The following is a 55,507-nucleotide window of genomic DNA, read 5'->3' as shown; positions in this document are numbered from 1 at the left end:
TGTACGACGTGATCGACGCCACGCGCGCGGCGCTGCAGGTGGCGCACCCGCACAGCGTGGACGAGGTCCGGCTGGATGCGCCGCTGGTGCGTTTTGGCGACGTCATGCGGCAGAGCTCGGCCGCGCTCAAGCGTTTTCTGTTTCAAAACCTGTACCGGCATCCGCAGGTGGTCGAGACCACCGCGAAGGCGCAGGAAGTGGTGCGCGAGCTGTTTGCCGTGTACCGCGCGGATCCCGCGCAAATGCAGGCCGACTTTGCCGCACGGCGCGACCCGTTCCGCTCGGTGTCGGACTATATCGCCGGCATGACCGACCGCTTTGCCGCGCACGAGCATGAACGGCTGACCGGCCGCAAACTGTTCTCATGAGCCGCCGGGCCGCTCCCAAGGCGACAACGAAGTTGCGGCGAAGACTCACAACTGCGCGAAGCGCTTGTGACGTCGTAACCAATACCGCAGCGCGTCGCGCGGAGGTTTCCGAATGAGCCGCCAGGCTGCTGCGGCGAAGGGCATCGACCCGGCGCTCATCGTCATTCTGGCGGGGGTGAGCGCAGCGCTGCACGTGGGCAAGCTGCCGCCCGCCATTCCGGTGCTGCGCGAGGCGCTCGGGGTAACGCTGGTGCAGGCGGGTTTTCTGCTCTCGCTGGTGCAACTGGCCGGCATGACCTTGGGGCTGGCCGTGGGGCTCGCGGCCGACGGCCTGGGGCTCAAGCGCAGCATGGTGGCCGGGCTGCTGATCCTGTCGGCGGCCGGCGCGCTGGGCGGCTGGGCGCACGACGCCTCTGCCTTGCTGGGGCTGCGTGCGGTCGAGGGTTTTGGCTTTCTGCTCGCGACCGTGCCGGCGCCCAGCCTGATCCGCCTGCTGGTGGCGCCGCGGCGCCTGCCCGTCATGCTGGGCCTGTGGGGCACCTATATGCCGTTTGGCGCCGCCGTGGCGCTGTTGCTCGGGCCGGTGTTCATTGGCGCGACGAGCTGGCAGACGTGGTGGTGGCTGCTGGCGGGCACGTCTTTCGCGATGACGTTGTGGCTGGCGTGGGCGGTGCCGGCCGACCGCCATCGGCATGCCGCCCCCCCGGGCGCGAGCCCGGCCGGGGCCGTGCACAGCTGGCCGCAGCGCCTGCGCCAGACGCTCACGGCGCGCGGCCCGTGGCTGGTGGCGCTCAGTTTTGCCGTGTATTCGGGGCAGTGGCTGGCCGTGATCGGATTTTTGCCCTCCATCTACGCGCAGGCCGGGTTCTCGGGTGCCGCCACCGGCGCGCTCACGGCGCTGGCGGCGGCGATCAACATGGTGGGCAACATTGCCTCGGGCCGGCTGTTGCAGCGCGGCGTGCGTCCGCGCGTGCTGCTGTATGCGGGCTTCGTCACCATGGGGCTGGGCACAGTGGCCGCCTTTGCGGAGCTGCACGGCAGCGGCCTGCCGCCGCTGTTGCGCTACGCGGCAGTGCTGCTGTTCTCGATGATCGGCGGCGTGATTCCGGGCACGCTGTTCTCGCTCGCGGTCAAGCTCGCGCCGAGCGAGCGCACCGTCTCCACCACGGTCGGCTGGATGCAGCAATGGTCGTCCTTCGGCCAGTTTGTCGGGCCGCCGCTGGTCGCGTGGGTCGCCAGCCGCGTGGGTGGCTGGCAATGGACCTGGGCCGTCACGGGCGCCTGCTCGCTGCTGGGCCTGGCGCTGGCGGGGCAGATCGGGCGCCTGATCCAATCGCTGGAGCCCCCATCCTTGCAACCGGAGCGTTGACATGAACGAACACGAACCAACGCCGCCACAGGACTTGCCAGCTTTTCACGCCACCGTGCGGCAGGACATGCGCCGCTGGCTGGAGCGCGCAGTGATTGGCCTGAACCTGTGCCCGTTTGCGAAGGCGGTGCATGTGAAGGGGCAGATTCACTATGCGGTGAGCAGCGCGCGCGACCCGCAGGCGCTGCTGACCGATCTGGAATTTGAGCTAGAAGACCTTGTAACCCAGGACCCGCAAGCGCGGGACACTACGCTTTTGATAGCGCCGCATGGTTTGCAGCGGTTCGCCGACTTCAACGATTTTCTGGCCGAGGCGGACGCGGCCCTGCTCCGGCTCGAGCTGGAAGGCATCGTCCAGATCGCCAGTTTTCACCCGCACTACCAGTTCGCCGGCACCGACGCGGACGACATCACCAACTTCACGAACCGTGCGCCATACCCCACGCTGCACCTGCTGCGCGAAGACAGCATGGACCGCGCCGTGGCGGCGTTTCCCGAGGCCGGGCAGATTTTCGAGGCCAATATGCAGACGCTGGAAAAACTGGGCCACGCGGGCTGGGACGCGCTGGGTGTTGGGCCGACACCGGGCAAACCCGGGCAGGCCTGAGCCGCAACCCACCTCGAACCTTGTCATTTTTGTCCCGCATGTTGTCATTCCGGCCTTGAGCCGGGATCCATACCCCCGCGTGGCAAGATCGCGCCATGAAGCCTCCCAAAATTGCGCCCGCGGGTGCTGCGCCTGCCATCGAACCCGAAATCCGCCCCGGCCAGTCGCTCGAACTGCTCAAGGAGCTGCACATCCTCACGCGCGAGGGCAAGCTCAACCAGAACTCGCGGCGCAAGCTCAAGCAGGTCTACCATCTGTACCAGTTCATCGAGAAGCTGCTGCTGGAGCTGCCGGCGTCGGACGCGGGCATCACGCTGGCCGACCACGGCGCCGGCAAGTCGTACCTGGGCTTCATCCTCTACGACCTGTTTTTCAAGGCGCTGCCGGCGGGGCAGATCTACGGCATCGAGACCCGGCCCGAGCTGGTGCAGAAGTCGCGCGAACTGGCCGCACGGCTGGGCTTCAAGCGCATGCGTTTCCTGAACCTCAGCGTTGCCGAGTCGGCCGAGTCCGCCGAGCTGCCGGAGCGGATCGACGTGGTCACGGCGCTGCATGCCTGCGACACCGCGACCGACGACGCGATCGCGTTCGGCCTGCAAAAGCACGCGCAGTTCATGGTGCTGGTGCCGTGCTGCCAGGCGGAGGTGGCGAGCTGCCTGCGCCAGAACAAGGCGCTGGCGCTCGCGCGCACGCCGCTGGCCGAGCTCTGGCGCCATCCGCTGCACACGCGCGAACTGGGCAGCCAGATCACCAACGTGCTGCGCTGCCTGTACCTGGAGGCCAGCGGCTACCAGGTCACGGTGACCGAGCTGGTCGGCTGGGAGCACAGCCTGAAGAACGAGCTCATCATCGCGCGCTACAACGGCCAGAAAAAACGCAGCGCCGCCGAGCGGCTGCGCGCGGTGCTGGAAGAGTTTGGCCTGACCGAGTTGCTGCAGAGCCGGTTCAAGCTTGCGCCCAAATTAATGGGGGTCAGATTCCAATTATGATGAGGCGGATCGCAGCCCTATCATCATTGTCATGGCCCGCCTTCCCCGTCTCACCATTCCCGGCTACCCGCACCATGTGATCCAGCGCGGCAACAACCGCCAGGCCATTTTTGCGTCTGCAGGCGACTACCAGATGCTGCTGGACCTGCTGCAGGACAACGCGCGCAAGTTCGGCGTCGCGCTGCATTCGTACGTGCTGATGACGAATCACTTCCACCTGCTGGCCACGCCCGAGTCGGCCGAAGCACTGCCGCAGATGATGCAGGCGGTGGGGCGGCGTTATGTGCGTTATTTCAACGATGCGCAAGGGCGCAGCGGCACGCTGTGGGAGGGGCGCTACCGATCCACCCTGATTCAGACCGAGCGCTACCTGCTGGCGTGCATGGTGTATATCGACCTCAATCCGGTGCGCGCGGGGCTGGTGGCCGAGGCGCGCGATTATCCGTGGTCCAGCTACGCCCACAACGTGGGATTGCGTGCCGACCGGCTGATCACGCCGCACCCGCTGTACTGGGCGCTGGGTAACACGCCATTCGCGCGCGAGGCGGCGTATGCCGAGCTGGTGCGCGCGGGTGTCGACGCGAAGCAGCAGGCTGCGTTGACGGAGTCGGCCTTGCGCGGCTGGGCGCTCGGTGAGCCCGACTTTGTGGCCGATCTGCAAAGGCGCACTCAGCGGCGCGTGAGCAAGGCACAGGCCGGGCGGCCGGTGAGAAGGCCGGATTCTCCCTGAGAAATGCGCTTGGTCATTATTTCATCAGCATATATTGCTATCAATTTTGATTTGTCCCTATTTATTAATTAGATTGGTTACTAGGTAGTTAATTAGAATCTGACCCCAATTATTTTTCTTGGAATTATTGCTGCGCTGCACTAAACTCGGTTTCTTTGCGAAACACTGAAGGAGCGCGCCATGACAACGGCTGCCGAGATCGAGCATCTCCAACAACACGGTTTGTATTCATCCAGCCACGAGCATGACTCGTGCGGCGTTGGTTTCGTGGCGCATATCAAGGGCCACAAGTCGCACGATATTGTCAAGAACGCACTCAAGATCCTGGAAAACCTCGATCACCGCGGCGCCGTCGGTGCCGACAAGCTGATGGGCGACGGCGCGGGCATCCTGATCCAGCTGCCCGACGCGCTGTACCGCGAGGAGATGGCCCGGGCCGGGACGGCCCCTGACGGTTCCGTGGGCGTGGTGCTGCCGCCGCCCGGCGAATACGGCGTGGGCATGATCTTCCTGCCCAAGGAGAACGCCTCCCGGCTGGCCTGCATGCAGGAGATGGAGCGCGCCATCAAGGCCGAAGGCCAGGTGCTGCTGGGCTGGCGCGACGTGCCGGTGAACCGCGAGATGCCGATGTCGCCGACCGTGCGCGCCAAGGAGCCGGTGCTGCGCCAGGTATTCATCGGCCGCGGCAACGACGTGATCGTGCAGGACGCGCTCGAGCGCAAGCTCTACGTGATTCGCAAGACGGCCAGCGCGCACATCCAGAACCTCAAGCTCAAGCACAGCAAAGAGTACTACGTGCCCAGCATGTCCAGCCGCACGGTCATCTACAAGGGCCTGTTGCTGGCGGGTCAAGTCGGTACCTACTATCTGGATCTGCAGGACCCGCGCTGTGTTTCGGCCCTGGGCCTGGTGCACCAGCGATTTTCCACCAACACCTTCCCCGAGTGGCCGCTGGCGCACCCGTACCGCTACGTGGCGCACAACGGCGAGATCAACACCGTCAAGGGCAACTACAACTGGATGAGGGCGCGCGAGGGCGTGATGAGCTCGCCGGTGCTCGGCGCCGACCTGCAAAAGCTCTACCCCATCACCTTCCCGGGCCAGTCGGACACCGCCACCTTCGACAACTGCCTGGAGCTGCTGACCATGGCCGGCTATCCGATCAGCCAGGCCGTGATGATGATGATCCCCGAGCCGTGGGAGCAGCACACCACCATGGACGAGCGCCGCCGCGCCTTCTACGAGTACCACGCCGCCATGCTGGAGCCTTGGGACGGGCCGGCCTCCATCGTGTTCACCGACGGCCGCCAGATCGGCGCCACGCTGGACCGCAACGGCCTGCGCCCCGCGCGCTACTGCGTGACCGATGACGACCTGGTGATCATGGCGTCCGAGTCGGGCGTGCTGCCGGTGCCCGAGAACAGGATCGTGCGCAAATGGCGGCTGCAGCCCGGCAAGATGTTCCTGATTGACCTGGAGCAGGGCCGCATGATCGACGACGAGGAGATCAAGGCCACGCTGGCCAACAGCAAGCCCTACAAGCAGTGGATCGAGAACCTGCGCATCCGGCTCGACGACGTGCAGGACAACTCGATCCTGACCGAGCCGACCGATGGCACGCGCATGGGTTCGGACGAGGACAGCACCACCATGTCGTCCAGCTCGGGCCTGATGGAGTCGCCCGCGCTGCTCGATCGCCAGCAGGCGTTTGGCTACACGCAGGAAGACATCAAGTTCCTGATGTCGCCGATGGCCGTGAATGGCGAGGAGGGCACCGGCTCGATGGGCAACGACAGCCCGCTGGCCGTGCTCTCGGGCAAGAACAAGGTGCTGTACAACTACTTCAAGCAGCTGTTCGCGCAGGTGACGAACCCGCCGATCGACCCGATCCGCGAAGCCATCGTGATGTCGCTGGTGTCCTTCATCGGCCCCAAGCCGAACCTGCTGGACATCAACCAGGTGAATCCGCCGATGCGCCTCGAAGTTGCCCAGCCGATACTGAACGGCGCCGACATGCAAAAGCTGCGCGACATCGACGCGCACACGCAGGGCAAGTTCAAGAGCTACACGCTCGATATCACCTACCCGCTGGCCTGGGGCCATGAGGGCGTGGAGGCCAAGCTGGCCTCGCTGTGCGCGGAGAGCGTGGACGCGATCAAGGGCGGCAAGAACATCCTGATCATCAGCGACCGCGCCGTAAGCAGCACGCAGATCGCCATTCCGGCGCTGCTCGCGCTCTCGGCCATTCACCAGCACCTGGTCAAGACCGGCCTGCGCACCACCGCCGGCCTGGTGGTAGAGACCGGTTCGGCACGCGAGGTGCATCACTTCGCCGTGCTGGCGGGCTACGGCGCGGAAGCCGTGCACCCGTACCTGGCGATGGAAACGCTCGCCAGCATGGCGCAGGGCCTGCCGGGTGAGCTGAGCGCCGAGAAGGCGGTCTACAACTACGTCAAGGCGATCGGCAAGGGCCTGTCCAAGATCATGTCCAAGATGGGCGTGTCCACCTACATGAGCTACTGCGGCGCGCAGCTGTTCGAGGCCATCGGCCTGAACAGCGACGTGATCGACAAGTACTTCACCGGCACCTCCAGCCGCGTCGAGGGCATCGGCGTGTTCGAGATCGCGCAGGAGGCCATCCGCATGCACAAGGCCGCCTTCAGCGACGACCCGGTGCTGGCCAACATGCTGGACGCCGGCGGCGAGTACGCCTGGCGCACGCGCGGCGAGGAGCACATGTGGACGCCCGATGTGATTGCCAAGCTGCAGCACAGCACGCGCGCCAACAACTGGACCACCTACAAGGAGTACGCGCAACTGGTGAACGACCAGTCGCGCCGCCACATGACCTTGCGCGGCCTGTTCGAATTCAGGATCGATCCGGCCCGCGCCATTCCCGTGGAAGAGGTCGAGCCCGCGAAGGAAATCGTCAAGCGCTTCGCCACCGGCGCCATGTCGCTCGGCTCGATTTCGACCGAGGCCCACGCCACGCTGGCCGTCGCGATGAACCGCATCGGTGGCAAGAGCAACACCGGCGAGGGCGGCGAAGATCCGGCGCGCTACCGCCAGGAGCTGAGGGGCATCCCGATCCAGCAGGGCCAGACGCTGGGCGATATCGTGGGCACCGACGTGACCGAGGCCGAATACACGCTGGACGCCGGCGACTCGCTGCGCTCGCGCATCAAGCAGATCGCCTCGGGCCGCTTCGGCGTGACGGCAGAGTACCTGTCCTCGGCCGACCAGATCCAGATCAAGATGGCGCAGGGCGCCAAGCCCGGCGAGGGCGGCCAGCTGCCCGGTGGCAAGGTGTCCGAGTACATCGGACGGCTGCGCCACAGCGTGCCCGGTGTCGGCCTGATCTCCCCGCCGCCGCACCACGACATCTATTCGATCGAAGACCTCGCGCAGCTGATCCACGACCTGAAAAACGTGGCGCCGCATGCCAGCGTCAGCGTCAAGCTGGTGTCCGAGGTGGGGGTCGGCACCGTGGCGGCCGGCGTGGCCAAGTGCAAGAGCGACCACGTGGTGATCGCCGGCCATGACGGCGGCACTGGCGCCTCGCCCTGGTCGTCCATCAAGCACGCGGGCAGCCCGTGGGAAATCGGCCTGGCCGAGACCCAGCAGACGCTGGTGCTGAACCGCCTGCGCGGGCGCATCCGCGTGCAGGCCGATGGCCAGATGAAGACCGGCCGCGACGTGGCCATTGGCGCGCTGCTCGGCGCCGACGAGTTCGGCTTCGCCACCGCGCCGCTGGTAGTCGAGGGCTGCGTCATGATGCGCAAGTGCCACCTCAACACCTGCCCGGTGGGTGTCGCCACGCAGGACCCAACCTTGCGCAAGAAGTTCACGGGCAAGCCCGAGCACGTGGTCAACTACTTCTTCTTCATTGCCGAGGAAGTGCGCCAGATCATGGCGCAGCTCGGCATCCGCAAGTTCGACGACCTGATTGGTCGCGTCGACCTGCTCGACACCAAGAAGGGGATTGAGCACTGGAAGGCCGCCGGCCTCGATTTCCACCGCCTGTTTGCCCAGCCCGAAGTGCCGCTCGATGTGCCGCGCCACCACGTGGAGGCGCAGGACCACGGGCTGGAGAAGTCGCTCGACAACCTGCTGATCGAGAAGTCGAAGGCCGCCATCGAGCGCGGCGAGAAGGTCAAGTTCATCGAGGTGGCGCGCAATGTGAACCGCTCGCTGGGCGCCATGCTCTCGGGCGCGCTGACCAAGGTGCGCCCCGAAGGCCTGCCCGACGACACCATCCGCATCCAGCTGGAGGGCACGGGCGGACAGTCGTTCGGCGCGTTCCTGGCCCGGGGCATCACGCTGTACCTGATCGGCGACGCCAACGACTACACCGGCAAGGGCCTGTCGGGCGGACGCATCGTGGTGCGCCCGAGCATCGATTTCCGCGGCGCGGCCACGCAAAACACCATCGTCGGCAACACCGTGATGTATGGCGCGACCACGGGCGAGGCCTTCTTCAGCGGCGTGGCCGGGGAGCGCTTTGCAGTGCGCCTGTCGGGCGCCACCACGGTGGTGGAAGGCACGGGCGACCACGGCTGCGAATACATGACCGGCGGCACCGTGGCGGTGCTGGGCAAGACCGGGCGCAACTTTGCCGCCGGCATGAGCGGCGGCGTGGCCTATGTGTATGACGAAGACGGCCAGTTCGCCAAACGCTGCAACCCGGCCATGGTGTCGCTGGACAAGGTGCTGACCGCGGCGGAGCAGCAGGCCAGCGTGGACGCGGTGCTGTGGCACCGCGGGCAGCTGGATGAGACGCAGCTGAAGGCGTTGCTGGAAGACCACCACCGCTGGACCGGCAGCAAGCGTGCACGCGAACTGCTGGACGACTGGGCGCACGCGCGCACCAAATTCGTCAAGGTGTTCCCGAACGAATACAAGCGTGCGCTGTCGGAAATCGCGGCGCGCGCCGCGCAGGCCCAGATTGATGCATCAAAAGCGGCTGCAGCCCATACCGCATCTTCGCAGTCAGCTATCAAAAAAGAAGCAATCGCAGCCAAATAAGAATCGACAGGACAGGAATCATGGGAAAAATCACCGGCTTCATGGAATTCGGGCGCATCGAGGAGGGCTACAAGCCCGTCGCCGAGCGCGTCAAAAACTACAAGGAGTTCGTCATCGGGCTCGATGACGCACATTCAAGGGTCCAGGCCGCGCGCTGCATGGACTGCGGCACGCCGTTTTGCAGCAGCGGCTGCCCCGTCAACAACATCATTCCCGACTTCAACGACCTGGTGTACCGGGGCGACTGGAAGAACGCGTTCGCGGTGCTCGATTCGACCAACAACTTTCCCGAGTTCACGGGCCGCATCTGCCCCGCGCCGTGCGAGGCGGCCTGTGTGCTCAACATCAATGACGACGCGGTGGGCATCAAGTCGATCGAGCACGCGATCATCGACCGCGCCTGGGCCGAGGGCTGGGTCGTGCCGCGCGTGGCCGCGCACAAGACCGGCAAAAAAGTGGCGGTGGTCGGCTCCGGCCCGGCGGGCCTGGCGGCGGCGCAGCAACTCGCGCGCGCCGGCCACGACGTGACACTGTTCGAGAAGAACGACCGCATCGGCGGCCTGCTGCGCTACGGCATTCCCGACTTCAAGATGGAGAAAAAGCACATCGACCGGCGCATCGGGCAGATGCAAAAGGAAGGCGTCACGTTTCGCACCGGCGTGATGATCGGGCAGTTGCCGAAAGACTCGAAGGTCATCAACTGGGCCACGGCAACCATCACGCCCGAGCAGTTGCAAAAGGACTTTGATGCGGTGATGTTGACGGGCGGTGCCGAGCAGTCGCGCGACCTGCCGGTGCCGGGGCGCGAGCTCGATGGCATCCATTTCGCGATGGAATTCCTGCCGCAGCAAAACAAGGTCAACGCGGGGGACAAGGTCAAGGGCCAGATCTCCGCGGCCGGCAAGCACGTGATCGTGATCGGCGGCGGCGATACCGGCTCCGACTGCGTCGGCACCAGCAACCGCCACGGGGCCGCGAGCGTGACGCAGTTCGAACTGCTGCCGCAGCCGCCGATCGAGGAAAACCGGCCCATGACCTGGCCCTACTGGCCGATCAAGCTGCGCACCTCCTCCTCCCACCAGGAGGGCTGCGAGCGCGAATTCGCCATCTCCACCAAGGCCTTTGCCGGGGAAAAAGGCAAGGTCACGGGGCTGACCACGGTGCGCGTCGAATGGAAGGACGGCAAGATGGTGGAAGTGCCCGGTTCCGAGCAGACCTTGAGGGCCGATCTGGTGCTGCTGGCCATGGGGTTCACCGCGCCGGTGGGCAGCATCCTGGAGGGCTTCGGCGTGGAAAAAGACGCCAGGGGCAATGCCAGGGCCGGCACGGAGGCGGTCGGTGGCTACGCCACCAACGTCCCCGGCGTGTTCGCGGCAGGCGACATGCGCCGCGGCCAGAGCCTGGTGGTCTGGGCGATTCGCGAGGGCCGGCAGGCCGCGCGCGCGGTGGATGAATTTCTGATGGGGTTTAGCGAGCTGCCACGCTGAAATTCGCCTATGGGTGTTATCCCTTATCATGCAAAAGCCGGGATGAATCCGGCTTTTGTGTTTTATGACTGCACCCAACCCTGAATCGCTCATCGACATCCGCGGCCTGACCTTTGGTTATGGCGAGCGCGTGGTTCTGGACGACATCTCACTGACTGTCCCGCGCGGCAAGGTCACGGCGCTGATGGGCGCCTCGGGCGGCGGCAAGACCACGGTGCTGCGCCTGATCGGCGGCCAGTACAGGGCACAGCGCGGCGAGTTGCTGCTCAATGGCGCGGACGTCGGCAAGATGGACCGGGCGGCGCTGTACGCCGCGCGCCGGCGCATGGGCATGCTGTTCCAGTTTGGCGCCCTGTTCACCGATTCGAACGTGTTCGACAACGTCGCCTTCCCGCTGCGCGAGCACACCGACCTGCCCGAGGTCCTGATCCGCGACATCGTGCTGATGAAGCTCAATGCCGTGGGCCTGCGCGGCGCGCGCGACCTGATGCCCGCAGAGGTGTCCGGCGGCATGGCGCGCCGCGTGGCGCTGGCCCGCGCGATTGCGCTCGACCCCGAGCTGGTGATGTACGACGAACCGTTCGCGGGGCTGGACCCGATTTCGCTCGGCACGGCAGCGCGCCTGATCCGCCAGCTCAACGACACCATGGGGCTCACCAGCATTGTGGTGTCGCACGATCTGGACGAGACCTTTCGCATCGCCGACCAGGTCATCATCCTGGCCAACGGCAAGATCGCCGCGCAGGGCACGCCCGACGAGGTCCGCCACAGCCAGGACCCGCTGGTGCACCAGTTCGTGAATGCGCTGCCCGACGGGCCGGTGCACTTTCACTACCCCGGCCCGTCGATCGCGCAGGATTTTGGTGACGGCCCCGCTGCCGCGTCGCGGCGGGGAGCAGGCCGATGAGCTGGTACAAGCCGTCCGACGTGGGGTTCGCGGTGCGCAGCAAGCTCGCCGACATCGGCCGCGCCACGCGCCTGTTCGTGCGCCTGCTGTCCCTGGCCGGACCGAGCTTTCGGCGCTTCGGGCTGATTCGCGACCAGATCCATTTTCTGGGCAATTACTCGCTGGCCATCATCACCGTGTCGGGCCTGTTCGTCGGCTTCGTGCTCGCGCTGCAGGGCTACTACACGCTGCAGCGCTACGGCTCGTCGGACGCGCTGGGCCTGCTGGTCGCGCTTGGCCTGGTGCGCGAGCTCGGGCCGGTCATCACCGCGCTGCTGTTTGCCGGACGCGCCGGCACCTCGCTCACGGCGGGCATCGGCCTGATGAAGGCGGGCGAGCAGCTCTCGGCCATGGAGATGATGGCGGTGGATCCGGTCAGCCGCATCCTGGCGCCGCGTTTCTGGGGCGGCGTGATTGCCATGCCGCTGCTGGCGGCGGTGTTCAGCGCGGTCGGCATCATTGGCGGCTGGGTTGTCGGGGTGCTGATGATCGGGGTCGATTCGGGCTCGTTCTGGAGCCAGATGCAGGGCGGTGTGGATGTCTGGGCCGACGTGGGCAATGGCGTGCTCAAAAGCATCGTGTTCGGCTTCACCGTGACCTTCATTGCGCTCTTGCAGGGGTTCGAGGCGCAGCCAACGCCCGAGGGAGTTTCGCGCGCCACCACGCGTACGGTGGTGGTGGCGTCTCTGGCGGTCCTGGGTCTGGACTTCGTTCTGACCGCGCTGATGTTTAGTATTTGATTGGGAAGGATGCCATGCAACGCTCCAAAAGTGATTTATGGGTCGGATTGTTCGTCTTGATCGGCGCCGCGGCGCTGCTGTTCCTCGCGTTGCAATCGGCCAATCTGCTGTCGCTGAATTTCCAGTCCACCTACCGGCTGACTGCCAAATTCGACAATATCGGCGGGCTCAAGCCCAAGGCGGCCGTGAAGAGCGCGGGGGTGGTGGTGGGACGCGTCGAATCGATTACGTTTGATGACAAGTCTTATCAGGCCCGTGTCACACTGTCGATGGACAGCGGCTACGCTTTCCCCAAGGACAGTTCGCTGAAAATTCTCACCAGCGGCCTGCTGGGTGAGCAATACATCGGCATCGAAGCCGGTGCCGACGCCAAAATGCTGGTCGCCGGCGATACCATTACCAGCACCCAGTCGGCCGTGGTGCTGGAAAATCTGATCAGCCAGTTTTTGTACAGCAAGGCGGCCGAAGGGCCTTCTTCCCCGGGGGCAGCCAGTAAAAAATGAACGCGTGTGAGTATCCGTCGATTGCCATGAAAAGAAGAGCTGTCCGTGCAGCCTGGGCGGGGGCGTTGGCCGTGTTTGTCTTGTTATCGGGGTGCGCCACCGGCCCCAGTGCGAATCCGCGCGATCCGTTCGAGCCCTTCAACCGCAGCGTTTCCAAATTCAATGATGCGGTCGATGACGCCGTCCTGAAACCGGTCGCGACGGCCTATGTCAAGGTCACGCCTGCCGTGGCGCGTACCGGCGTGAGTAATTTTTTCGGCAACCTGGGCGACGCCTGGTCGGCCGTGAACAGCGTGCTGCAACTGCATGGCCAGGATGCGGCTGAAAGCGCGATGCGCTTTTCCTTCAACACCGTGTTTGGCCTGGGCGGCCTGCTGGACATTGCCGGCGAAGCGGGCATTCCCCGGCACAAGGAAGATTTCGGCCGCACGCTGGCGCGCTGGGGCGTGCCGACCGGGCCGTACCTGGTGCTGCCGCTGCTCGGGCCGTCCACCGTGCGCGACACCGCCGCCCTGCCGGTCGACTGGCAGGGCAATCTGATTTCGCGCGTGAACCCCGCCACCGACCGCAATGAGCTTTATCTGTTGCAAACGGTGTCGACGCGCGCGAGTTTGCTCCGGGCCAGCGCCTTGCTGGATGAGGCTGCGCTCGACAAATACAGCTTCACGCGCGATATTTTCCTGCAGGTCCGGGGTGGCAGGATCGGCAGCGGGCCGGACGCGGATACCGATCAGAACCCGACCCAGCAGAACCAGAATGTGCCCTTGTTCAAATGGAATTTCCCGAGTTTCCCGGGCTTGTCGCGCTGACCCATGCGGACCATGCCGTTGCAGACCGTTTCATGGGGTGACTTGCCGTTGACGAAACCCGTCGGCGCGGGCGCCCTCCAACACGTTATCAGGATACGGGGTCGTCAATGGGCCCGCTTTAAGAAGGAAAAACCATGAATCGACGTTTTCTGGGCCAAGTTGCGGTGTCGCTGCTGGCGGTTTTTGCGGCCACCGGTGCACTCGTGGCGCATGCCGCCGACGAAGCGCCCGACGCGCTGGTCAAGCGCCTGTCCACCGACGTCCTGAACAGCATCAAGGCCGACAAGTCCATTCAGGCTGGCGATATTTCCAAGATCGTGGCGCTGGTCGACAGCAAGATCATGCCCAACGTGAACTTCCAGCGCATGACCGCCTCGGCCGTCGGCCCGGGCTGGCGCCAGGCCACGCCCGAGCAGCAGCAGAAGCTGCAGGACGAGTTCAAGACCCTGCTGGTGCGCACCTACTCGGGCGCGCTGTCGCAGGTCAGCAACGACCAGACCATCGTCGTGCAGCCGCTGCGCGCCGGCGCCGACGACAGCGATGTCGTGGTGCGCACCCAGGTCAGGGGCAGTGGCGACCCGATCCAGCTCGATTACCGGCTGGAGAAAACGCCGGGCCAGGGCTTTGGCTGGAAAATCTACAACCTGAACGTGATGGGCGTATGGCTGGTCGAAACCTATCGCAGCCAGTTTGCGCAGGAAATCAACGCCAAGGGCATCGACGGCCTGATTGCCACGCTGACCGAGCGCAACAAGGCGAACGCCAGGAAAAGCTGAGCATGAGAGTCGCCGGGCCGTCCCAAGACACGAAGGCCCCCTCGGGGGGCAGCGCAGTACGCGCAGCGACAAGCGTGGGGGCCATCTAATGCTTGTATTGCCCTCCGAGCTGATGCAGCGCGAGGCGACGGCCTGCCTGCACATGCTGGTGCAGGGGCTGCGCTCGCAGCCTGATGCGGTCGTGGTGGCCGATGCCGCCGCATTGACCTCGTTCGATTCGTCGGCGCTGGCCGTGCTGCTGGAATGCCGGCGCCAGGCGCACGCATCGGGCAAGACGTTTGGCGTGAAGCATCTGCATCCGCGCCTGCGCGAACTCGCGGCACTCTATGGTGTGGGTGAGTTGCTGCCGGCCACGCCCTGACTTTCCTGCGGAGCGTGCCGTGTGCTGGCCGCCCCCTGTGGGGCTGCTGGCGGCGGAAAAAGCAGGCAGCGGGCCCAGGCCTTAAAATCACCGGCTCCCATGCCCGCCATCTCCTTTCAGTCCGTCTCCAAAACCTATTCCCTGGCACACGGTCAGCTCAAGGCACTGGACCGGGTCAGCTTTGACATCGAAGATGGTGAATTTTTCGGTTTGCTCGGCCCCAATGGCGCCGGCAAGACCACCCTCATCAGCATCCTGGCCGGCCTGTCCCGCGCTACCGGCGGCAAGGTGCTGGTGCAGGGCTGCGATGTGCAGGCCGACTACGCGCAGGCGCGCCGCAAGCTCGGCGTGGTGCCGCAGGAACTGGTGTTCGACCCGTTTTTCAGCGTGGTTGAAGCCCTGCGCATCCAGTCGGGCTATTTCGGCGTCAAGAACAACGGCGCCTGGATCGACGAGCTGCTGGCCAGCCTGGGCCTGGCCGACAAGGCCGACGCGAACATGCGCCAGCTCTCGGGCGGCATGAAACGCCGCGTGCTGGTGGCGCAGGCGCTGGTGCACAAGCCGCCCGTCATCGTGCTCGACGAGCCCACCGCCGGCGTGGACGTGGAGCTGCGCCAGACCCTGTGGCAGTTTGTCGCCAAACTCAACAAGCAGGGGCACACCGTGCTGCTCACAACGCACTACCTGGAAGAGGCCGAGGCCCTGTGCGGACGCATTGCGATGCTGCAAAACGGCCGCGTGGTGGCGCTGGCGCCGACCTCCGAGTTGCTCAAGTCGGCCTCCAGCAATGTGCTTCGCTTCAAAATTGATAGCGAACTCCCCAAGGCGCTGGCCGACAAGGCGCGTATTACGGGCCGCATCGTGCAGTTCCCCGCGCACAACGCCTTCGAGATCGAGCAGTACCTGGGCGCCATTCGCGAGGCCGGGCTGCACGCCGAAGACATCGAAATCCGCAAGGCCGACCTGGAAGACGTGTTCCTGAATGTCATGGCCGGCAAGTCCGCGGGAGCTGCGGCCCTGAATGCCGACGGTCCGGTACCCGACGAGGCCGACAGCACGGTGCGCGAAGCGGCCGGCATGGGAGTCGCATGAACGGTTGGCAGACGCTGCTGTACAAGGAAGTGCTGCGCTTCTGGAAGGTTGGCTTCCAGACCGTCGCTGCGCCGGTGCTGACCGCGATTTTGTACCTGCTGATCTTCGGCCATGTGCTCGAAGGCAGCGTCAAGGTGTTCGGCACGATCAGCTACACGGCGTTTCTGGTGCCGGGCCTGGTCATGATGAGCGTGCTGCAAAACTCGTTTGCCAACAGCTCGTCGTCGCTGATCCAGAGCAAGATCATGGGCAACCTGGTGTTCGTGTTGCTCACGCCGCTGTCGCACTGGAGCTGGTATGTGGCCTATGTGGGCTCGTCCGTGGTGCGCGGGCTGGCGGTGGGCGCCGGCGTGTTCCTCGCGACGGTGTTTTTTATCCACCCGGGCGTCGTGGCGCCGCTGTGGGTGCTGGCGTTCGCCGTGCTCGGCGCGGCGATCCTGGGCTCGCTGGGGGTCATCGCCGGGCTCTGGGCCGAAAAATTCGACCAGATGGCGGCGTTCCAGAACTTCGTGATCGTGCCCATGACGTTTTTGAGCGGGGTGTTTTACTCGATTCATTCGCTGACGCCGTTCTGGCAGAGCGTCAGCCACCTGAACCCGTTCTTCTACATGATCGATGGCTTTCGCTACGGCTTTTTCGGCGTCAGCGATGTCTCACCGTGGCTCAGCCTGGGCATCGTGGGCGCGGCGCTGGTGGTGGTCAGCACGCTGGCCGTGCATCTGCTGCGCATAGGCTACAAAATCCGGGGCTGAAAGGAACACAACCCATGACCGCTGAAGAACTCCAATCCCTCATTGCCGCGGCGCTGCCCTGCGACCACATCGAGCTCGAAGGCGACGGCCGCCACTGGTACGCCACCATCGTGTCAGCCGAGTTCGAGGGCAGGCGTGCCATCCAGCGCCACCAGCGGGTGTATGCCGCGCTGGGTGCGAAAATGCTCACCGACGAGGTCCACGCCTTGTCGATGAAAACCTTCACGCCGGCCGAGTGGGCCGTCGAACCACACTGATTCTTTCATGGACAAATTGCTGATTCGCGGGGGCCGCCAGCTCCACGGCGAAGTGCGGATTTCCGGCGCCAAAAACGCGGCGCTGCCCGAGATGTGCGCCGCCTTGCTGACCGACGAGACCGTCAACCTGCTCAACGTGCCGCGCCTGCACGACGTGGCGACCATGCGCCGGCTGCTCGACAACATGGGCGTGCGCACCGAGACGCACGGCGAGCGCGGCGGCCTGTCGCTGCAGGCGGGCGCGCCGATCAAGCCCGAAGCACCGTATGAGCTGGTCAAGACCATGCGCGCCTCGGTGCTCGCGCTCGGGCCGCTGCTGGCGCGCTTTGGCGAGGCCACGGTGTCGCTGCCCGGGGGCTGTGCCATCGGCTCGCGCCCGGTCGACCAGCACATCCGGGGCCTGCAGGCGATGGGCGCCGAAATCGTGGTCGAGCACGGCTACATGATCGCCAGGCTGCCCCAGGGCCGCACGCGCCTGCAGGGCGCGCGCATCACCACCGACATGGTGACCGTCACGGGCACCGAGAACCTGATGATGGCGGCGACGCTGGCCGAGGGTGAGACGATTCTGGAGAACGCCGCGCAGGAGCCCGAGATTGCCGATCTGGCCGCGATGCTGATCAAGATGGGCGCCCAGATCGACGGCCAGGGCGGCAGCCGCATCCGCGTCAAAGGGGTTGAAAAACTTCATGGCTGCACGCATCAGGTGGTGGCGGACCGCATCGAGGCTGGCACCTTTTTGTGCGCGGTCGCGGCCACCGGCGGCGACGTGCTGCTGCAGCACGGCCGCGCCGACCATCTGGATGCGGTGATCGACAAGCTGCGCGATGCCGGCGTCAGCGTCACGGCCATGGAGGGCGGCATCCGCGTGCAGTCGCCCGGGGCCGGTTCGGGCCGCCTCAAGGCCCAGAGTTTCCGCACCACCGAATACCCGGGTTTTCCGACCGACATGCAGGCCCAGTTCATGGTGCTCAACTGCATCGCGCAGGGCCCTAGCCTGGCGACCGAGACGATTTTCGAGAACCGCTTCATGCACGTCAACGAGCTGATTCGCCTGGGTGCGAATATCCAGATCGACGGCAAGGTGTCGATGGTCGAAGGGGTTGAAAAGCTCTCGGGCGCAACCGTCATGGCCACCGACCTGCGCGCGTCCGCCAGCCTCGTGATCGCCGGCCTGGTGGCCGATGGCGAGACCCAGGTCGACCGCATCTACCATCTGGATCGCGGTTACGACCAGATGGAGATCAAGCTGCGCGGCATTGGCGCCGACATCGAGAGGGTGAAATGATCACACTTGCGCTCTCCAAGGGCCGCATCTTCGACGAAACCCTGCCGCTGCTGCGCGCGGCCGGCATCGAGGTGCGGGGCGACCCGGAAAAATCGCGCGAGCTGATCCTGGCCACCAACCAGAGCGACGTGCGCGTGCTGGTGGTGCGCGCCACCGACGTGCCGACCTATGTGCAGTACGGCGGCGCGGACCTGGGGATCACCGGCAAGGACACGCTGCTCGAGCATGGCAGTCTGGGCCTGTACCAGCCGCTGGACCTGCAGATTGCCAAATGCCGCATCAGCGTCGCGGTGCGCGAGGGCTTCGACTACGCCGATGCCGTGCAGCAGGGCAGCCGGCTGAAGGTGGCGACCAAGTACGTCGCCATCGCGCGCGATTTCTTCGCCACCAAGGGCGTGCATGTGGACCTGATCAAGCTCTACGGCAGCATGGAGCTGGCGCCGCTGACCGGGCTGGCCGACGCGATCGTCGACCTGGTCTCCACCGGCAACACCCTCAAGGCCAACCACCTGGTCGAGGTCGAGCGCATCATGGACATCAGCGCGCGTCTGGTGGTGAACCAGGCCGCGCTCAAGCTCAAGCAGGCGCCGATCCGCCGCATCATCGACGCGTTTGCCACCGCCGTCGCCCAGTAATTTATTTTCTGGATTGCTATGAATTTAGTAGCTTCTCCCGCACGACTGTCAACGGCTTCGAGCACTTTTGAGGCCGAATTCAAGGCGCGGCTGCACTGGTCGGCCGATACCGATGCCGCGATCGAGCAGCGTGTGGCCGAGATCCTGGCCCATGTGCGTGAGCGCGGCGACGCCGCCGTGCTCGAGTACACCAACCGCTTCGATGGCCTGGGCGCGGCCTCGATGCAGGCGCTCGAGCTCACGCAGGGCGAACTGAAAGCAGCGTTCGAGTCCCTGCCCGCGGCCCAGCGCGACGCGCTGCAGGCCGCCGCTGCGCGCGTGCGCAGCTACCACGAGGCGCAGAAGAAGGCCAACGGCGAGAGCTGGTCGTACCGCGACGAGGACGGCACGCTGCTGGGCCAGAAGGTCACGCCGCTGGACCGCGTCGGCATCTACGTGCCGGGCGGCAAGGCGGCGTACCCGTCGTCGGTGCTGATGAACGCGATTCCGGCCCATGTGGCCGGGGTCGGCGAGATCATCATGGTGGTGCCGACACCGCAGGGCGCCAAGAACCCGCTGGTGCTGGCCGCCGCCTTCGTGGCCGGCGTGACCCGCGCCTTCACCATCGGCGGCGCGCAGGCCGTGGCGGCGCTGGCCTACGGCACGCAAAGCATGGCGGCCGTCGACAAGATCACCGGCCCCGGCAACGCCTACGTGGCCGCCGCCAAGCGCCGCGTGTTCGGCACGGTCGGCATCGACATGATCGCCGGCCCGAGCGAGATCCTGGTGCTGGCCGACGGCAGCACGCCGCCCGACTGGGTGGCGATGGATTTGTTCAGCCAGGCCGAACACGACGAGCTCGCGCAAAGCATCCTGCTGTGCCCCGACGCGGTCTACATCGACGCCGTGCAGGCCGCTATGACGCGCCTGCTGCCCACGATGCCACGCGCCGAAATCATTGCCAAATCGCTCAGCGCGCGCGGCGCGCTGATCCACACGCGCAGCATGGAAGAGGCCTGCGCCCTCAGCAATCGCATCGCGCCCGAGCACCTGGAAGTGAGCAGCCGCGAACCGCACCGCTGGGAGCCGCTGCTCCGGCACGCGGGCGCGATCTTCCTGGGCGCCTACACCAGCGAAGCGCTGGGCGACTACTGCGCCGGCCCGAACCACGTGCTGCCGACCAGCGGCACGGCACGCTTTTCCAGTCCGCTGGGCGTCTACGATTTCCAGAAACGATCGAGCCTGATCGAGGTCAGCGAAGCCGGCGCGCAGATTCTTGGAAAAATAGCCGCCGAATTGGCCTACGGCGAAGGCCTGCAGGCGCATGCGCGCGCTGCCGAGATGCGGCTCAAATAATCCGGCTGCGGCGCTGCGAACTGCGGCTTAAACCTTTGCGGCTTCGAGGGCGGCGTTGAAGGTCGGGCTGGGCCGCATCACCGCCGCGCATTTGTCAAGGTCGGGCAGGTAGTAGCCGCCAATGTCCACGGGCTTGCCCTGCACGGCCTTGAACTCATCGATGATTTGCGGCTCTTTTTCGCTCAGCGCCTTGGCCAACGGGGCGAAATGCGCCTGCAACGCCGCATCTTCGGTCTGCGCGGCCAGCGCCTGCGCCCAGTACAGCGCCAGATAGAACTGGCTGCCGCGGTTGTCCAGCTCGCCCGTGCGCGGCGACGGCGACTGGTTGTTGTCGAGCAGCTTGCCGGTAGCCTCGTCGAGTGTTTTGGCCAGGATCTTCGCCTTGGTGTTGCCGGTCTTGAGCCCCAAGTCCTCCAGCGATACCGCCAGCGCCAGATACTCGCCCAGCGAGTCCCAGCGCAAATGGTTTTCCTCGACCAGTTGCTTCACGTGCTTGGGCGCCGAGCCGCCCGCACCGGTCTCGTACATGCCGCCGCCGGCCATCAGCGGCACGATGGAGAGCATCTTGGCGCTGGTGCCGAGTTCCATGATGGGGAACAGGTCGGTCAGGTAGTCGCGCAGGATGTTGCCGGTGACCGAGATGGTGTCCAGGCCGCGGATCACGCGCTCCAGCGTGTAGCGCATGGCGCGGGTCTGCGACATGATCTGGATGTCCAGCCCGTGGGTGTCGTGGTCCTTCAGGTAGCGCTGCACCTTCTTGATCAGTTCGGCCTCGTGCGGGCGGTACGGGTCGAGCCAGAACAGGGCCGGCATGCCCGAGTTGCGCGCGCGGTTCACGGCCAGCTTGACCCAGTCGCGGATCGGCGCGTCCTTGACCTGGCACATGCGCCAGATGTCGCCGGCTTCCACGTTCTGCGACAGCAGCACTTCGCCGGTGGCGATGTCGACGATGTTGGCCTGGCCGGCCTCGGCCACTTCGAAGGTCTTGTCGTGCGAGCCGTACTCCTCGGCCTGCTGGGCCATCAGGCCCACATTGGGGACCGTGCCCATGGTCACGGGATCGAAGTTGCCGTTGGTCTTGCAGAAGTTGATGATCTCCTGGTAGATGCGCGCGAAGGTGCTCTCCGGGATCACCGCCTTGGTGTCCTTCGGGCGGCCGTCGGCGCCCCACATCTTGCCGCCGATGCGGATCATGGCCGGCATCGAGGCGTCCACGATCACGTCGTTCGGGGCGTGCAGGTTGGAGATGCCCCTGGCCGAGTCCACCATCGCCAGTTCGGGCCGGTGCTCGTGGCAGGCGTGCAGGTCGCGGATGACTTCCTCGCGCTTGCTGCTGGGCAGGGTTTCGAGCTTGTCGTAAAGGTTGACGAGGCCGTTGTTGACGTTCACACCCAGCTCCTCGAACAGCTTGCCGTGCTTCTCGAAGGCTTCCTTGTAGAACACGCGCACGGCATGCCCGAACACGATGGGGTGCGAGACCTTCATCATGGTGGCCTTCACGTGCAGCGAGAACATCATGCCGGTCTTGCGCGCGTCTTCCATCTGTTCTTCGTAGAACTCGAGCAGGGCCTTCTTGCTCATGAACATGCTGTCGATGATTTCGCCAGCGAGCAGCGATACCCTGGGCTTGAGCACGATGGTCCGGCCAGCAGGGGTGACCAGCTCCATCCTGACGTCGCGCGCCTTGTCCAGGGTCATGGATTTTTCGCCATGGTAGAAGTCGCCGTGCTTCATGTGCGCCACGTGGGTGCGCGAGGCCATGCTCCACTCGCCCATGCTGTGCGGGTGCTTGCGCGCGTAGTTCTTCACGGCATTGGGCGCGCGGCGGTCGGAGTTGCCCTCGCGCAGGACCGGGTTTACGGCGCTGCCCAGGCACTTGGAGTAGCGGGTGCGAATCGCCTTGTCCGCCTCCGTCTTCGGATCCTCGGGGTAGTCGGGCACCGGATAGCCGCGCGACTGCAATTCCTTGATCGCGCTGACGAGCTGGTGCACCGAGGCACTGATGTTGGGCAGCTTGATGATGTTGGTGTCCGGCGCCAGCGTGAGGCGGCCGAGCTCGGCCAGGTTGTCGGGCACCTTCTGCGCATCGCTCAGGAATTCGGGGAACTCGGCCAGGATCCGCGCCGCCACCGAGATGTCGCTCCCGGCGACCTCGATGCCGGCCGGCGCCGCGAAGCTTCGAACGATGGGCAGAAAAGCACACGTGGCCAGGAACGGCGCCTCGTCGGTGAGCGTGTAAATGATTTTTGATTTGCCTGATGCCATGGGAGTCTTTCAATCGGTTGTCTGGAGTGCCCGTAGAAAATACCACGGTTTTCGGCCCGCGGCAGGCAGGGCCCGGGCGAGGACGGTAGCGCTGAATTGATACAGACGCCCAAAATGGTGCCGCGCGACGCTCTTGCTATAGTCCCAAGCGACACCGTGCAGATCATCACTCCTTTCGAAGCCGGCACTGAACGGCTGCAACCACTTATATGACAGCGCTTGATTCCCAGTTCCAAAAACGCATCCGCCAGGACATCCAGTCGATGCACGCCTACGCCGTGCAGGACGCCAGGGGCATGGTCAAGCTCGACGCGATGGAGAACCCGCACCGCCTGCCGCCCGAACTGCAGGCCGAACTGGGCCGGCGGCTCGGCGCGCTGGCGCTGAACCGCTACCCGGACGGCCGCGTGAATGACCTGCGCGCCGCGCTGGCCGCCTACGCGAAGATGCCCGACGGCTTCGACATCATGCTGGGCAACGGCTCGGACGAACTGATTTCGCTGCTGGCACTGGCCTGCGATATTCCGGGGGCCAGCATCCTGGCGCCGGTGCCGGGCTTCGTGATGTACGCCATGAGCGCCCAGCTGCAGGGCCTGGCCTTCCACGGCGTGCCACTCACGGCCGACTTCGAGCTCGACGAGGCCGCGATGCTGGCGGCCATTCAGGCGCACCAGCCGTCCATCGTCTATCTCGCCTACCCGAACAACCCGACGGCCAACCTGTGGGACGACGCGGTGATCGAGAAGATCATCGTGGCGCAGGGCCGCCAGGGCGGCCTGGTCGTGCTGGACGAGGCCTACCAGCCGTTTTCCAGCAAGAGCTACATCGACCGCGTCAACCACCACGGCCACGTGCTGCTGCTGCGCACGCTGTCCAAGTTCGGCCTGGCGGGTGTGCGGCTGGGCTACATGATGGGGCCGAAGGCGCTGATTGCCGAGATCGACAAGGTGCGTCCGCCCTACAACATCAGCGTGCTGAACTACGAGTGCGCCCTGTTTGCGCTCGAACATGCCCAGGTGTTTGCGGCGCAAGCCCTTGACCTGCGAGCGCAGCGTGCTATTCTTTTCGAAGCACTCCAGGCTTTGCCGGGCATTAAAGCCTGGCACAGCGACGCCAACATGATCCTCACGCGCGTGCCCGATGCGGCCAAAACCTTCGACGGCATGAGGGCGCGCGGCGTGCTGGTCAAGAACGTTTCTAAAATGCACCCCTTGCTGGCGAATTGTTTGCGCCTGACCGTCGGAACGGCGCAGGAAAACGTCAAAATGCTGGCAGCGCTCAAAGAATCACTATGACCACCTCGCCTCCCGCCGCACGCACCGCCGAAGTCTCCCGCAAAACGGCCGAGACGCAGATCACCGTCAAGCTCAACCTGGACGGCACGGGCGTGTCCAGCCTTGCCACCGGCATCGGCTTTTTCGACCACATGCTGGACCAGATCGCGCGCCACGGCCTGATCGACCTCGACATCCAGGCCGCGGGCGACCTGCACATCGACGGCCACCACACGGTGGAGGATGTGGGCATCACCTTTGGCCAGGCCGTGTACAAGGCCGTGGGCGACAAGAAAGGCATCCGCCGCTACGGCCACGCCTATGTGCCGCTCGATGAGGCGCTGAGCCGCGTGGTGATCGACTTCTCGGGCCGTCCCGGCCTGGTCATGAACGTGCCGTTCAAGAGCGGCATGATCGGCACCTTCGACAGCCAGCTCGCACACGAATTCTTCCAGGGCTTCGTGAACCATGCGTTCGTGACGCTGCACATCGACAACCTGAAGGGCGAGAACGCGCACCACCAGGCGGAGACGGTGTTCAAGGCGTTTGCGCGGGCGCTGCGCTTTGCGCTCGAGATCGACCCGCGCGCGGCCGGAACCATTGCTTCCACCAAAGGGTCGCTCTGAGCGGGTTTCACGACAAAATGGCCTCCAGCCGTCCAGCCGGCGTCCATAGGGCGTAATCAGCTATGAATCCAGTAGCAAACAAGACCGTCGCCGTCGTCGACTACGGCATGGGAAACCTGCGCTCGGTGTCGCAGGCCGTGCAGGCCGCGGCGCAGGGCAGCGGTTACAAGGTCATCATCACGTCGCGCCCCGAGGAGGTGCGCGCGGCCGAACGCGTGGTGCTGCCGGGGCAGGGCGCCATGCCCGACTGCATGCGCGAGCTGCGCGAATCGGGCCTGCAGGCGCCGGTGCTGGAGGCCGCCGCCAGCAAGCCGCTGTTCGGTGTGTGCGTGGGCATGCAGATGCTGCTGGATCGCAGCGACGAAGGCAACACGCCGGGCCTCGCGCTGATCCATGGCGACGTCGTCAGGTTCGAGCTGGCGGGGCGCCTGCAGCCCGACGGCAGCCGTTACAAAGTGCCACAAATGGGCTGGAACCAGGTGCACCAGCTGGACCCGGGCACCGGACGGCACCCGATCTGGGGCGACGTGCCCGACAACAGCTACTTCTATTTCGTGCACAGCTACTACGCCCGACCGTCGGATGCGCGCCACAGCGCGGGCGTTGCCGACTACGGCGGAAGCTTTACGGCGGCGATTGCACGCGATAATATTTTCGCCACCCAGTTCCATCCCGAAAAAAGCGCCAACCACGGCCTCGCCCTGTACCGCAACTTCCTGCACTGGAATCCCTAGTTCTTCTCCGCTGCCAACGGCATCACGTTTCTTCCCAGTCATGTTATTGATCCCCGCAATTGACCTCAAAGACGGCCACTGTGTGCGCCTCAAACAAGGTGACATGGACCAGTCCACCACCTTCGGTGAAGATCCCGCCCAAATGGCCCGCAGCTGGGTCGACAAGGGCGCGCGGCGCCTGCACCTGGTGGACCTGAACGGCGCGTTCGCAGGCAAGCCCAAGAACGAGCTCGCCATCCGCAAGATCCTGCGCGAGGTGGGCGGCGAGATCGACGTGCAACTCGGCGGCGGCATCCGCGACCTCGACACCATCGAGCGCTACCTCGACGCCGGCCTGCGCTATGTGATCATCGGCACGGCCGCCGTGAAGAACCCCGGTTTCCTGCAGGACGCCTGCACGGCATTCGGCGGCCACATCATCGTCGGGCTCGACGCCAGGGACGGCAAGGTCGCCACCGACGGCTGGAGCAAGCTCACCGGCCATGAGGTGGTCGACCTGGCCAAGAAGTTCGAAGACTACGGCGTCGAGTCGTTCATCTACACCGACATCGGCCGCGACGGCATGCTCACCGGCATCAACATCGACGCCACGGTCAAGCTGGCGCAGGCGCTCACGGTGCCCGTGATCGCCTCGGGCGGCCTGTCCAGCATCGCCGACATCGAGCAACTGTGTGAAGTCGAGGACCAGGGCATCGAGGGCGTGATCTGCGGGCGCGCCATCTACAGCGGCGACCTGGATTTCGCCAGCGCACAGACCTTGGCTGACGAGTTCAACGGATAAAGCGTGCTAGCCAAACGCATCATTCCCTGTCTCGACGTCACGGGCGGACGCGTGGTCAAGGGCGTCAATTTCGTCGAGCTGCGCGATGCCGGCGATCCGGTCGAGATTGCCGCGCGCTACAACGAGCAGGGCGCCGACGAGCTCACCTTCCTTGACATCACCGCCACCAGCGACGGGCGCGACCTGATCCTGCCCATCATCGAGGCGGTGGCCAGCCAGGTGTTCATTCCGCTGACCGTGGGCGGCGGCGTGCGCACCGTGGATGACGTGCGTCGTCTACTGAACGCGGGCGCCGACAAGACCAGCTTCAACTCGGCGGCGATCGCCAACCCCGACGTGATCGAGGCGGCCTCGGCCAAGTACGGCGCGCAGTGCATCGTGGTCGCGATCGACGCCAAGCGGCGCTCCGGGGAAGACGCCAGGACGCGCGGCCCGGGCTGGGATGTTTACAGCCACGGCGGGCGCAAGAACACTGGCCTGGACGCCGTGGCCTGGGCCAGCGAGATGGCGCGGCGCGGCGCGGGCGAGATCCTGCTCACCAGCATGGACCGCGACGGCACCAGGTCGGGGTTCGATCTGGCGCTTACGCGCGCGGTGAGCGACGCGGTCAGCGTGCCGGTGATCGCCTCGGGCGGCGTCGGCAACCTCGATCACCTGGCCGACGGCATCCAGATCGGCGGCGCCGATGCGGTGCTGGCCGCCAGCATCTTCCACTATGGCGAGTACACCGTGGGCCAGGCCAAGCGGCACATGGCGGCGCGCGGCATTCCAGTGCGTCTCTAAAGCTTTTCCGCCCCAAGTCCTCGTCGCTGGGGTCTTGATGGCTATGAATTTCATAGCACCCCGAAATACCCGACAATCTCCTCATGAACTGGCTTGACGAAGTGAAATGGGACGCCCAGGGGCTGGTCCCGGTGATCGCGCAGGAGGTGGGCAGCGGCGACGTGCTGATGTTCGCCTGGATGAACCGCGAGGCGCTGCAAAAGACGGCCGAACTGGGCCGCGCGGTGTATTTCAGCCGCTCGCGCGGCAAGCTGTGGTTCAAGGGCGAGGAATCCGGCCACATCCAGACGGTGCATGAGCTGCGTATTGACTGCGACAACGACGTGATCCTGCTCAAGGTCACGCAACTCGGCCACACGCCGGGCATTGCGTGCCACACGGGCCGGCACAGCTGCTTTTTCAGCATTTACAAGGACGGCGCGTGGCAGGTCACCGAGCCGGTCTTGAAAGACCCCGAATCCATCTACAAATAAGGTGCCATGAGTTCGAACGATTCGCTGGCGCGGCTCGCCGCCGTGATTGAAAGCCGCAAACCGGGCCATGGCGGCGACCCCGAGAAAAGCTATGTGGCGCGCCTGCTCGAGCGCGGGCCGGACGCCTTCCTGAAGAAAATCGGCGAAGAAGCCACCGAAGTGGTGATGGCGGCCAAGGATGCCGAGCATGGCGGCGACCCGTCCAAAATCGTGGCCGAGGTGGCCGACCTGTGGTTTCACTGCCTGATCGCGCTGGCTCACTACGGATTGACGCCGGCGGATGTGATCGCCGAGCTGGAGCGCCGCGAGGGCACCAGCGGTATCGAGGAAAAGGCGCTGCGCAAGGTGCGCGCGCGAGAACATGAAGCGAGTGCCATTGCACCAGGGGGAAAGCCATGAGCGACGTCATCGATGCCAATATGAGCGATAAGGAAAAGGCCGAATCGCTCAAGACCGTGGGCTGGGTCAGCTATATCCTGCATCTCATCGTGGCGATCGGTGCCGTGATTCCGGGTGCGCAGGTCGGCTTGGCCCTGCTGCTGGTGGCGCTGGTGATCGACCTGGTCAAGAAGGGCGACGCACAGGGCAGCTGGCAGGCCAGCCATTTTTCGTGGCGCATCCGCTCCGTCCTGTGGGCCGGCATTTTGTATGTGATCACGATCCCGCTGTGGCTGCTGTTCATCGTGCCCGGCTGGATCGCCTGGGGCCTTATTTCCATCTGGTTCCTGTACCGCATCGTGCGCGGCATGGTGGCCATGAACGACAGCCAGCCGGTTGGCAACACCCTATGACATACGACCCGGATTGTCTTTTCTGCAAGATCATCGAGGGCAAGATTCCCTCGACCAAGGTCTATGAAGATGAGGAACTCTTCGCCTTCAACGATATCCATCCTTGGGCGCCCGTGCATTTCCTCCTGGTGCCCAAGCAGCACGTCGCGTCGATGGCCCAGGTCGGCCCCGAGCACGCCGGCCTGTTGGGGCGCATGATGGTGCTGGCGCCGCAGCTGGCGCTACAGGCGGGCTGCCAGCCATATCCCGAAGGGGGATTCCGGATCGTGCTCAATACCGGCGAGCAGGGCGGGCAGGAGGTCCACCACCTGCACATGCACGTGATCGGCGGGCCGCGGCCGTGGCGCAGGGGCTGAGTGGGGTCAATCGGGACTGCCTGGTTTACCCGGGGCATTGCACCATCTAAAATCAACGTTATTCGTCAGGAGAAACTCATGGGACTATCAACCACACATCTGCTTATTTTTCTGGTCATCATCATCGTGATTTTCGGCACCAAGAAACTCAGAAACATCGGCTCCGACCTCGGCGGAGCGGTCAAGGGCTTCAAGGACGGCATGAAGGATGGTACGGCCGACAAGCCTGCCGAGGCCACTGCCGCGGTGACGCAGCAGGTCGGCTCCGCCGCGCCGGCGGGCAAAGAGACCATCGACGTCGAAGCCAAGACCAAGAGCTGAAATGCAGGCACCACGGGGGGCTGCGTAAGTGCTCGATATTGGCGTCACCAAGCTCGCCATCATTGGCGGCATCGCGCTGGTGGTGATCGGCCCCGAGCGGCTGCCGGGGCTGGCGCGCACGATCGGCACCCTGATGGGGCGTGCGCAGCGCTACGTGGCGGACGTGAAGGCCGAAGTGAGCCGTTCGATGGATCTGGACGAGCTCAAGAAGATGAAGGAAACGATGGAAGACGCGGCGCGCGACGTCAGCCAATCCATCAAGACCGGGGCCAGCGATTTCGAAAAACAGTGGTCGGACGCCACCAGCGACACGCCGGCGTCCAGCCTCGCCGGTGACGTCGCCCCCAGCTATCCGCAGTACCGCCATCCGGGCAAGAAATGGCGCCTGAAGCAGGGCGCCACGCCGCAGTGGTACAAGGCGCGTGCGGGCATCCGCACCAAGGCCCTGTCCGGTGCAGCGCGCGTGGCGCGCTACCGGCCGCACAAGTTCAATTAACTGCAGGCGGTTTGCTGTCGCCTGTTCGCTCCAAGGTATGTTGGGCGTGACCCCAATCAATTCCCATCATGTCCGACCCCGAAAAAAGTAAAGAAGACGAACTGGCTGGCACCGAGCAGCCGTTTGTGCAGCACCTGATCGAGTTGCGCGACCGGCTGCTGTACTCATGCTACGGCGTCGGCATCGTGCTGGTGGTGCTTTTTTTCTACCCGGGCCCGTCCCGTCTGTACGACCTGCTGGCCATGCCGCTGGTCAAGGCATTGCCCGAAGGCTCCAAGATGATTGCGGTCGGTGTGGTGTCGCCGTTCCTGGTGCCGATCAAGGTGTCCGTGCTGGTCGCCGTGGGCATTGCGCTGCCGTGGATCCTGTACCAGATCTGGGCCTTTGTGGCGCCGGGGCTGTACAAGCACGAGCGCCGCCTGGTGCTGCCGCTGGTCACCGCCAGCACGATCCTGTTCTACCTGGGCACCGCCTTTTGCTACTTCTTTGTCTTCGGCCAGGCCTTCCCGGCGATCCAGCGGCTGGCCCCCCATTCGGTGGCGGTGACTCCCGACATCGAGGCCTACCTGGACTTCGTGATCACCATGTTCCTGGCCTTTGGCGTGGCCTTCGAAGTGCCCGTCATCGTCGTCATTCTGGCCCGTATGGGGCTCGTGACGGTGGCGCAGCTCAAGTCCTGGCGCGCCTATTTTCTGGTGGGCGCCGCCGGCGTGGCCGGTCTGGTCACGCCGCCCGATCCGGTCTCCATGCTGGCGCTGCTGCTGCCCATGTATATGCTGTACGAGGTCGGCATCTGGTCGGCCCAGATTTTCATCAAGCACACCAAGGCGCCCGACGAGGAGGCCAAGGCTTCCGAAGTTCAGTGAAATAGCGCCTATGCCCTTATGGGATATGCGCCGTCAGCTATTGATCGGATAGCAGACGGGGTGTCTACCGCTCCTCTTTGCGCGGCTTGGGCCGCAACCCGGGGGTCACGTCGAGTTCCATCCGGGCCTCCTGGCGCAGCAGCGCGAACTTGACCGGTGTGCCGGGCTTGAGCGCCGACACGCTGGTCAGCAGCTCGCCCACATTGCTGACCGGCTTGCCGGCCACGCTCACGATCACGTCGCCGGGCTTGATGCCCGCCTGCGCCGCCGGCCCGTTTTGCAGCACGCCGGTGATGATCACGCCAGCCAGCGCGTCCGGGTTGCCGTCCTTGGGCAGCTTCAAACCAAAGGTTTCCGCCAGTTCGGGCGACAGGTTGTTGGGTTCCACGCCGATCCAGCCGCGCGTGACGCGGCCGTCTTTCACGATGCTGTCGAGCACCTGGCGCGCGGTCGAGACCGGAATCGCGAAGCCGATGCCCATGCTGCCGCCGGAGCGCGAAAAAATGGCGGTGTTGATGCCCATCAGATTGCCATTCACGTCCACCAGCGCGCCGCCCGAGTTGCCGGGGTTGATGGCGGCATCGGTCTGGATGAAGTTCTCGAACGTATTGATGCCCAGGTGGTTGCGCCCGAGCGCGCTCACGATGCCGCCCGTGACCGTCTGGCCGACGCCGAACGGATTGCCGATGGCCAGCACCTGGTCGCCCACCTGCAGCGCGTCCGAGTTGCCCAGCACGATCACGGGCAGGCGATCCAGGTCGATCTTCAGGATGGCCAGGTCGGTGTCGGGGTCGGTGCCGATCACCTTGGCCTGGGCGTGGCGGCTGTCGTTGAGAATGACCTCGATTTCGTCGGCGCCTTCCACCACATGGTTGTTGGTCAGGATGTAGCCGCTGGGACTGACGATCACGCCGCTGCCCAGGCTGGTCTGCGGCTCGTCGCCGCGGTCGCCAAAAAAGAACTTGAACCACGGGTCGTCCCCGTTCGGATTCTTCTCGGCGGCCTTGCTGGTGTTGATGCTGACCACGGCCGGCGCGGCCTTCTTTGCGGCGGCGCTGAAGCTGCCGGTCGCCGGTAGTGACGAACTCGCCGCCGGCGCCTCGATCACCGCCACCGCGCCGCCGCCCGAGGCCATCCTGCCCAGCCATTCGGGATGCAGGGTCGCCGTCACGAAGTAGGCCGCCAGCAGCACGGTGACGGTTTGCGAAAAAAGGAGCCAGAAACGTTTCATGGCGCAATTGTCCACGACCGGCCCGTACTTTGGCCCACAATCATGGCAAAACCCTGTCCTCCTTGATGCACCGCATGATTCACCGCCACCAACTGCTCGCCGCCTTCGACACCCTGCTGGAGCCCGCGCGCTTCAAGGACTACGGGCCGAACGGCCTGCAAGTCGAGGGCCGCGCCAGCGTCGGCAAAATCGTCTCGGGCGTGACGGCCAGCCGGGCCCTCATCGAGTCCGCGATCGCGGCCCGGGCCGACGCGATTTTTGTGCACCACGGCCTGTTCTGGCGCGGCCAGCACGGCACGGTGACTGGCTGGATGAAGCAGCGGCTGGCGCTGCTGCTGGGGGCCGACATCAACCTGTTCGCCTACCATCTGCCGCTGGACGCGCATCCGCTGCTGGGCAACAACGCGCAGTTCGGGCTCCAGCTCGGTTTGCGGGCGCTGGACGGGCCCGCCGGCCGTTTTGGCGAACAGGACCTGGGCTTTCTGGGGGGACGCGTGGAAGGCGGCAGCTTTGACAGCGCCCGCAGTCTCGCCGATCACCTGCAGCATGTGCTGAATCGCCATGTAGTCCTTGTCGGTGCTGAACTTGGAGCTATCAAAAAAGTAGCATGGTGCACCGGCGGCGCGCAGGGCTACTTCGAGGCGGCGATTGCGGCCGGGGCCGATGCCTTCATCACCGGCGAGATTTCCGAGCCGCAGGCGCACTATGCGCGCGAGTGCGGCGTGGCCTATCTGGCCTGCGGCCACCACGCCAGCGAGCGCTATGGCGCGCCCGCGGTGGCCGCGCACGTGGCCGCGCAGTTCGGCCTGGCGCACGAGTTCATCGATATTGACAACCCGGCATGACATGGCCCCCACGCTTGCCACTGCGTGTGCTGCGCTGCCCCCCAAGGGGGCCGCAGTTGCCTTGGGGCGGCCCGGCGGCAACTGGGGCGTAGCCACATGAATAGCAGCAATCTCCCCATCGCCATTACGCAAGGCGACGCGGCCGGCATCGGCCCGGAAATCATTGCCAAGGCATTTCGTGACGCGCCGGACGCGACGCGCAGCTGCTTTGTCGCCGGCGACGTGGCGACGCTGCGCCGTGCGGTGTCGTTCATCGGCGGCGCGGGACAGGTCGCCCTGCCGGTGGCCGTGATCGAGGCGCCGCTCGATGCCTTGAGCGCGCCGCCGCGCTGCATCCCGGTGCTGCCAATCTCCAGTCTGTCCGGGCCCATCCCGCTGGGGCGGGTGAGCGGTGTGGCCGGCAAGTTCGCGGCCGATTGCGTCACCTGGGCGGCGCGTGCGGCCTTGCGCGGCGAGATTGCGGCCCTGGTCACCGCGCCGCTGCACAAGGAGGCGCTGGCGGCCGCGGGCATCGCCTTTCCCGGGCATACCGAGCTGCTGCAGGCCGAGGCGGCCGCGTTTCTGGGCAAACCCGTGCGGGACGTGCCGGTGCGCATGATGCTGGCGAACGACGAATTGCGCACCGTGCTGGTCAGTATTCATGTCTCCTTGCGCGCCGCGATCGAGGCGGTGAGCTTCGACAACGTGCTGCAAACCTTGCGGCTGACCCACCAGTTCGTGCGCGGACCTGTTGGCTCGGCGCGACACCGCAGGCCGCGCATCGGCGTCGCCGGGCTGAATCCGCATGCCGGCGAGGGGGGGCTGTTCGGGCGTGAAGAGATCGACATCATCGCGCCGGCGATCGCGGCAGCGCGCCAGGAGGGGATCGACGCGAGCGGCCCGTTTGCGCCCGACACGGTGTTCATGCGGGCGCGTGCCAGGGGCGGCCAGCCGGGCGAGTTCGACGTGGTGCTGGCGATGTACCACGACCAGGGCCTGATCCCGGTCAAGTACCTTGGTGTGGACAAGGGCGTGAACGTCACGCTCGGCCTGCCGCTGGTGCGCACCAGCCCGGACCACGGCACGGCCTTCGACATTGCCGGCAGCGGCGTGGCCGATGCGGCCAGCTTGATCGCGGCGATTCGCCTGGCGCGCCAGCTTTGCGCATGAAAAAGGCCCGCAGTCCATGAACTGCGGACCTTGATTGCTGCGCAAAGCGTAGCGTGTAACTCACTTTTTCAGGTTGTCGCGAATCTCGCGCAACAGCAACACGTCTTCCGGTGTGGCGGCGGGCGCGGCCGGCGGGGCTTCTTTCTTGAGGCGGTTCATCTGCTTGACCATCATGAAGATGATGAACGCCAGGATGATGAAATTGAGCGCGACGGTAATGAAGTTGCCATAGGCAAACACGGCGCCGGCCTTCTTGGCGTCAGCCAGCGACAGTCCGCCTGCCTGACCCGACAGGGCGAGATAGTAGTTGGAGAAGTCGAGCCCGCCGAAAATCTTGCTGACGACCGGCATGATCAGGTCGCCCACGATCGAATCGACGATCTTGCCGAAGGCGCCGCCGATGATGACACCGACCGCCAGATCCATCGCGTTGCCCTTGACGGCAAATTCCTTGAATTCCTGCATCATGCTCATGGCTTTGCTTTCTTGGTGGATTGAACAGGAAGCAGTATTCCCTATCGGATCGCGCTGTCAAGTGCCGCTTTGGCGTAGAAATGGCCGAAGACGGTCAGCTACAATCGTCTGCTAACCCCCCAAGTTGCGATGTATATTGAGGATTCCCATGAGTGAGACCCAAGTCGACACCAGTAAAAGAACATGGCTGATTGCTTCCGGATGCGCTGGTGCCGTGGGCACCGTGTGCACGGCTATTCCGTTTGTGGAGAGTTTCGAGCCGTCCGAGAAAGCCAAGGCCGCGGGCGCTCCGGTGGAAGCCGATATTTCCGGCCTCAAGCCCGGCGAAAAAATGACCGTGGCGTGGCGTGGCCAGCCGGTCTGGATCATGCGGCGCACGCCCGAAGAGCTGGCGGAACTGCCCAAGCTCGATCCGGAACTGGCCGACCCGAAATCGGACCGCCCGGGCTTCACGCCGCCGTGGGCAAAAAGCGATTGGCGTTCGATCAAACCCGAATTCCTGGTCATCGTCGGCATCTGCACCCATCTGGGCTGCAGCCCGGTCGACAGATTCACACCTGGTCCACAGCCGTCGCTGCCGAACGACTGGCAGGGTGGATTCCTCTGCCCGTGCCATGGCTCCACCTACGATCTGGCGGGGCGCGTGTTCAAGAACAAGCCGGCGCCGGACAACATGCTGGTGCCGCCCTATATGTTTCTCTCCGACACCAAACTGCTGATCGGTCAGCATGAAAAAGCCTGACCCCGCAGGACCTGGAGCACAACATGGCTGAATTCAAGGAAGTTTCCCCCAACGCCGGCGCTGGCGAAAAGCTGATGAACTGGATCGACAACCGGTTCCCGGCAACCAAGCTCTTCAAAGAGCATATGAGCGAGTACTACGCGCCGAAAAATTTCAATTTCTGGTACATCTTCGGTTCGCTGGCCCTGCTGGTGCTGGTGATCCAGATCGTCACCGGCATCTTCCTGGTGATGAACTACAAGCCCGACGCCGCGCTGGCGTTTGGCTCGGTCGAGTACATCATGCGCGACGTGCCGTGGGGCTGGCTGATCCGCTACATGCACTCGACGGGCGCCTCGGCGTTCTTCGTCGTGGTGTATCTGCACATGTTCCGCGGTCTGCTGTACGGCTCGTACCGCAAGCCGCGCGAGCTGGTGTGGATCTTCGGCTGTGCGATTTTCCTGTGCCTGATGGCCGAGGCCTTTATGGGCTACCTGCTGCCCTGGGGCCAGATGAGCTACTGGGGCGCCCAGGTGATCGTCAACCTGTTCTCCGCCATCCCGTTTGTCGGCCCTGACCTGGCGCTGTGGATTCGCGGCGACTACGTGGTCGGCGACGCCACGCTCAACCGCTTCTTCAGCTTCCACGTGATTGCCGTGCCGCTGGTGTTGCTCGGGCTGGTGGTGGCGCACGTCATCGCGTTGCACGAAGTCGGCTCGAACAATCCGGATGGCGTGGAAATCAAGGGCCCCAACGCCCCCAAGGATGCCAATGGGCACCCGCTGGATGGTGTGCCGTTTCACCCGTTTTATACCGTGCACGACATCTTCGGTGTCAGTGTGTTTCTGATGGTGTTCAGTGCGATCATCTTCTTTGCGCCGGAAGCCGGTGGCTACTTCCTGGAAGCCAACAACTTCATTCCCGCCAATCCGTTGCAAACGCCGGGCGAGATTGCGCCTGTGTGGTATTTCACGCCGTTCTACGCCATGCTGCGTTCCGTTACCAGCGAGATGGTGTATGCGTTGATGGCCTGCGTGGTGGCGGGTGCGGCGTTCGGCGTCATCAAGACCAGGATGCCCGCGCTGTTCAAGGGCGTCCTCGTGCTGTTGGCCGCTGGCGTGGTGGCCGCCATGCTGAACACCGACGCCAAGTTCTGGGGCGTCATGGTGATGGGCGGCGCGGTCATCATCCTGTTTTTCCTGCCGTGGCTGGACCGGAGCCCGGTCAAGTCGATTCGCTACCGTCCAGGCTGGCACAAATACGTTTACGCGGTGTTCGTTGTCGTGTTTTTCGTGCTGGCCTATATTGGTACCGTACCGCCTTCGCCGACGCTCAATCTTGTTTCGCAGACAGGAACGTTTTATTACTTCGGCTTTTTCCTGTTGATGCCGTGGTGGAGCCGCTTGGGTGAGTTCAAGCCGGTGCCGGATCGCGTCACTTTCGCCGCGCACTGAGCAGGAGACTTTCAATAATGAGCAAACTGAAACAACTGGCTCTGGGCCTGATGATGGCCATGGCGTTCGTGGCAGGCGCGCAAGCTGCCGAGGGGGAGGGCATTGCATGGGACAAGGCGCCGAACCAGACCAACGACCTGGCCGCGCTGCAGACGGGGGCCAAACTCTTTGTCAACTACTGCCTGAACTGTCATTCCGCTGCCTTCATGCGCTACACCCGGCTGCAGGACCTCGGCCTGAGCACACAGCAAGTCAAGGACAACCTGCTGCTCACCGATGGCACGATGGCTGATACCATGGTCGCGGCCATCGATCCGCGGCAGGCGAAGGAATGGTTTGGCACCAACCCGCCCGACCTGACGCTGGTGGCCCGATCGCGCGCGGGCCATGGCGGCAGCGGGGCGAATTACCTGTACACCTATTTGCGCACCTTCTACCGCGACGATTCCAAGGCCACCGGCTGGAACAACCTCGCGTTTCCCAATGTGGCCATGCCCAACGTCCTGTGGGAGCTGCAAGGCGAGCGCAAGCCGATTTTCGACAAGATCAAGGACAAGGAAAGCGGCCAGGAGGTCGACGTGTTCCGCGGCTGGCAGCAGGTCACGCCGGGGACCATGACGCCCCTGAAATTCGAGCAGTCGGTGGGCGACCTGGTCAGCTATCTGCAATGGATGAGTGAGCCATCGCGCAACACGCGGATACGCGTGGGAGTCTGGGTCATGCTGTTCCTGGGTTTGTTTACCATCATTGCCTGGCGCCTCAACGCAGCGTTCTGGAAAGACGTCAAGTAACACACGCGACTCAGGTGTCGCCCCGGTGCGTCGCCTGAGCCTTCCAGAGTGGGAATGCTCCCGGCATCCCACTCTTTTTGATTTTCAGGAGTCTTCACCATGATGGTGCTTTATTCAGGAACCACCTGCCCGTTCTCCCACCGCTGCCGCTTCGTGCTGTTTGAAAAAGGCATGGATTTCGAGATCCGCGACGTGGATCTCTACAACAAGCCGGAAGACATCAACGTCATGAATCCGTATGGCCAGGTACCCATCCTGGTGGAGCGTGACCTGATCCTGTACGAGTCGAACATCATCAACGAGTACATCGACGAGCGCTTCCCGCATCCGCAGCTGATGCCCGGCGATCCGGTGGACCGTGCGCGCGTGCGCCTGTTCCTGCTCAATTTCGAGAAGGAGCTGTTCGTGCACGTCTCCACGCTCGAGAACCGGGCCTCCAAAAGCAATGAGAAGGCGCTGGAAAAGGCCCGCTCGCACATCCGCGACCGCCTCACGCAACTGGCGCCGGTGTTCCTCAAGAACAAGTACATGCTGGGCGAGAACTTTTCCATGCTCGACGTGGCCATCGCCCCGCTGCTGTGGCGCCTGGACTACTACGGCATCGACCTGAGCAAGAATGCGGCGCCGCTGCTGAAGTACGCCGAGCGCATATTTTCGCGCCCGGCCTATATTGAAGCGCTGACACCGTCCGAAAAGGTGATGCGCAAGTAAATATGACCCCCGCGCTTGCCACTCCGTGTGCTTCGCTGGACAAGTCGCCGCGAGACGTGACGACCCTTCGGCCCGTCCAAGCCCGCGCAAGCGGACTTGGAGCCGCGGGCCTCAGCCCCGAGCGGGCTGGCCTTGCTTGGGGCAGCCCGGCGCGGCGGCCGCTGGTCCGGGTCTAATTTGGCTGAATTCATGAATGCCCTGGATTCCTCCTCGACCCGGCCCTACCTGATCCGGGCGCTGTACGAGTGGTGCACCGACAACGGCCTGACCCCTTATGTGGCCGTGCTGGTGGACGAGTCCGTCCAGGTGCCGCGCGAGTACGTGAAGAACGGCGAGATCGTGCTCAACATCAGCTTTGATGCGACCAGCTCGCTTAAGCTCGGGAACGACTTCATCGAATTCAAGGCCCGGTTTGCCGGCACGGCGCGCGAGATCATGGTGCCCGTGAGCCGCGTGATTGCGATCTATGCCCGGGAAAACGGGCAGGGCATGGCGTTCCCTGTCCCGGTGTCTGCACCCGCTGGCGACGAGGCGTCCAAGGCGCCGGGTTTGAGCAGTGTGCCGGATGCAACGCGCCCCGTGGAAACCGACCCCAAGGTGGTGCAGATTGCACCGGCCGATGATGCGCCGCACGATGGCGATACAGAGCCGCCACGCCCCTCGGGAGGGGGGCGTCCTTCGCTCAAACGGGTGAAGTAGGCAGGCTTTAGGCCACCGCGATGGCTGCCCCCAGCCGGTAAAATAGAAAGTCGCCGATTTAGCTCAGTTGGTAGAGCAACCGCCTTGTAAGCGGTAGGTCGTCAGTTCGAATCCGACAATCGGCACCATTTCACTGCCTCACACGGTATCAAGTAATCTCGACACCCGCACGTTTCCTGGCAAGGCCGCCGGGCGAAAATTGCGCAGGATTTCACGGTTCGATTGAATACGTTCGATTTATTTCCGTTTTTTCTTGTGAACTCGCGGGACGCAGACTATCGTCGCGTCCCTATGAAGTCCTCCCAGCCCATCGGGGCCAAATCTCAAGTACAGCACCTTGCCCAGGTGATTGCCAAAAATCATGCTTATGACGCACTCGACTTGCCTTTCACGGCGACCGAGTGGGCCGTGTTCGGCGACTACCTGCAGCCCTTTGCGCTCGCGCGGGACCAGGTCCTGATCGAGCAGGGCGCGACGGACCGCACGGTGTATTTCATCGAAACCGGCACACTCAGTGTGCATTGCGTGGATGAAGAAGGCCGCATGAATCTGGCGATGATCGGTGCCGGATCGGTGGTCGGAGAATGGGCCTTCTTTTCCAGCATGGCGCGCAAATCAGAAGCCGTCGCCGCCGGCCCCTGCACGCTGTGGCGCCTCAGCCTGATCCGTTTCATGGACCTTGCCAACCGGCAGCCGGCGCTGGCGCTGCGCATTGCCCTGGGGTTGGGGACGGTCATGGCCAAGCGGGTGGTCAACAAGCCCAAGAGCGTTGCGGCGACCTGAGCGCCGGGTCGCTCGCGAAGGGCTATTGCGGCTCGGGGTTGATGTGGACCTTGAGCCGGATGGTGCTGACCTCCCAGCCCTGGCTGCGCAAGTGGGATGCAAGCGAAGGCAGCAACTGCCTGAGCTTGGCCGCCGCCGCATTGCTCTGCACCAGCAGGCACCACGTTTCTCCGTCAATGGGCCCCGGCTGGATGGCGCTGCGCAGCGCCTCGGGAATCAGGCGCTCGATCGCCTTGAGGCGCTCACCCGAATCGCGCGCGAGTTCGCTCAAGCGGGCCAGCGTCGGCGATTCCTGCGCCGCCTGCTGCAGCGAGACGGCGCGGTGAGGGCGGTTCACGGGTGGCGTGGCCACGGATCGTCAAGAGGCTTCATGAGCCCTCGATTATCGTGGCCACAACGCTTTTGAAGGAAGATGAAGTCTGCTTGCGCCGAAAAAGACCGATGCCGCGATGGCAGCGTGAGCGGCCACGGCGAGCGCCAGCCGGCACAAAGGTAAAATCCAAGGTTTGGTCAACGCTGTAGCTGCCCCGCCATCGTTGCATTTTGCAGCCGCGACCCCACCTGAATCCACCAACATATTAGGGATTTCGGTCGCCTTGCAGGCCATGACAGGCCCGCAGAGCGGTCTCGCATTCATGGCCACCAACTTTCTCACCAAAATATTCGGCAGTCGCAATGACCGGCTCCTCAAGCAATACCGCAAAGTTGCCGAGAGCATCAACGCCCTGGAGCCCGCCTACGAAAAACTGAGCGACGACGAGCTTCGCGGGAAAACACAGGCGTTCAAGGAGCGTGTTGCCAACGGTGAGACGCTCGACGCGATCCTGCCGGAGGCCTTCGCGGTGGTGCGCGAAGGCTCCAAGCGCGTCATGAAGATGCGCCATTTCGACGTGCAGCTGATCGGTGGCATGTCGCTGCACGACGGCAAAATCTCGGAAATGCGCACCGGCGAGGGCAAGACGCTGACCGCCACGCTGCCCGTGTACCTGAATGCGCTCACCGGCAAGGGCGTGCATGTGGTCACGGTGAACGACTACCTGGCCAATCGCGATGCCCTGTGGATGGGGCGCCTGTACAACTTTCTCGGCTTGACCGTCGGCATCAATCTGCCGCAACTGCCGCGCGAGGAGAAGCAGGCCGCCTACCGGGCCGACATCACCTACGGCACCAACAACGAATACGGTTTTGACTACCTGCGCGACAACATGGTGTACGAAGTGCAGGACCGCGTGCAGCGCGGCCTGAACTACGCGATCGTCGACGAGGTGGATTCGATCCTGATCGACGAAGCCCGCACGCCGCTCATCATCAGCGGCCAGGCCGAAGACCACACCGAGATGTACATCACCATCAACAAGGTGGTGCCGATGCTGACCAGGCAGGAGGGCGAAGCCGACCTGCGCACCGGAGAAGGCATCACGAAACCGGGGGATTTCACGGTCGACGAGAAAACCCACCAGGTGTTCCTGACCGAACAGGGCCACGAAAATGCCGAGCGCATCCTGTTCAATCTGGGCCTGATTCCGGAAGGCGCGACGCTGTACGACCCGGCCAACATCACGCTGGTGCACCACCTGTATGCCGCGCTGCGCGCGAATCACCTGTACCACCGCGACCAGCATTACGTGGTGCAGGACGGCGAAATCGTGATCGTCGACGAATTCACCGGACGCCTGATGACGGGCCGGCGCTGGGGCGAAGGCCTGCACCAGGCCGTGGAAGCCAAGGAAGGCGTCAACATCCAGGCGGAGAACCAGACGCTGGCCTCCATCACCTTCCAGAATTACTTCAGGCTCTACAACAAGCTGGCCGGCATGACCGGAACGGCCGATACCGAGGCCTACGAATTCCAGGAAATCTACGGCCTGGAAACGATCGTGATTCCACCGAACCGGCCGAGCCGGCGCGATGACCAGCTGGACCGCGTGTACAAGACCACGCGCGAGAAATACGAGGCGGCCATCAAGGACATCCGCGAGTGCTATGAGCGCGGTCAGCCGGTGCTGGTCGGCACCTCCTCGATCGAGAACTCCGAAATCATCGACCAGCTGCTGCAGAAGGAAAAGCTGCCGCACCAGGTGCTCAATGCCAAGCAGCACGCACGCGAGGCCGAGATCGTGGCGCAGGCCGGGCGCTCGAAGATGATCACGATCGCCACCAACATGGCGGGCCGCGGCACCGACATCGTGCTCGGGGGCAATGTGGAAAAGGCGATCGAAGCGGTCGAGGCCGACGAGACCCTGGAGCCGGCCGCCAAACAGGCCCGCATCGAGCAGCTGCGCGCCGAATGGGCGCGCGAGCACGAACTGGTGACGCAGCAGGGGGGCCTGCGCATCATCGCCACCGAACGCCATGAGTCGCGCCGCATCGATAACCAGTTGCGCGGGCGCTCTGGGCGTCAGGGCGATCCCGGCTCGTCGCGCTTTTACCTCGGGCTGGACGACTCGCTGATGCGCATTTTCGCGGGCGACCGTGTCAAGGCCATCATGGAGCGCCTGAAGATGCCCGATGGCGAGGCCATCGAAGCGGGCATCGTCACGCGCAGCATCGAATCGGCCCAGCGCAAGGTGGAGGCGCGCAACTTCGACATCCGCAAGCAATTGCTGGAATACGACGACGTTGCCAACGACCAGCGCAAGGTCATCTACAAACAGCGCAACGACATTCTCGATGCACGTGATCTGACGGCGCAGATCGAGGCCTTGCGCGAAGGCTGCCTGACCGATTTGGTGCGCCAGTACGTGCCGGCCGAGTCGGTGGAGGAGCAGTGGGATCTTGCGGGTCTCGAAACGGTGCTGCGCAAAGAATGGCAGATCGAGCTGCCCCTGGAGCAGCAGGTGCAGGCGGCCAGCGCCATCACGGACGAAGACATCCTGCATTCTGTGATCGAGGCCGCCAATGCGGCCTTCGCGGCCAAGGCGCAGCAGATCGGGGGCGAGAACTTCACCCAGTTTCAGCGCATCGTGCTGCTGCAGAGTATCGATTCGCACTGGCGCGAGCACCTGAGCTCGCTGGACTATCTGCGCCAGGGCATTCATTTGCGTGGCTACGCCCAGCAGCAGCCCAAACAGGAGTACAAGCGCGAAGCGTTCGAGCTGTTTGGACAACTGCTCGACTCGGTCAAGAACGACGTCACCAAGATCCTCATGACCGTGCAGGTGCAATCCAGCGAGCAGCTTGGGCAGGCGGCCGAAGAACTCGGCAGCCGCGCCGAAAACATTGCCAATGTGACCTATATCGCACCGACCGAAACCGGCGAGGTCGAGACCGTGGTGGACGAGGGAACGATCAAGGGGCAGCACCTGCGCCCGACCGCTTCCGCCGCCGCGGCCGCCGTGGCCGGCGCGGCCCTGTCGCGTGTGGGCCGCAACGACCCTTGCCCCTGCGGCAGCGGCAAGAAATACAAGCACTGCCACGGCAAGCTGGCCTGAGCGATTTCCGCGCGTTTTTGGAGAGCCATCCATGCCCGTCAATCTGACTGCTCCCGATCCCGCCGACCTGCACCCGATCGCCGGCGTACGCCTCGGTGTGACCGAGGCCGGTATCCGCAAGGCGCAGCGCAAGGACCTCACCGTCGTGTTGATCGACGCTGGCGCCAGCGTCGCAGGGGTGTTCACGCAGAACCGCTTTTGCGCGGCGCCGGTGCAGGTGTGCCGTGAGCATCTGGCCGGGGGTCAGGGAATTCGCGCCCTGCTGATCAACACGGGCAACGCCAATGCCGGCACCGGCGAGGACGGACTGGCGCGCGCCCGTGCCAGCTGCGTGGCGCTGGCGCACCAGCTGTCGCTGGCGCCGGAGCAGGTCCTGCCGTTTTCCACGGGCGTGATCATGGAGCCACTGCCGCTGGAGCGCATCGAGGCCGGTCTGCCGGGTGCCCTGGCGGATGCCCGGGCCGACCACTGGGTGCGCGCGGCCGAGGGCATCATGACCACCGACACGGTGCCCAAGGCCTTCAGCGCGCAGGTCATGATAGGCGGCGCGAAGGTCAGCATCAGCGGCATCGCCAAGGGCGCGGGCATGATCCGGCCGAACATGGCGACCATGCTCGGCTTTATCGCCACCGATGCCTGCGTCGATCAGGCCGTGCTGCAGCCAATGGTCAAGGCACTGGCCGAGGGCTCGTTCAACCGCATCACGATCGATGGCGACACCTCCACCAACGATTCGTTCGTGGTGATCGCCAGCCACAAGGCGGCGCATGCGCCCATCACTTCTCTGGATAGCCCGGAGGGCCGTGCCCTCCAGGCCGCCATCGCCGGTGTGGCACAAAAACTGGCGCAAGCCATTGTGCGTGATGGGGAAGGGGCTACCAAATTTATAGCAATCCAGGTGGAAGGCGGCAAAACCGGCGAGGAATGCCGCCAGGTGGCCTATGCCATTGCGCACTCGCCGCTGGTCAAGACGGCGTTCTTTGCGAGCGACCCGAATCTGGGCCGCATTCTGGCCGCGGTGGGCTACGCTGGCATCGACGACCTGGACCCGACGAAGATCGACCTGTACCTGGACGACGTGCATGTCGCCGCGCAAGGTGGGCGCAACCCCGCGTACCGCGAAGAAGACGGCCAGCGCGTCATGAAGCAAAGCGAAATCGTGGTGCGGGTGGCGCTGGGCCGCGGCAGCGCCACGGACACCGTGTGGACCTGCGATCTGAGCCACGACTATGTGTCGATCAACGCGGACTACCGCTCGTGAACGAAGCCCTTGAACGCCTGATCCTGCGCGCCGAGCAGCTCATGACCCGCATCGAGGCGGCGCTGCCCCAGCCCTTCTTGCCCCCCGACTGGAGCACCGCCATCGCCTGGCGCTACCGCAGGCGTCATTCAGGCCATGGCCTGCTGTCGCCCGTGCGCCATGTGGGCGCGATCAGCCTGGATGACCTGAAAGAAATCGACGGGCAGAAAGAAAAAATCCGGCTCAACACCCTGCATTTCGTGCAGGGCAAGCCGGCCAACAATGTGCTGCTGACGGGGGCGCGCGGGACCGGCAAGTCATCGCTCATCAAGGCCTGCCTGAACGCCTACTCCAAGCAGGGCCTGCGCCTGATCGAAGTCGACAAGACCGACATGATCGACCTCCCCGACATCGTGGACGTGGTGGCGCAGCGGCCCGAAAAATTCATCGTGTTCTGCGACGACCTGAGTTTTGACGAGGGCGAGCCCGGCTACAAGGCCCTCAAGTCCACGCTGGACGGCTCGGTGGCCGCGGCCACGCCCAATGTGCTGATCTATGCCACCAGCAACCGGCGCCACCTGCTGCCCGAGTACATGAAGGAAAACCTCACCTACACCCACACCGAGGATGGCGAGGTGCACCCCGGCGAGGTGGTGGAGGAGAAGATTTCGCTGTCCGAGCGCTTTGGCCTGTGGGTCAGCTTTTACCCGTTCAACCAGGATGAGTACCTTGCCATCGTGGCGCAGTGGCTGTCCTCGTTTGGCGTGAGCGCGCAGGCCATTGTCGCGGCGCGCGCCGAATCGCTGGTCTGGGCGCTCGAGCGGGGTTCGCGCAGCGGCCGGGTGGCGTACCAGTTTGCGCGCGACTATGCGGGGCGAAATAGCCCCCACGCTGCGCACGCCGTGTCGTCGCTGCCCCCCGAGGGAGCCGTGGGCGCCTTGGGGCGGCCCGGCGGCGCCCGGTCGGCATGAGTTCAGTGCTGGTCGCCGACGCGGATCGCCCGCGTGAGGGCAGCGCCGGCCGCGCCGTGGTCGATGTCGCCGTCGGGGTGTTGATTCAGCCGGACGGTGACTTCCTGCTGACCTCGCGCCCGCTGGGCAAGGTGTACGAGGGCTATTGGGAGTTTCCGGGCGGCAAGCTGGAGCCGGGCGAAACCGTCGAGCAGGCCTTGCGCCGCGAGTTGCACGAGGAACTCGGTATTGCCGTCAAAGCCGTCGTGCCCTGGAAGGTGGAACTGGTGGACTACCCGCACGCGCTGGTGCGGCTGAACTTCTGCAAGGTATTCGAGTGGGCCGGTGAGCTGCAAATGCGCGAGGGCCAGTCGTTTGCCTGGCAGCGGCTACCGGTGCGCGTGGCGCCCGTGCTGGTCGGCACCGTACCCGTACTGGGCTGGCTGGCGCGCGAGCGTCAATTCGAAGGTGCTACACATTTAGTAGCTGGTAGCCAACGCCCATAAAGGGCTACAGCCATTTTTCTCTCAAGAATCGTCGCGCCTGGCATCGCCAAAAACGGCGTCGTCCGGCGCATCCTGCGTCGGCATGCGAAAGCGCTCGCTGGCCCAGGCGCCCAGGTCCATGTTTTTGCAGCGCTCGCTGCAAAAGGGCCGGTACGGGTTGGTCGGCGCGTAAACGCTGTCGCCGCCGCAGGTCGGGCAGGTCACGAGTTTGGGGGGTGGGCTGGCCTGTTGCATGGCAGCGGCGCGGTTCAGATGGTTTGACGCGATTTCAGGAACAAAGTGTCATTTCGAAGGCGGTGTCGTCGCTGCTGGCGTGCAGCCGGTCATCGGCTTCATGGCGCATCAGGCGCACCGACACCATCAGCCGGTTGCCGCTGATTTCGGGGATCAGGCCCAGGGCGGGGTCGATGCGCAGGCGCATCAGCTGGAAGGTGCGGCCCTGCGGCAGGTTTTGCTGGAACTGACCGGCGCTGGCCACCACTTTTTGCGGCACGCCGGACTCGCGCAGCAATTTGAGCAGCCGGTGAATGGACTCGGCCAGCGGGCCCAGCGTGGTGGCCCAGCGCTCCAGGTCGGCCCGGCGTGTGTTTGCATCCTTGTGCTGCCACGCATAGTAGGCGGGCAGGTCGAATTCGCAGGTGCCGCCCGGGATGCCGACACGACTGCGGATGCTCATGAGCCAGTCGTTTTCGGTGAGCGATTGGCCGGCCTTGCCGGGCAGGTTGTTGACGGCCGAAAAACAGGCATCGAGTTCCCCCACCACGTGGTCCAGCACCGACTCGGCGATCGCCGGATTGCCGCGGTAGCTGTTCAGAGTCTGCTTTTGCTTCTCGAGGTCGCGCATCACGTCCGACTTGAGGTCGGCCCGCGTCGCCACGTCCATGATCTCGAAGATGGTGGTCAAAGCGTAGTGATGGTCGAGGGGGTGGTCGCGCGGAACCAGCTCGCCCAGGCGGCGAAACAGGTGTTCAAGACGCAGATAGGTGCGTATGCGTTCGTTGAAGGGGTATTCGTACAGTATCACGCTTGCGGATTCCAATGTTTCAATCATAGCCCGAAGCGCGGCGCGATTTGCAGCACCTGGGCACGCAGCAGTGCCAGCGGCAAATTGTCGTTGGCGATCACCATGTCGGCCGCGGCCAGGCGCTGCAGGCGCGGGGCCTGGGCGGCAATGATCTGCAGGGTTGCGCTGCGGCTCAGCTTGCTGCGCGCCATCACGCGCTCTATTTGGGTCTCGGTGGTGCAGTCGAGCACCAGCACCCAATCCAGGTGCTGGCGCCAGCGTCCCGATTCGACCAGCAGGGGAATGTCAAAGACGATGCAGCGGCGCCCCGCGCGGATGGCCGCGTCGGCCTGGCGCTGTGTTTCCTGCCCGACGAGCGGATGAACAATGGCCTCCAGGCGGCGTTTGGCGCTGGCATCGGCGAAGGCCAGCTCACGCATGCGGTCGCGGTCGAGCGCACCCTGCGGCGTGATGAAGCCGCTGCCGAATTCCGTGGCGATCGGGCCGATGGCAGCGCCCGCCGGCAGCGTGACGCTGCGTGCAATGGCGTCGGCGTCGATGATGGCCGCGCCCAGCTCGGCCAGTATCTGTGCGACCGTGCTTTTGCCGCTGCCGATGCCGCCCGTGAGCCCGAGTCGCGTTGCCGCCGTCATGGCGTTACAACCCCACGACGTGAAGGATCGATGGCGGTCCAAAAACCATGGCGGTCAGGCCCGCGCCTGCCAGGAAAGGGCCGAACGGCACATAGCCGCCTTCGCGCAGCCCGCTCGAAAACTTCAGGGCGATGCCGATGACGGCGCCAATCACCGACGCCATCAGGATGATGGGCACCAGGGCCTGCCAGCCAAACCAGGCTCCGAGTGCCGCGAACAGCTTGAAGTCGCCGTACCCCATGCCTTCCTTGCCCGTGACCAGTTTGAAAACCCAGTAAATCAGCCACAGCGAAAGATAGCCCGCCGCCGCGCCCCAGATCGCGCTGGCCAGCGGCACGTCGGTCCATTGCAGCGCGGCGGCGAGCAGCCCGGCCCACAGCAGCGGCAGCGTGATGTCGTCGGGCAGCAGCGTGGTGTCCCAGTCGATAAATGCCAGCGCGACGATGGCGCCCGAGAAGCCGCACCAGACCAGGCCCGTCAAGTTCGCGCCCCAGTGCCAGATGCACCAGTAAAACAGCGCTCCGGTGGCCAGTTCCACCAGCGGATAACGCAGGCTGATGGGCGCGGCGCAGTTCGAGCATTTGCCACGCAAAAAAAGATAACTCAGGACAGGGAGGTTCTCGTACCAGCGGATCTGGTGGCCGCACTGCTGGCAGCGCGAGCGCGGCACCATCAGGTTGAAGGGTTGTGCCTCCTCGACCAGGTCCTTGCCCGAGATCTCCGCGCATTCGGCCGCCCATTGCGCCTCCAGCATCTTGGGCAGGCGATAGATCACCACGTTGAGAAAACTGCCCAGCAGCAAGCCGAGCACGCCGCCGAGTGCGGCGTCAAACCATTGCGAGACCAGCATCAGACAACCTGGCCCAGCTTGAAGATCGGCAGGTACATGGAGATCACGATGCCGCCGATGATGACGCCCAGGACCACGATGATGATGGGCTCCATCAGGCTGGACAGGCCGGCCACCATGTCGTCCACCTCGGCCTCGTAAAAATCGGCCGCCTTGCTCAGCATGTGGTCGATGGAGCCGGATTCTTCGCCGATGGCGCACATCTGCAGCACCATGCTGGGAAACAGGTTCACGTTGCCCATGGCCGCGGTCAGGCTGGTGCCGGTAGAGACCTCCTGCTGGATTTTTTCCGTCGCCAGGGCGTACACCGAATTGCCCGAAGCACCGCCCACCGAGTCGAGCGCTTCCACCAGCGGGACACCGGCCGCGAACATGGTGGCCAGCGTGCGGGTCCAGCGCGCGATGCAGGATTTTTCGACCAGGGCGCCGAAAATCGGCAGCTTGAGCATCAGCCGGTCCATGAACATCTGCACTTTTTCGTTGCGCTTCCAGGCCTGCATGAAAAAGTACAGGCCGCCGCCGAGGCCGCCAAAAATCAGCCACCAATACGAGACGAAAAATTCGCTGATGGCGATCACCACCAGCGTGGGCGCCGGCAGATCGGCGCCAAAGGAGCTGAACACCTGCTTGAACGCCGGAATCACGAAAATCATGATCACGGCCACCACTACAAACGCCACCACCAGCACCGAGATCGGGTACATCAGCGCGGACTTGATCTTGGACTTGATGGCCTCGGTTTTTTCCATGTAGACCGCCAGCCGGTCCAGCAACTGTTCCAGGATACCGGCGGCCTCGCCCGCTTCGACCAGGTTGCAATACAGATTGTCGAAATACATCGGAAACTTGCGGAACGCCGCGCTCAGTGAGGTACCGGTCTCGACGTCGGTGCGGATGTCATTGAGCAGCTTGGTGACGCTGGCATTCGGGTTGCCGCGCCCGACGATGTCGAAGGCCTGCAGCAGCGGCACGCCGGCCTTCATCATGGTGGCGAGCTGGCGCGTGAAAATCGCCATGTCTTTGGGTCGGATGCGCTTGCCAGAGCGCATCTTGCGCTTCTTGATTTTGCTGGCCAGGACCCCCTGCCGGCGCAAGGATGCCTGCACCTGGTTTTGGCCGCCGGCGCGGGTTTCACCGCGAACCTGCTTGCCATTGCGATCCTTGCCCTCCCACTCGAAGACAAATTCCTTGATGTTTTTGCTCGCTGCAGTCGCCATAAAGCCCTTTGGGTTTCCCTGTTATTCGTTCGTCACGGCCAGCACTTCCTCCAGCGAGGTCATGCCCATTTTGACCTTGTGCAGGCCCGACTGGCGCAACGAGCGCACGCCTTCGCGCTGGGCCTGCTCGGCAATCTCCAGGGCGCTGCCATCGCGCAGGATGATGCGCTGAATTTCTTCGCTCACCGGCATGACCTGGTAGATACCGACGCGGCCCTTGTAGCCGTTGTTGCATGCCGCGCATCCGACCGGCTTGTAGGGAGTCCAGGAACCATCGACCTCGTCGTCCTTGAAGCCGGCGTCCACGAGCGTTTCATGCGGGATGTCCACCGGCGCTTTGCAGGCCACGCAGAGCCGGCGCGCTAGCCGCTGGGCCGTGATCAAAATGACGCTGGAGGCAATGTTGAACGGGGCGATGCCCATGTTGCGCATGCGCGTGAGCGTGGACGGCGCATCGTTGGTGTGCAGCGTGGACAGCACCAGGTGGCCGGTCTGTGCCGCCTTGATCGAAATGTCGGCGGTTTCCAGGTCGCGGATTTCGCCGACCATGATGATGTCCGGGTCCTGGCGCAAAAACGATTTGAGGGCAACCGCAAAGGTCAGTCCCGCCTTCTCGTTGACGTTGACCTGGTTGACGCCCGGCAGGTTGATTTCAGAAGGGTCTTCGGCCGTGGCGATGTTCACGCCCGGCTTGTTGAGCATGTTCAGGCAGGTGTACAGTGACACGGTCTTGCCCGAACCGGTCGGCCCCGTGACCAGCACCATGCCGTAGGGGCGGCTGATGGCCTTGAGCAGCCGCTCTTTTTCTTCCGGCTCATAGCCCAGCGCCTCAATGCCGAGCTTCGCGCTGCTGGGGTCGAGGATACGAATCACGATCTTTTCGCCGAACAGCGTGGGCAGCGTGCTGACCCGGAAGTCGATCACGCGGTCGGCCCCGATCTTGAGCTTCATGCGCCCATCCTGCGGCACCCGCTTCTCGGAGATATCCATGCGCGAGATCACCTTGATGCGCGATGCCAGCTTGTCCTTGATAGCTACGGGGGGCGCTGCGATTTCACGCAACTCGCCGTCGATGCGAAAGCGCACGCGATAGGCGTGCTCGTACGGCTCGAAATGCAGGTCGGAGGCGCGCATGCTGAAGGCATCCAGCAGCATCTTGTGCAGGAACTTGACGACCGGTGCGTCCTCGACTTCCGCGACGGTGGCGTCGTTGCTGTCGGGGTTGGCGGCCTCCATTGTGGCTTCGTCAAACTCGAAGTCCTCGCCAATGATGTTGTCCATGGCCTCGGCCGCCGTCGTCGCGTTGGCCTCCACCATTCTCGACAGCTTGTCGTACTCGGCGATCACCCAGTCCACGCCGAGCTGGGTCGCAAATTTGATCTTTTCGGCGGCCTGCTGGTCCGACGGATCCGCGGTCGCCACAATCAGCCGGTTACCGCGCCGGCTTAGCACGACCACGCGGTAGTCCTGGCAAATTTTGGCGTCGAGCAGGCCTTTGGGCAGACGTTGTGTATCGACGGCATCCAGATCCAGCAAAGCCGCAGCGTAGGCGGTCGACATGGTGTGCGCCAGATCCGAGGCAGAGACCGCACCGGAGCCCGTCAGCTCGGCAATGAAGCTGGTGCGGCCGGTCTGCGATTTGCGAAAGATTTCCTCGGCTGATTTTTGCCCGAGCTTTCCTGCGGAAACGAGCGTGCGGGCCAACCCCGGCAAAGCCATGGTGGACGTTTCCTTGGGAATTGAATCGACGACAGCCATGTCCAGAAAAATGTATTCCGATGTAAGGGGCTAGTCAATCATCGCCGATTGCCTTGCCACTGTAAATCGGGAAACACAATACGAAAGACCAAGGAGTTGGCATAAAGGCACAAAAAAATCACGGTTGGCTGCTTTCCGCTCCCGCCGCGATCGCATGGGCAGGCAGGCTTGCCGACGATGGTGCCCTCCAGAGATGGTCGATCAGTGCGTGCGCACCGGCTTCACAGAGGTCGAGCACGCGCTCAAAGCCCTCGATGTTGCCGTAATAGGGATCGGGAACCTCGCCGCCGTCGGCCCGTTGGGCGAACTCGAGAAACAGGTGCAGTTTGTGCGCATATTCGGCAGGGCATAGACGCCGCAGCTCGTTCAGGTTGGCCTGGTCCATCGCCAGGATCAGGTCATGGCGATCGAAGTCGCGCTCGATGACCTGTCGCGCCCGACTCGTGCCAACCGGGTATCCGCGTGCGGCAAGAACCATTTTGGCCCTCGGGTCGGGCGTCTCGCGGCTGGCACCGGTATGGGTCCCCGCCGAATCCACCAGGATGTCGCGCGCCAGGCCCGCCTGCTCTGCCATGTGCAACGTTACCACTTGCGCCATGGGCGAGCGGCACACATTGCCCATGCAAACCATCAGCAGTTTCATCGCGGTGCGCCAAGTTGTTTTCGATACGGGCGGCGACTTCGGATGTGGTAATAATTGGCGTTGCTGGTGGGCATAGTTCAATTGGGGCGAAAGATGACAGAGCGGAAGGCGGACAACGCAGGAAATCATCGACCGGTGGCCGTTCTGACGCAGGTTGAGAAAACCTATCACATGGATTCCGTCAGCGTTCCGGTGATCAAGGGCGTTGATATTTTAGTCCGGCGCGCCTGCTTTACGGTGCTGCTGGGCCCGTCTGGCAGCGGCAAGACCACCCTGCTCAACATGATCGGCTGCATCGACAAGCCCGACAACGGTGAAATCGTCGTGGCCGACTGCAAGGTTGGGGAATTGACCGACGACGCCCTGTCGGACTTTCGCGCCAGCAATATCGGTTTTATCTTTCAGAATTTCAACTTGCTGCCGGTTCTGAGCGCTTACGAAAATATCGAATATCCGTTGCTGCTGGCGGGCGCATCGGCCAAAAAACGCGGTGACCGGGTCACCAAGCTGCTCAATGCGGTGGGGTTGGGCGACAAGGCCCGGAACTTTCCAGGCCAATTGTCGGGTGGGCAGCGCCAGAGGGTCGCCATTGCCCGCGCTTTGGCCCGCAAGCCCAAGCTGGTCATCGCCGACGAGCCGACCGCCAATCTGGACAGTCAAACCGGGGCCGCCATTCTCGCCCTGATGCGGCAGATGGTGGACCGATATCATGTTTCCTTTATTTTTTCGTCCCACGATCCGGACGTGATCAAGGCCGCCGACGACACGATTTTTCTGAAAGACGGAGCGATTGAAGGCATACGCCGAAAAGGCGAAACCGGCGCAGAGGGCGCGGCATGATGACGCTGAATCTGGCGGTGCGAAACCTCTTGCGCAACCGCCGCCGTTCACTGGCGACCCTGCTGGCCATGGCCATTGGGTCAACCGCCATCTTGTTGTTCGGCGGCTTCAGCGATAACATTAAGTATGAGATGCACACCAGATATGTGCAACGCGGCGGCCATCTGCAAATTCAACACCGTGACTTCTACCTTTATGGCAGCGGCAATCCCGATGCCTATGCCATTAGTGACTACGCCAAGATTCTGACAGCCATCCGGAACGACCCGGTGTTGAGCAGCATGCTTGTGGTGGCCACACCTACGCTGCAATTTGGCGGCATCGCCGGTAACTATGCAGCTAGTGTGTCCCGCACCATCGTCGGCACCGGGCTCGTTGCCACAGACATTAACCTCATGCGGCGCTGGAACGACTTTGGACTGCGTTCCAAGGCTCCTGCGTCTGCCCTGGAGGGCTCTGCGCCAGATGCCGCCGTTGTCGGAACCGGGCTGGCCCGGGTACTCCAGCTATGTGATGCGTTAAAGATCGATCGCTGTCCCCAACCCGAACTGCCGCAAAAGCATGACGGCAAGACCATCCCGAACGACATCGCGCAACTCAGCCTGCAAGAAACCCCGGCTACCGCTGGCACCCCCGCCTCCCGCCCCGGCAGGGTCGAAGTGCTGGTCGCCAACGCCAAGGGTGCACCGAATGTCACCTCTGTTGATGTGATTCGTGCTGAAGACCAGGGCATCAAAGAACTCGATGAAATCGCCCTCATGATGCATCTTGCCAAAGTGCAACAGCTGATTTACGGGCATTCGCCACCCAAGGCCAACTCGATCATGATTCAGTTGCGCCATTCCGACCAAATTCCGTTGGCACGTGCACGGCTACAGACCATAGTTGCGGGTTTTTCAGCGGTTCAGCCGCTGGCGGTGCTGGATTTTCGGCAACTGAATCCCTTTTACGTCCAGACGACGCGAATGTTCGATACGATCTTCGGGTTTGTTTTCATTCTCATTGGCGGCATTGTGCTGTTTACTATCAACAACACCATGAATACAGCCGTCATTGAACGAACCGTCGAAATCGGGACCCTGAGATCCCTTGGGTTGCGTCGGGTCGGCATCCGTCGCCTGTTTGTGACGGAGGGCGCGCTGCTCGGTGTGTGCGGGGCCTTGCTGGGCGTGGTGCTGGCTTTGGGGTTGGCTGCACTGGTGAATCAGATGGATATTCCCTGGGTCCCGCCAACCACGGTTGAACCCGTACCGTTGACTATTTTGGTCTGGGGGGAAACCCGCATGATGCTTGGCACAACCTTTGGCCTCATCTGCATTGCGATCCTGTCGGCCTGGTGGCCGGCCCACCGTGCCGCGCGGCTGGATGTAGTCGAGGCCCTGCGCCACGCTTGATAGAAAGAGGCTCCACGCTCATGCGCTCACTGTTTCTGTTTTTGCTGTCTTTTCTGCTCGGGCCGGCACTGGCATGGTCCGCTCCGAACGCGCGTGAGATCCTGACCGCCAGTGATGCCATCCGCAACCCGGGGCGTCCGTTCAGCGTGACCGTGACCCTGACCGAGTTCCAGGCGGGCAAGCAGGTAGATACCAGCACCCTGGTAAGCTACTCCCGGACGGAGCGGCAAGGGGATCAATTCGCCAGCCTGATCCGGTTTGTGCTGCCGGCCCGGGACGCCGGCAAGCTGATGCTCAAAAATGGCAACGATATGTGGTTTTACGATCCGGCCAGCAAGGCCAGCGTGCGGCTGTCGCCCCAGCAGCGACTGCTGGGCCAGGCGTCCAATGGGGATGTGGCGACCGTCAACCTGGCGAAGGATTACCAGGCGACGCTGGTCGGCGACGAAGAGATCATGGATGGCGAGCGCCGCACCCGTATGGCCCACAAGCTTGCCCTCACGGCAGTGGCGCCGGACGCCACCTACGCCAGCATCGAGATGTGGGTCGACGCTGAAAACAACCGGCCGCTGAAGGCGCGTTTCTTTGCAGAATCATCGCGCCTGCTCAAGACCGCCTACTACCGCCACTTTCAACTCCAGCTCGGCGCCGAGCGCCCGACCGAGACCGTGATCATCGACGGCCTCAACCCCCAGTCCGTCACGCTGATGCGTTTTTCCGACTACAAGGCGCGTGCCATTCCGGACAGCTGGATGCAGCGAGATTTTCTGCCCCGTTTCCAACCCAACTAAATCCATGCATCCATTTGCCCGCTCCGTTCTTACCACGCTGGTGGCGCTGGCCTCGCTGCAGGTCACTCCGGTCAACGCCGCAACTGATGCCGATGCGGACGCCCTGGGCCTGGAAAGCGCGCCCGAAGCCGCCGCCGCGCCGGCTGCCACCAATACCCGGATGTATATCGAGGGCGCCATTGGCAATTCCAGCCAGCGTTACCAGCCCAACAGCGTCGATACCGCGCGCGCCTCATTTGACTTTTCCACCACTGCACAGATGGGCCCGGGCTTGCGCGCTGTCCTCTCGGACCGCGTGGACCACCTGTATCCCGCACCGGCCCCCGGCGCCGACGCGACCGTGAACACCCTGCGCGAGGCCTACCTGAGCTGGCAGCCCGAGAGTCGGGACACGGTGCTGGAGTTTGGCCGTATCAATCTGCGCTATGGGCCGGGCTACGGCTACAACCCGACCGATTTTTTCCGCGATGGCGGCCTTCGCGTCGTGACCACCGCCGACCCGTTTGCGCTGCGCGAAAACCGCCAGGGCAGTGTCATGCTGCGCGCGCAGCGGCTGTGGAGCGGCGGCTCGCTGTCGGTTGCCCTCTCGCCCAAGCTGGCCGATAGCCCCAACGCCGCGGGCTGGAACCCCGACCTCGGCTCGACCAACAACCGGAACCGGGCCCTGGTCACGCTCGGCACCCAGTGGTCGCAACGCGTCAGCAGCCAGTTATTCCTATACAAGGACGCCGCCCTGTCGCCCGCTGCGGGCGCCAATATGACCGCCTTGCTGTCGGACGCCGCCGTCGCGCACCTGGAATTGACGCGCAGCAAGGAGCCTGATTTGCTGAGCCGCGCATTGTCCTTGCCATCCAGCAGCACGTCCACGCGCAATCGCTTTGTGGGTGGCGTCACCTACACCACAAGCAGCAAGCTGTCGATCACCGCCGAATACGAGTACAACGGCTTTGCGCTGAACCAGTCCAACTGGGCTGCGCTGGGCACCTCGAGCACGGCGCCCGCCAACCAACTGGCCTACCTCGGTGGAGCGCTGCAGCTTCAGGATCTGGCGTCGCGGCAGGCCTACCTGATTTACGTCACACAGAAGAGCCTTTGGCTCAGAAACCTGGATCTGACCGCTTACCTTCGCCTCAACCCCGACGACAACAGCCGGCTCGCCTGGGTCGAGCTGCGCCATCATTGGTCCAAGTTCGATTTGACCCTGCAGCTGCAGCAAAACATGGGCAACGCCACCAGCGACTTTGGCGTATTGCCCGATCGCCGGCTGTTACAGGTGTTGGGGACCTACTATTTCTGAGCCCGACCCGAGGCAGCGCAAACCCGGTTGGCATTTGGTTGGGCAAACATGCGGCGCTCCACGCAGGCCCGCCCATAAAGCTGTAGCGGCCTGTCCGGGCTGCAGCTCTGTGAATTGTCTCCTTATATCTTTCAAATAGTTCAAACTTCAGTAGTCAAGGCGGTGAGCGCCTTGATTGCCGAGCGGGTTGACTCGCCAACGCGCAGCCTGGGTCTCCTGCGAGCCCGAGCTCGAATCTCAG

At 64.1% G+C, this 55,507-nt stretch carries 57 protein-coding genes, 1 tRNA gene and 1 pseudogene (1 of these 59 cut by a window edge); 48 read left to right on the top strand and 11 right to left on the bottom strand.

Features of this window, described 5'->3' with window-relative positions:
* The 19 genes and pseudogenes from B0E49_RS15705 to hisD all read left to right on the top strand — a co-directional run.
* Positions 1-368, top strand: partial view of a deoxyguanosinetriphosphate triphosphohydrolase gene (locus tag B0E49_RS15705; RefSeq protein ID WP_502688712.1) — the final stretch only. Its footprint begins 775 nt before the window's first position; the window shows 368 of its 1,143 coding nt (coding positions 776-1,143); its start codon lies off the left edge, out of view; it ends in the stop codon at positions 366-368.
* A 112-nt stretch (positions 369-480) separates the two neighbouring features.
* Positions 481-1,737: an MFS transporter gene (locus B0E49_RS15700; protein WP_077563173.1), complete on the top strand. Its 1,257-nt coding sequence runs from the start codon at positions 481-483 to the stop codon at positions 1,735-1,737.
* 1 nt (position 1,738) lies between these two features.
* Complete coding sequence (locus B0E49_RS15695; protein ID WP_077563171.1) at positions 1,739-2,344, top strand: DUF1415 domain-containing protein; 606 nt, start codon at positions 1,739-1,741, stop codon at positions 2,342-2,344.
* A 95-nt stretch (positions 2,345-2,439) separates the two neighbouring features.
* The gene (locus tag B0E49_RS15690; RefSeq protein WP_077563169.1) at positions 2,440-3,333 is read left to right on the top strand and encodes a class I SAM-dependent methyltransferase; all 894 of its coding nucleotides are present in this window, start codon (positions 2,440-2,442) and stop codon (positions 3,331-3,333) included.
* Positions 3,334-3,364: 31 nt separating this feature from the next.
* Positions 3,365-4,063: a transposase gene (locus B0E49_RS15685; RefSeq protein ID WP_077563168.1), complete on the top strand. Its 699-nt coding sequence runs from the start codon at positions 3,365-3,367 to the stop codon at positions 4,061-4,063.
* Positions 4,064-4,243: 180 nt separating this feature from the next.
* The gene (locus tag B0E49_RS15680; RefSeq protein WP_077563166.1) at positions 4,244-9,088 is read left to right on the top strand and encodes a glutamate synthase-related protein; all 4,845 of its coding nucleotides are present in this window, start codon (positions 4,244-4,246) and stop codon (positions 9,086-9,088) included.
* A 20-nt stretch (positions 9,089-9,108) separates the two neighbouring features.
* The gene (locus B0E49_RS15675) at positions 9,109-10,575 is read left to right on the top strand and encodes a glutamate synthase subunit beta (RefSeq protein WP_077563165.1); all 1,467 of its coding nucleotides are present in this window, start codon (positions 9,109-9,111) and stop codon (positions 10,573-10,575) included.
* Between the two features lie 64 nt (positions 10,576-10,639).
* The gene (locus tag B0E49_RS15670) at positions 10,640-11,482 is read left to right on the top strand and encodes an ABC transporter ATP-binding protein (protein ID WP_077563164.1); all 843 of its coding nucleotides are present in this window, start codon (positions 10,640-10,642) and stop codon (positions 11,480-11,482) included.
* Positions 11,479-12,261, top strand: a complete 783-nt coding sequence (gene mlaE / locus B0E49_RS15665; RefSeq protein ID WP_077563163.1) for a lipid asymmetry maintenance ABC transporter permease subunit MlaE — start codon at positions 11,479-11,481, stop codon at positions 12,259-12,261. The genes B0E49_RS15670 and mlaE overlap by 4 nt, the downstream gene beginning before the upstream one ends.
* 14 nt (positions 12,262-12,275) lie before the next feature.
* Entirely contained in the window at positions 12,276-12,764 is a 489-nt protein-coding gene (mlaD, locus tag B0E49_RS15660) for an outer membrane lipid asymmetry maintenance protein MlaD (RefSeq protein WP_077563247.1), read from the top strand.
* A 26-nt stretch (positions 12,765-12,790) separates the two neighbouring features.
* Positions 12,791-13,573 carry an MlaA family lipoprotein gene (locus B0E49_RS15655; RefSeq protein ID WP_144264590.1) on the top strand — a complete coding sequence of 261 codons (783 nt, stop codon included), beginning with the start codon at positions 12,791-12,793 and terminating at the stop codon, positions 13,571-13,573.
* Positions 13,574-13,707: 134 nt separating this feature from the next.
* Positions 13,708-14,349, top strand: coding sequence for an MlaC/ttg2D family ABC transporter substrate-binding protein (locus B0E49_RS15650; RefSeq protein ID WP_077563160.1), 642 nt, complete (start codon positions 13,708-13,710; stop codon positions 14,347-14,349).
* 70 nt (positions 14,350-14,419) lie between these two features.
* Positions 14,420-14,710, top strand: a pseudogene (locus tag B0E49_RS15645) (STAS domain-containing protein); the annotation flags it as partial.
* A 99-nt stretch (positions 14,711-14,809) separates the two neighbouring features.
* Positions 14,810-15,802 carry an ABC transporter ATP-binding protein gene (locus B0E49_RS15640; RefSeq protein WP_077563156.1) on the top strand — a complete coding sequence of 331 codons (993 nt, stop codon included), beginning with the start codon at positions 14,810-14,812 and terminating at the stop codon, positions 15,800-15,802.
* Positions 15,799-16,554, top strand: a complete 756-nt coding sequence (locus tag B0E49_RS15635; protein ID WP_077563154.1) for an ABC transporter permease — start codon at positions 15,799-15,801, stop codon at positions 16,552-16,554. Before B0E49_RS15640 ends, B0E49_RS15635 begins: the two co-directional genes overlap by 4 nt.
* Before the next feature lie 14 nt (positions 16,555-16,568).
* On the top strand, positions 16,569-16,811 hold the full coding sequence (locus tag B0E49_RS15630) for a BolA family protein (RefSeq protein WP_077563152.1): 243 nt from the start codon (positions 16,569-16,571) through the stop codon (positions 16,809-16,811).
* Positions 16,812-16,818: 7 nt separating this feature from the next.
* Positions 16,819-18,099, top strand: coding sequence for a UDP-N-acetylglucosamine 1-carboxyvinyltransferase (gene murA, locus B0E49_RS15625; RefSeq protein WP_077563150.1), 1,281 nt, complete (start codon positions 16,819-16,821; stop codon positions 18,097-18,099).
* Complete coding sequence (hisG, locus tag B0E49_RS15620; protein ID WP_077563148.1) at positions 18,096-18,734, top strand: ATP phosphoribosyltransferase; 639 nt, start codon at positions 18,096-18,098, stop codon at positions 18,732-18,734. The genes murA and hisG overlap by 4 nt, the downstream gene beginning before the upstream one ends.
* Before the next feature lie 18 nt (positions 18,735-18,752).
* Entirely contained in the window at positions 18,753-20,069 is a 1,317-nt protein-coding gene (gene hisD / locus B0E49_RS15615; protein ID WP_077563146.1) for a histidinol dehydrogenase, read from the top strand.
* Positions 20,070-20,096: 27 nt separating this feature from the next.
* Here hisD and B0E49_RS15610 read toward each other — a convergent pair whose 3' ends face one another.
* Positions 20,097-22,334, bottom strand: a complete 2,238-nt coding sequence (locus B0E49_RS15610; protein WP_077563145.1) for an NADP-dependent isocitrate dehydrogenase — start codon at positions 22,332-22,334, stop codon at positions 20,097-20,099.
* A 209-nt stretch (positions 22,335-22,543) separates the two neighbouring features.
* Here B0E49_RS15610 and hisC point away from each other — a divergent pair, with 209 nt between their 5' ends.
* The 12 genes from hisC to tatC all read left to right on the top strand — a co-directional run bounded on the left by hisC (position 22,544) and on the right by tatC (position 29,835).
* Positions 22,544-23,629, top strand: coding sequence for a histidinol-phosphate transaminase (gene hisC / locus B0E49_RS15605; RefSeq protein WP_077563143.1), 1,086 nt, complete (start codon positions 22,544-22,546; stop codon positions 23,627-23,629).
* A complete protein-coding gene (hisB, locus tag B0E49_RS15600; RefSeq protein ID WP_077563141.1) occupies positions 23,626-24,234 on the top strand; it encodes an imidazoleglycerol-phosphate dehydratase HisB in 609 nt (202 codons plus the stop codon). The genes hisC and hisB overlap by 4 nt, the downstream gene beginning before the upstream one ends.
* Before the next feature lie 62 nt (positions 24,235-24,296).
* Complete coding sequence (gene hisH, locus B0E49_RS15595; RefSeq protein WP_077563140.1) at positions 24,297-24,968, top strand: imidazole glycerol phosphate synthase subunit HisH; 672 nt, start codon at positions 24,297-24,299, stop codon at positions 24,966-24,968.
* A gap of 40 nt (positions 24,969-25,008) precedes the next feature.
* Positions 25,009-25,749: a 1-(5-phosphoribosyl)-5-[(5-phosphoribosylamino)methylideneamino]imidazole-4-carboxamide isomerase gene (hisA, locus tag B0E49_RS15590; RefSeq protein ID WP_077563138.1), complete on the top strand. Its 741-nt coding sequence runs from the start codon at positions 25,009-25,011 to the stop codon at positions 25,747-25,749.
* Positions 25,750-25,752: 3 nt separating this feature from the next.
* Positions 25,753-26,532 carry an imidazole glycerol phosphate synthase subunit HisF gene (gene hisF, locus B0E49_RS15585; RefSeq protein WP_077563136.1) on the top strand — a complete coding sequence of 260 codons (780 nt, stop codon included), beginning with the start codon at positions 25,753-25,755 and terminating at the stop codon, positions 26,530-26,532.
* Positions 26,533-26,615: 83 nt separating this feature from the next.
* A complete protein-coding gene (gene hisI, locus B0E49_RS15580; protein WP_077563135.1) occupies positions 26,616-27,005 on the top strand; it encodes a phosphoribosyl-AMP cyclohydrolase in 390 nt (129 codons plus the stop codon).
* Positions 27,006-27,011: 6 nt separating this feature from the next.
* Positions 27,012-27,404, top strand: a complete 393-nt coding sequence (locus tag B0E49_RS15575; RefSeq protein ID WP_077563133.1) for a phosphoribosyl-ATP diphosphatase — start codon at positions 27,012-27,014, stop codon at positions 27,402-27,404.
* Positions 27,401-27,796, top strand: a complete 396-nt coding sequence (locus tag B0E49_RS15570; RefSeq protein WP_077563131.1) for a DUF4870 family protein — start codon at positions 27,401-27,403, stop codon at positions 27,794-27,796. Before B0E49_RS15575 ends, B0E49_RS15570 begins: the two co-directional genes overlap by 4 nt.
* A complete protein-coding gene (locus B0E49_RS15565; protein WP_077563130.1) occupies positions 27,793-28,152 on the top strand; it encodes a histidine triad nucleotide-binding protein in 360 nt (119 codons plus the stop codon). The genes B0E49_RS15570 and B0E49_RS15565 overlap by 4 nt, the downstream gene beginning before the upstream one ends.
* Positions 28,153-28,230: 78 nt before the next feature.
* Positions 28,231-28,473, top strand: coding sequence for a Sec-independent protein translocase subunit TatA (gene tatA / locus B0E49_RS15560; protein WP_077563128.1), 243 nt, complete (start codon positions 28,231-28,233; stop codon positions 28,471-28,473).
* A gap of 28 nt (positions 28,474-28,501) precedes the next feature.
* The gene (gene tatB, locus B0E49_RS15555) at positions 28,502-28,969 is read left to right on the top strand and encodes a Sec-independent protein translocase protein TatB (protein ID WP_077563126.1); all 468 of its coding nucleotides are present in this window, start codon (positions 28,502-28,504) and stop codon (positions 28,967-28,969) included.
* A 68-nt stretch (positions 28,970-29,037) separates the two neighbouring features.
* The gene (gene tatC / locus B0E49_RS15550) at positions 29,038-29,835 is read left to right on the top strand and encodes a twin-arginine translocase subunit TatC (protein ID WP_077563125.1); all 798 of its coding nucleotides are present in this window, start codon (positions 29,038-29,040) and stop codon (positions 29,833-29,835) included.
* A 64-nt stretch (positions 29,836-29,899) separates the two neighbouring features.
* Here tatC and B0E49_RS15545 read toward each other — a convergent pair whose 3' ends face one another.
* Positions 29,900-31,066: a S1C family serine protease gene (locus B0E49_RS15545; protein WP_077563124.1), complete on the bottom strand. Its 1,167-nt coding sequence runs from the start codon at positions 31,064-31,066 to the stop codon at positions 29,900-29,902.
* 74 nt (positions 31,067-31,140) lie between these two features.
* On the opposite strand from B0E49_RS15545, the gene B0E49_RS15540 reads away from it, so the two are divergent.
* Together B0E49_RS15540 and pdxA are read left to right on the top strand one after the other, a co-directional pair.
* A complete protein-coding gene (locus B0E49_RS15540; RefSeq protein WP_077563246.1) occupies positions 31,141-31,911 on the top strand; it encodes a Nif3-like dinuclear metal center hexameric protein in 771 nt (256 codons plus the stop codon).
* Between the two features lie 96 nt (positions 31,912-32,007).
* On the top strand, positions 32,008-33,060 hold the full coding sequence (gene pdxA, locus B0E49_RS15535) for a 4-hydroxythreonine-4-phosphate dehydrogenase PdxA (protein ID WP_077563123.1): 1,053 nt from the start codon (positions 32,008-32,010) through the stop codon (positions 33,058-33,060).
* Positions 33,061-33,120: 60 nt separating this feature from the next.
* On the opposite strand, the gene mscL is transcribed toward pdxA, so the two are convergent.
* Positions 33,121-33,534: a large conductance mechanosensitive channel protein MscL gene (mscL, locus tag B0E49_RS15530; RefSeq protein WP_077563122.1), complete on the bottom strand. Its 414-nt coding sequence runs from the start codon at positions 33,532-33,534 to the stop codon at positions 33,121-33,123.
* A gap of 148 nt (positions 33,535-33,682) precedes the next feature.
* On the opposite strand from mscL, the gene petA reads away from it, so the two are divergent.
* From petA to B0E49_RS15495, 7 genes are all read left to right on the top strand, one after another.
* Positions 33,683-34,276 carry a ubiquinol-cytochrome c reductase iron-sulfur subunit gene (gene petA, locus B0E49_RS15525; protein WP_077563121.1) on the top strand — a complete coding sequence of 198 codons (594 nt, stop codon included), beginning with the start codon at positions 33,683-33,685 and terminating at the stop codon, positions 34,274-34,276.
* A 23-nt stretch (positions 34,277-34,299) separates the two neighbouring features.
* Positions 34,300-35,709: a cytochrome b gene (locus tag B0E49_RS15520; protein ID WP_077563120.1), complete on the top strand. Its 1,410-nt coding sequence runs from the start codon at positions 34,300-34,302 to the stop codon at positions 35,707-35,709.
* Between the two features lie 17 nt (positions 35,710-35,726).
* Positions 35,727-36,500 (top strand): cytochrome c1, encoded by a 774-nt coding sequence (locus B0E49_RS15515; protein WP_077563119.1) that lies wholly within the window; start codon positions 35,727-35,729, stop codon positions 36,498-36,500.
* 99 nt (positions 36,501-36,599) lie between these two features.
* Positions 36,600-37,211 (top strand): glutathione S-transferase N-terminal domain-containing protein, encoded by a 612-nt coding sequence (locus tag B0E49_RS15510; RefSeq protein ID WP_077563118.1) that lies wholly within the window; start codon positions 36,600-36,602, stop codon positions 37,209-37,211.
* Between the two features lie 189 nt (positions 37,212-37,400).
* On the top strand, positions 37,401-37,910 hold the full coding sequence (locus tag B0E49_RS15505) for a ClpXP protease specificity-enhancing factor (RefSeq protein ID WP_077563117.1): 510 nt from the start codon (positions 37,401-37,403) through the stop codon (positions 37,908-37,910).
* A 52-nt stretch (positions 37,911-37,962) separates the two neighbouring features.
* A tRNA-Thr gene (locus B0E49_RS15500) sits at positions 37,963-38,038 on the top strand.
* A gap of 163 nt (positions 38,039-38,201) precedes the next feature.
* Positions 38,202-38,693, top strand: a complete 492-nt coding sequence (locus B0E49_RS15495) for a Crp/Fnr family transcriptional regulator (RefSeq protein ID WP_077563116.1) — start codon at positions 38,202-38,204, stop codon at positions 38,691-38,693.
* 22 nt (positions 38,694-38,715) lie between these two features.
* On the opposite strand, the gene B0E49_RS15490 is transcribed toward B0E49_RS15495, so the two are convergent.
* On the bottom strand, positions 38,716-39,030 hold the full coding sequence (locus B0E49_RS15490) for a DciA family protein (protein ID WP_077563115.1): 315 nt from the start codon (positions 39,028-39,030) through the stop codon (positions 38,716-38,718).
* A 298-nt stretch (positions 39,031-39,328) separates the two neighbouring features.
* Here B0E49_RS15490 and secA point away from each other — a divergent pair, with 298 nt between their 5' ends.
* The 4 genes from secA to B0E49_RS15470 are packed head-to-tail and all read left to right on the top strand — an operon-like array spanning position 39,329 to position 44,820.
* Positions 39,329-42,124: a preprotein translocase subunit SecA gene (gene secA / locus B0E49_RS15485; protein ID WP_077563244.1), complete on the top strand. Its 2,796-nt coding sequence runs from the start codon at positions 39,329-39,331 to the stop codon at positions 42,122-42,124.
* Between the two features lie 31 nt (positions 42,125-42,155).
* Entirely contained in the window at positions 42,156-43,385 is a 1,230-nt protein-coding gene (argJ, locus tag B0E49_RS15480) for a bifunctional glutamate N-acetyltransferase/amino-acid acetyltransferase ArgJ (RefSeq protein WP_077563114.1), read from the top strand.
* Positions 43,382-44,335, top strand: a complete 954-nt coding sequence (locus B0E49_RS15475; protein ID WP_077563113.1) for an ATP-binding protein — start codon at positions 43,382-43,384, stop codon at positions 44,333-44,335. The genes argJ and B0E49_RS15475 overlap by 4 nt, the downstream gene beginning before the upstream one ends.
* A complete protein-coding gene (locus tag B0E49_RS15470; RefSeq protein WP_077563112.1) occupies positions 44,332-44,820 on the top strand; it encodes an NUDIX domain-containing protein in 489 nt (162 codons plus the stop codon). The genes B0E49_RS15475 and B0E49_RS15470 overlap by 4 nt, the downstream gene beginning before the upstream one ends.
* Before the next feature lie 21 nt (positions 44,821-44,841).
* On the opposite strand, the gene B0E49_RS15465 is transcribed toward B0E49_RS15470, so the two are convergent.
* The 7 genes from B0E49_RS15465 to B0E49_RS15435 form a co-directional block, all read right to left on the bottom strand.
* A complete protein-coding gene (locus B0E49_RS15465; protein WP_077563111.1) occupies positions 44,842-45,054 on the bottom strand; it encodes a DNA gyrase inhibitor YacG in 213 nt (70 codons plus the stop codon).
* A gap of 34 nt (positions 45,055-45,088) precedes the next feature.
* Complete coding sequence (gene zapD, locus B0E49_RS15460) at positions 45,089-45,844, bottom strand: cell division protein ZapD (protein ID WP_077563242.1); 756 nt, start codon at positions 45,842-45,844, stop codon at positions 45,089-45,091.
* 23 nt (positions 45,845-45,867) lie between these two features.
* On the bottom strand, positions 45,868-46,476 hold the full coding sequence (coaE, locus tag B0E49_RS15455; RefSeq protein ID WP_077563110.1) for a dephospho-CoA kinase: 609 nt from the start codon (positions 46,474-46,476) through the stop codon (positions 45,868-45,870).
* Between the two features lie 4 nt (positions 46,477-46,480).
* Positions 46,481-47,326 (bottom strand): prepilin peptidase, encoded by an 846-nt coding sequence (locus B0E49_RS15450; RefSeq protein WP_077563109.1) that lies wholly within the window; start codon positions 47,324-47,326, stop codon positions 46,481-46,483.
* The gene (locus B0E49_RS15445) at positions 47,326-48,543 is read right to left on the bottom strand and encodes a type II secretion system F family protein (RefSeq protein WP_077563108.1); all 1,218 of its coding nucleotides are present in this window, start codon (positions 48,541-48,543) and stop codon (positions 47,326-47,328) included. The genes B0E49_RS15450 and B0E49_RS15445 overlap by 1 nt, the downstream gene beginning before the upstream one ends.
* 21 nt (positions 48,544-48,564) lie before the next feature.
* Positions 48,565-50,301, bottom strand: coding sequence for a type IV-A pilus assembly ATPase PilB (pilB, locus tag B0E49_RS15440; RefSeq protein ID WP_077563107.1), 1,737 nt, complete (start codon positions 50,299-50,301; stop codon positions 48,565-48,567).
* A gap of 118 nt (positions 50,302-50,419) precedes the next feature.
* Positions 50,420-50,944: a low molecular weight protein-tyrosine-phosphatase gene (locus tag B0E49_RS15435; protein ID WP_077563106.1), complete on the bottom strand. Its 525-nt coding sequence runs from the start codon at positions 50,942-50,944 to the stop codon at positions 50,420-50,422.
* Between the two features lie 93 nt (positions 50,945-51,037).
* On the opposite strand from B0E49_RS15435, the gene B0E49_RS15430 reads away from it, so the two are divergent.
* The 4 genes from B0E49_RS15430 to B0E49_RS15415 are packed head-to-tail and all read left to right on the top strand — an operon-like array spanning position 51,038 to position 55,266.
* Positions 51,038-51,784 carry an ABC transporter ATP-binding protein gene (locus B0E49_RS15430; RefSeq protein ID WP_077563105.1) on the top strand — a complete coding sequence of 249 codons (747 nt, stop codon included), beginning with the start codon at positions 51,038-51,040 and terminating at the stop codon, positions 51,782-51,784.
* The gene (locus tag B0E49_RS15425) at positions 51,781-53,178 is read left to right on the top strand and encodes an ABC transporter permease (RefSeq protein ID WP_077563104.1); all 1,398 of its coding nucleotides are present in this window, start codon (positions 51,781-51,783) and stop codon (positions 53,176-53,178) included. Before B0E49_RS15430 ends, B0E49_RS15425 begins: the two co-directional genes overlap by 4 nt.
* A gap of 20 nt (positions 53,179-53,198) precedes the next feature.
* Entirely contained in the window at positions 53,199-53,969 is a 771-nt protein-coding gene (locus tag B0E49_RS15420) for an outer membrane lipoprotein-sorting protein (protein WP_077563103.1), read from the top strand.
* Positions 53,970-53,973: 4 nt separating this feature from the next.
* Positions 53,974-55,266 carry a hypothetical protein gene (locus B0E49_RS15415; RefSeq protein ID WP_077563102.1) on the top strand — a complete coding sequence of 431 codons (1,293 nt, stop codon included), beginning with the start codon at positions 53,974-53,976 and terminating at the stop codon, positions 55,264-55,266.
* The last annotated feature ends 241 nt before the right edge of the window (positions 55,267-55,507 follow it).

This window comes from Polaromonas sp. C04, assembly GCF_002002705.1.
Lineage (GTDB): Bacteria > Pseudomonadota > Gammaproteobacteria > Burkholderiales > Burkholderiaceae_C > Rhodoferax_A.
The sequence above is the reverse complement of the archived record's forward strand: the minus strand, read 5'-3'. Positions and strand labels throughout refer to the sequence as shown.

What these genes read in the sequence shown, in the direction of transcription:
- B0E49_RS15565 (WP_077563130.1), top strand. Translation starts at nt 27,793, where the DNA reads ATGACATACGACCCGGATTGTCTTTTCTGCAAGATCATCGAGGGCAAG.
- mlaE (WP_077563163.1), top strand. Translation starts at nt 11,479, where the DNA reads ATGAGCTGGTACAAGCCGTCCGACGTGGGGTTCGCGGTGCGCAGCAAG.
- B0E49_RS15640 (WP_077563156.1), top strand. Translation starts at nt 14,810, where the DNA reads ATGCCCGCCATCTCCTTTCAGTCCGTCTCCAAAACCTATTCCCTGGCA.
- pilB (WP_077563107.1), bottom strand. Translation starts at nt 50,301, where the DNA reads ATGGCTGTCGTCGATTCAATTCCCAAGGAAACGTCCACCATGGCTTTG.
- B0E49_RS15420 (WP_077563103.1), top strand. Translation starts at nt 53,199, where the DNA reads ATGCGCTCACTGTTTCTGTTTTTGCTGTCTTTTCTGCTCGGGCCGGCA.
- hisH (WP_077563140.1), top strand. Translation starts at nt 24,297, where the DNA reads ATGAATCCAGTAGCAAACAAGACCGTCGCCGTCGTCGACTACGGCATG.
- B0E49_RS15450 (WP_077563109.1), bottom strand. Translation starts at nt 47,326, where the DNA reads ATGCTGGTCTCGCAATGGTTTGACGCCGCACTCGGCGGCGTGCTCGGC.
- B0E49_RS15520 (WP_077563120.1), top strand. Translation starts at nt 34,300, where the DNA reads ATGGCTGAATTCAAGGAAGTTTCCCCCAACGCCGGCGCTGGCGAAAAG.
- hisG (WP_077563148.1), top strand. Translation starts at nt 18,096, where the DNA reads ATGATCACACTTGCGCTCTCCAAGGGCCGCATCTTCGACGAAACCCTG.
- B0E49_RS15635 (WP_077563154.1), top strand. Translation starts at nt 15,799, where the DNA reads ATGAACGGTTGGCAGACGCTGCTGTACAAGGAAGTGCTGCGCTTCTGG.
- murA (WP_077563150.1), top strand. Translation starts at nt 16,819, where the DNA reads ATGGACAAATTGCTGATTCGCGGGGGCCGCCAGCTCCACGGCGAAGTG.
- B0E49_RS15690 (WP_077563169.1), top strand. Translation starts at nt 2,440, where the DNA reads ATGAAGCCTCCCAAAATTGCGCCCGCGGGTGCTGCGCCTGCCATCGAA.
- B0E49_RS15435 (WP_077563106.1), bottom strand. Translation starts at nt 50,944, where the DNA reads ATGAAACTGCTGATGGTTTGCATGGGCAATGTGTGCCGCTCGCCCATG.
- tatC (WP_077563125.1), top strand. Translation starts at nt 29,038, where the DNA reads ATGTCCGACCCCGAAAAAAGTAAAGAAGACGAACTGGCTGGCACCGAG.
- B0E49_RS15545 (WP_077563124.1), bottom strand. Translation starts at nt 31,066, where the DNA reads ATGAAACGTTTCTGGCTCCTTTTTTCGCAAACCGTCACCGTGCTGCTG.
- hisB (WP_077563141.1), top strand. Translation starts at nt 23,626, where the DNA reads ATGACCACCTCGCCTCCCGCCGCACGCACCGCCGAAGTCTCCCGCAAA.
- B0E49_RS15700 (WP_077563173.1), top strand. Translation starts at nt 481, where the DNA reads ATGAGCCGCCAGGCTGCTGCGGCGAAGGGCATCGACCCGGCGCTCATC.
- mscL (WP_077563122.1), bottom strand. Translation starts at nt 33,534, where the DNA reads ATGAGCATGATGCAGGAATTCAAGGAATTTGCCGTCAAGGGCAACGCG.
- B0E49_RS15685 (WP_077563168.1), top strand. Translation starts at nt 3,365, where the DNA reads ATGGCCCGCCTTCCCCGTCTCACCATTCCCGGCTACCCGCACCATGTG.
- argJ (WP_077563114.1), top strand. Translation starts at nt 42,156, where the DNA reads ATGCCCGTCAATCTGACTGCTCCCGATCCCGCCGACCTGCACCCGATC.
- B0E49_RS15425 (WP_077563104.1), top strand. Translation starts at nt 51,781, where the DNA reads ATGATGACGCTGAATCTGGCGGTGCGAAACCTCTTGCGCAACCGCCGC.
- B0E49_RS15570 (WP_077563131.1), top strand. Translation starts at nt 27,401, where the DNA reads ATGAGCGACGTCATCGATGCCAATATGAGCGATAAGGAAAAGGCCGAA.
- pdxA (WP_077563123.1), top strand. Translation starts at nt 32,008, where the DNA reads ATGAATAGCAGCAATCTCCCCATCGCCATTACGCAAGGCGACGCGGCC.
- B0E49_RS15430 (WP_077563105.1), top strand. Translation starts at nt 51,038, where the DNA reads ATGACAGAGCGGAAGGCGGACAACGCAGGAAATCATCGACCGGTGGCC.
- B0E49_RS15505 (WP_077563117.1), top strand. Translation starts at nt 37,401, where the DNA reads ATGAATGCCCTGGATTCCTCCTCGACCCGGCCCTACCTGATCCGGGCG.
- B0E49_RS15630 (WP_077563152.1), top strand. Translation starts at nt 16,569, where the DNA reads ATGACCGCTGAAGAACTCCAATCCCTCATTGCCGCGGCGCTGCCCTGC.
- B0E49_RS15680 (WP_077563166.1), top strand. Translation starts at nt 4,244, where the DNA reads ATGACAACGGCTGCCGAGATCGAGCATCTCCAACAACACGGTTTGTAT.
- B0E49_RS15695 (WP_077563171.1), top strand. Translation starts at nt 1,739, where the DNA reads ATGAACGAACACGAACCAACGCCGCCACAGGACTTGCCAGCTTTTCAC.
- hisA (WP_077563138.1), top strand. Translation starts at nt 25,009, where the DNA reads ATGTTATTGATCCCCGCAATTGACCTCAAAGACGGCCACTGTGTGCGC.
- B0E49_RS15470 (WP_077563112.1), top strand. Translation starts at nt 44,332, where the DNA reads ATGAGTTCAGTGCTGGTCGCCGACGCGGATCGCCCGCGTGAGGGCAGC.
- coaE (WP_077563110.1), bottom strand. Translation starts at nt 46,476, where the DNA reads ATGACGGCGGCAACGCGACTCGGGCTCACGGGCGGCATCGGCAGCGGC.
- B0E49_RS15650 (WP_077563160.1), top strand. Translation starts at nt 13,708, where the DNA reads ATGAATCGACGTTTTCTGGGCCAAGTTGCGGTGTCGCTGCTGGCGGTT.
- B0E49_RS15510 (WP_077563118.1), top strand. Translation starts at nt 36,600, where the DNA reads ATGATGGTGCTTTATTCAGGAACCACCTGCCCGTTCTCCCACCGCTGC.
- mlaD (WP_077563247.1), top strand. Translation starts at nt 12,276, where the DNA reads ATGCAACGCTCCAAAAGTGATTTATGGGTCGGATTGTTCGTCTTGATC.
- B0E49_RS15445 (WP_077563108.1), bottom strand. Translation starts at nt 48,543, where the DNA reads ATGGCGACTGCAGCGAGCAAAAACATCAAGGAATTTGTCTTCGAGTGG.
- petA (WP_077563121.1), top strand. Translation starts at nt 33,683, where the DNA reads ATGAGTGAGACCCAAGTCGACACCAGTAAAAGAACATGGCTGATTGCT.
- B0E49_RS15465 (WP_077563111.1), bottom strand. Translation starts at nt 45,054, where the DNA reads ATGCAACAGGCCAGCCCACCCCCCAAACTCGTGACCTGCCCGACCTGC.
- B0E49_RS15670 (WP_077563164.1), top strand. Translation starts at nt 10,640, where the DNA reads ATGACTGCACCCAACCCTGAATCGCTCATCGACATCCGCGGCCTGACC.
- secA (WP_077563244.1), top strand. Translation starts at nt 39,329, where the DNA reads ATGGCCACCAACTTTCTCACCAAAATATTCGGCAGTCGCAATGACCGG.
- hisD (WP_077563146.1), top strand. Translation starts at nt 18,753, where the DNA reads ATGAATTTAGTAGCTTCTCCCGCACGACTGTCAACGGCTTCGAGCACT.
- hisI (WP_077563135.1), top strand. Translation starts at nt 26,616, where the DNA reads ATGAACTGGCTTGACGAAGTGAAATGGGACGCCCAGGGGCTGGTCCCG.
- B0E49_RS15610 (WP_077563145.1), bottom strand. Translation starts at nt 22,334, where the DNA reads ATGGCATCAGGCAAATCAAAAATCATTTACACGCTCACCGACGAGGCG.
- B0E49_RS15515 (WP_077563119.1), top strand. Translation starts at nt 35,727, where the DNA reads ATGAGCAAACTGAAACAACTGGCTCTGGGCCTGATGATGGCCATGGCG.
- B0E49_RS15415 (WP_077563102.1), top strand. Translation starts at nt 53,974, where the DNA reads ATGCATCCATTTGCCCGCTCCGTTCTTACCACGCTGGTGGCGCTGGCC.
- B0E49_RS15540 (WP_077563246.1), top strand. Translation starts at nt 31,141, where the DNA reads ATGATTCACCGCCACCAACTGCTCGCCGCCTTCGACACCCTGCTGGAG.
- hisC (WP_077563143.1), top strand. Translation starts at nt 22,544, where the DNA reads ATGACAGCGCTTGATTCCCAGTTCCAAAAACGCATCCGCCAGGACATC.
- B0E49_RS15675 (WP_077563165.1), top strand. Translation starts at nt 9,109, where the DNA reads ATGGGAAAAATCACCGGCTTCATGGAATTCGGGCGCATCGAGGAGGGC.
- B0E49_RS15495 (WP_077563116.1), top strand. Translation starts at nt 38,202, where the DNA reads ATGAAGTCCTCCCAGCCCATCGGGGCCAAATCTCAAGTACAGCACCTT.
- B0E49_RS15655 (WP_144264590.1), top strand. Translation starts at nt 12,791, where the DNA reads ATGAAAAGAAGAGCTGTCCGTGCAGCCTGGGCGGGGGCGTTGGCCGTG.
- B0E49_RS15575 (WP_077563133.1), top strand. Translation starts at nt 27,012, where the DNA reads ATGAGTTCGAACGATTCGCTGGCGCGGCTCGCCGCCGTGATTGAAAGC.
- tatA (WP_077563128.1), top strand. Translation starts at nt 28,231, where the DNA reads ATGGGACTATCAACCACACATCTGCTTATTTTTCTGGTCATCATCATC.